This window comes from Streptomyces sp. NPDC127098, assembly GCF_042722465.1.
Classification (GTDB): domain Bacteria; phylum Actinomycetota; class Actinomycetes; order Streptomycetales; family Streptomycetaceae; genus Streptomyces; species Streptomyces millisiae.
Window position 1 is genome coordinate 1 of the sequence record NZ_JBHXFJ010000001.1, and the last position, 55,849, is coordinate 55,849.

49 protein-coding genes and 4 pseudogenes (1 of these 53 cut by a window edge) are annotated in these 55,849 nt (G+C 71.7%); 32 read left to right on the forward strand and 21 right to left on the reverse strand.

Annotated features, from left to right (window positions below; all coding sequences use genetic code 11):
• Positions 1 to 16: 16 nt before the first annotated feature.
• The 3 genes from ACFWI8_RS00005 to ACFWI8_RS00015 form a co-directional block, all read right to left on the reverse strand.
• A complete protein-coding gene (locus tag ACFWI8_RS00005; protein ID WP_387083778.1) occupies positions 17 to 2,569 on the reverse strand; it encodes an alpha-L-arabinofuranosidase C-terminal domain-containing protein in 2,553 nt (850 codons plus the stop codon).
• 24 nt (positions 2,570 to 2,593) lie between these two features.
• Positions 2,594 to 3,745 carry an aldose epimerase family protein gene (locus ACFWI8_RS00010; RefSeq protein WP_387083780.1) on the reverse strand — a complete coding sequence of 384 codons (1,152 nt, stop codon included), beginning with the start codon at positions 3,743 to 3,745 and terminating at the stop codon, positions 2,594 to 2,596.
• 261 nt (positions 3,746 to 4,006) lie between these two features.
• Positions 4,007 to 5,050 (reverse strand): LacI family DNA-binding transcriptional regulator, encoded by a 1,044-nt coding sequence (locus ACFWI8_RS00015; protein WP_387083782.1) that lies wholly within the window; start codon positions 5,048 to 5,050, stop codon positions 4,007 to 4,009.
• A 106-nt stretch (positions 5,051 to 5,156) separates the two neighbouring features.
• On the opposite strand from ACFWI8_RS00015, the gene ACFWI8_RS00020 reads away from it, so the two are divergent.
• Genes ACFWI8_RS00020 through ACFWI8_RS00030 form a run of 3 tightly spaced genes read left to right on the forward strand, consistent with a single transcriptional unit; the run spans position 5,157 to position 8,312 of the window.
• Positions 5,157 to 6,431, forward strand: coding sequence for an ABC transporter substrate-binding protein (locus ACFWI8_RS00020; RefSeq protein WP_387083784.1), 1,275 nt, complete (start codon positions 5,157 to 5,159; stop codon positions 6,429 to 6,431).
• Positions 6,432 to 6,459: 28 nt separating this feature from the next.
• Entirely contained in the window at positions 6,460 to 7,434 is a 975-nt protein-coding gene (locus tag ACFWI8_RS00025) for a carbohydrate ABC transporter permease (RefSeq protein ID WP_387083786.1), read from the forward strand.
• Complete coding sequence (locus ACFWI8_RS00030) at positions 7,431 to 8,312, forward strand: carbohydrate ABC transporter permease (protein WP_387083788.1); 882 nt, start codon at positions 7,431 to 7,433, stop codon at positions 8,310 to 8,312. The genes ACFWI8_RS00025 and ACFWI8_RS00030 overlap by 4 nt, the downstream gene beginning before the upstream one ends.
• Here the strand turns inward: ACFWI8_RS00030 and ACFWI8_RS00035 are convergent.
• Complete coding sequence (locus tag ACFWI8_RS00035) at positions 8,302 to 9,264, reverse strand: GlxA family transcriptional regulator (RefSeq protein ID WP_387083790.1); 963 nt, start codon at positions 9,262 to 9,264, stop codon at positions 8,302 to 8,304. The two genes, ACFWI8_RS00030 and ACFWI8_RS00035, sit on opposite strands and share 11 nt — an antisense overlap.
• A 143-nt stretch (positions 9,265 to 9,407) precedes the next feature.
• Here ACFWI8_RS00035 and ACFWI8_RS00040 point away from each other — a divergent pair, with 143 nt between their 5' ends.
• The 3 genes from ACFWI8_RS00040 (at position 9,408) to ACFWI8_RS00050 (ending at position 11,232) form a co-directional block, all read left to right on the forward strand.
• On the forward strand, positions 9,408 to 9,830 hold the full coding sequence (locus tag ACFWI8_RS00040) for a DUF6010 family protein (protein WP_387083792.1): 423 nt from the start codon (positions 9,408 to 9,410) through the stop codon (positions 9,828 to 9,830).
• 196 nt (positions 9,831 to 10,026) lie between these two features.
• Complete coding sequence (locus tag ACFWI8_RS00045; protein ID WP_387083794.1) at positions 10,027 to 10,404, forward strand: DUF2255 family protein; 378 nt, start codon at positions 10,027 to 10,029, stop codon at positions 10,402 to 10,404.
• A 135-nt stretch (positions 10,405 to 10,539) separates the two neighbouring features.
• The gene (locus tag ACFWI8_RS00050; protein ID WP_387083796.1) at positions 10,540 to 11,232 is read left to right on the forward strand and encodes a TVP38/TMEM64 family protein; all 693 of its coding nucleotides are present in this window, start codon (positions 10,540 to 10,542) and stop codon (positions 11,230 to 11,232) included.
• 185 nt (positions 11,233 to 11,417) lie between these two features.
• On the opposite strand, the gene ACFWI8_RS00055 is transcribed toward ACFWI8_RS00050, so the two are convergent.
• A complete protein-coding gene (locus ACFWI8_RS00055) occupies positions 11,418 to 11,918 on the reverse strand; it encodes a transposase (protein WP_387083798.1) in 501 nt (166 codons plus the stop codon).
• 102 nt (positions 11,919 to 12,020) lie between these two features.
• A complete protein-coding gene (locus tag ACFWI8_RS00060) occupies positions 12,021 to 12,677 on the reverse strand; it encodes a MarR family winged helix-turn-helix transcriptional regulator (RefSeq protein ID WP_387083800.1) in 657 nt (218 codons plus the stop codon).
• 203 nt (positions 12,678 to 12,880) lie between these two features.
• Here ACFWI8_RS00060 and ACFWI8_RS00065 point away from each other — a divergent pair, with 203 nt between their 5' ends.
• From ACFWI8_RS00065 to ACFWI8_RS00105, 9 genes and pseudogenes are all read left to right on the forward strand, one after another.
• A complete protein-coding gene (locus tag ACFWI8_RS00065; RefSeq protein ID WP_387083802.1) occupies positions 12,881 to 13,852 on the forward strand; it encodes an aldo/keto reductase in 972 nt (323 codons plus the stop codon).
• A 42-nt stretch (positions 13,853 to 13,894) separates the two neighbouring features.
• A complete protein-coding gene (locus tag ACFWI8_RS00070) occupies positions 13,895 to 15,073 on the forward strand; it encodes a Gfo/Idh/MocA family protein (RefSeq protein WP_387083804.1) in 1,179 nt (392 codons plus the stop codon).
• A 311-nt stretch (positions 15,074 to 15,384) separates the two neighbouring features.
• Positions 15,385 to 16,500 carry an NAD(P)-dependent alcohol dehydrogenase gene (locus ACFWI8_RS00075; protein ID WP_387083806.1) on the forward strand — a complete coding sequence of 372 codons (1,116 nt, stop codon included), beginning with the start codon at positions 15,385 to 15,387 and terminating at the stop codon, positions 16,498 to 16,500.
• A gap of 46 nt (positions 16,501 to 16,546) precedes the next feature.
• On the forward strand, positions 16,547 to 17,629 hold the full coding sequence (locus ACFWI8_RS00080; protein ID WP_387083808.1) for an MBL fold metallo-hydrolase: 1,083 nt from the start codon (positions 16,547 to 16,549) through the stop codon (positions 17,627 to 17,629).
• A 52-nt stretch (positions 17,630 to 17,681) separates the two neighbouring features.
• On the forward strand, positions 17,682 to 18,587 hold the full coding sequence (locus ACFWI8_RS00085; RefSeq protein ID WP_387083810.1) for an NADP-dependent oxidoreductase: 906 nt from the start codon (positions 17,682 to 17,684) through the stop codon (positions 18,585 to 18,587).
• A 51-nt stretch (positions 18,588 to 18,638) separates the two neighbouring features.
• Positions 18,639 to 19,361, forward strand: coding sequence for an alpha/beta fold hydrolase (locus ACFWI8_RS00090; protein WP_387083812.1), 723 nt, complete (start codon positions 18,639 to 18,641; stop codon positions 19,359 to 19,361).
• A gap of 170 nt (positions 19,362 to 19,531) precedes the next feature.
• Positions 19,532 to 20,674, forward strand: coding sequence for a Gfo/Idh/MocA family protein (locus tag ACFWI8_RS00095; protein WP_387083814.1), 1,143 nt, complete (start codon positions 19,532 to 19,534; stop codon positions 20,672 to 20,674).
• A gap of 508 nt (positions 20,675 to 21,182) precedes the next feature.
• A pseudogene (locus ACFWI8_RS00100) lies at positions 21,183 to 22,126 on the forward strand (ISL3 family transposase); the annotation flags it as partial.
• 57 nt (positions 22,127 to 22,183) lie between these two features.
• Positions 22,184 to 22,900 (forward strand): annotated as a pseudogene (locus ACFWI8_RS00105) (TIGR03619 family F420-dependent LLM class oxidoreductase); the annotation flags it as partial.
• A 41-nt stretch (positions 22,901 to 22,941) separates the two neighbouring features.
• On the opposite strand, the gene ACFWI8_RS00110 reads toward ACFWI8_RS00105, so the two are convergent.
• The 5 genes from ACFWI8_RS00110 to ACFWI8_RS00130 all read right to left on the reverse strand — a co-directional run bounded on the left by ACFWI8_RS00110 (position 22,942) and on the right by ACFWI8_RS00130 (position 31,068).
• Positions 22,942 to 23,532, reverse strand: a complete 591-nt coding sequence (locus ACFWI8_RS00110; protein WP_387083816.1) for an antibiotic biosynthesis monooxygenase — start codon at positions 23,530 to 23,532, stop codon at positions 22,942 to 22,944.
• A 27-nt stretch (positions 23,533 to 23,559) separates the two neighbouring features.
• Complete coding sequence (locus ACFWI8_RS00115) at positions 23,560 to 24,999, reverse strand: aldehyde dehydrogenase family protein (protein WP_387083818.1); 1,440 nt, start codon at positions 24,997 to 24,999, stop codon at positions 23,560 to 23,562.
• A gap of 158 nt (positions 25,000 to 25,157) precedes the next feature.
• The gene (locus tag ACFWI8_RS00120; RefSeq protein ID WP_387083820.1) at positions 25,158 to 27,929 is read right to left on the reverse strand and encodes an AAA family ATPase; all 2,772 of its coding nucleotides are present in this window, start codon (positions 27,927 to 27,929) and stop codon (positions 25,158 to 25,160) included.
• On the reverse strand, positions 27,929 to 28,831 hold the full coding sequence (locus ACFWI8_RS00125) for an LLM class flavin-dependent oxidoreductase (protein WP_030742563.1): 903 nt from the start codon (positions 28,829 to 28,831) through the stop codon (positions 27,929 to 27,931). The genes ACFWI8_RS00120 and ACFWI8_RS00125 overlap by 1 nt, the downstream gene beginning before the upstream one ends.
• Positions 28,828 to 31,068 carry an LLM class flavin-dependent oxidoreductase gene (locus ACFWI8_RS00130; RefSeq protein ID WP_387083823.1) on the reverse strand — a complete coding sequence of 747 codons (2,241 nt, stop codon included), beginning with the start codon at positions 31,066 to 31,068 and terminating at the stop codon, positions 28,828 to 28,830. Before ACFWI8_RS00130 ends, ACFWI8_RS00125 begins: the two co-directional genes overlap by 4 nt.
• A 278-nt stretch (positions 31,069 to 31,346) precedes the next feature.
• Between ACFWI8_RS00130 and ACFWI8_RS00135 the strand changes: the two genes are divergently transcribed.
• Positions 31,347 to 31,580, forward strand: coding sequence for a winged helix-turn-helix transcriptional regulator (locus tag ACFWI8_RS00135; RefSeq protein WP_387084287.1), 234 nt, complete (start codon positions 31,347 to 31,349; stop codon positions 31,578 to 31,580).
• Positions 31,581 to 31,853: 273 nt separating this feature from the next.
• Here ACFWI8_RS00135 and ACFWI8_RS00140 read toward each other — a convergent pair.
• Positions 31,854 to 32,426, reverse strand: a pseudogene (locus ACFWI8_RS00140) (zinc-binding alcohol dehydrogenase family protein); the annotation flags it as partial.
• Between the two features lie 207 nt (positions 32,427 to 32,633).
• On the opposite strand from ACFWI8_RS00140, the pseudogene ACFWI8_RS00145 reads away from it, so the two are divergent.
• The 3 genes and pseudogenes from ACFWI8_RS00145 to ACFWI8_RS00155 all read left to right on the forward strand — a co-directional run.
• Positions 32,634 to 33,136, forward strand: a pseudogene (locus tag ACFWI8_RS00145) (IS5 family transposase); the annotation flags it as partial.
• A gap of 241 nt (positions 33,137 to 33,377) precedes the next feature.
• Positions 33,378 to 34,271: a hypothetical protein gene (locus ACFWI8_RS00150; protein WP_387083825.1), complete on the forward strand. Its 894-nt coding sequence runs from the start codon at positions 33,378 to 33,380 to the stop codon at positions 34,269 to 34,271.
• Between the two features lie 112 nt (positions 34,272 to 34,383).
• Positions 34,384 to 36,183, forward strand: coding sequence for an ABC transporter ATP-binding protein (locus ACFWI8_RS00155; RefSeq protein ID WP_387083827.1), 1,800 nt, complete (start codon positions 34,384 to 34,386; stop codon positions 36,181 to 36,183).
• 140 nt (positions 36,184 to 36,323) lie between these two features.
• Here the strand turns inward: ACFWI8_RS00155 and ACFWI8_RS00160 are convergent, their stop codons facing one another.
• On the reverse strand, positions 36,324 to 36,941 hold the full coding sequence (locus ACFWI8_RS00160; protein ID WP_387083829.1) for an HAD family hydrolase: 618 nt from the start codon (positions 36,939 to 36,941) through the stop codon (positions 36,324 to 36,326).
• 148 nt (positions 36,942 to 37,089) lie between these two features.
• Between ACFWI8_RS00160 and ACFWI8_RS00165 the strand changes: the two genes are divergently transcribed.
• From ACFWI8_RS00165 to ACFWI8_RS00190, 6 genes are all read left to right on the forward strand, one after another.
• Positions 37,090 to 37,668, forward strand: a complete 579-nt coding sequence (locus ACFWI8_RS00165) for an HAD family hydrolase (protein WP_387083831.1) — start codon at positions 37,090 to 37,092, stop codon at positions 37,666 to 37,668.
• A gap of 378 nt (positions 37,669 to 38,046) precedes the next feature.
• Positions 38,047 to 38,505: a hypothetical protein gene (locus tag ACFWI8_RS00170; RefSeq protein WP_387083833.1), complete on the forward strand. Its 459-nt coding sequence runs from the start codon at positions 38,047 to 38,049 to the stop codon at positions 38,503 to 38,505.
• Between the two features lie 153 nt (positions 38,506 to 38,658).
• Entirely contained in the window at positions 38,659 to 39,309 is a 651-nt protein-coding gene (locus ACFWI8_RS00175) for an HAD family hydrolase (protein ID WP_387083835.1), read from the forward strand.
• An 84-nt stretch (positions 39,310 to 39,393) separates the two neighbouring features.
• Positions 39,394 to 40,575, forward strand: coding sequence for a helix-turn-helix domain-containing protein (locus ACFWI8_RS00180; RefSeq protein ID WP_387083837.1), 1,182 nt, complete (start codon positions 39,394 to 39,396; stop codon positions 40,573 to 40,575).
• 102 nt (positions 40,576 to 40,677) lie between these two features.
• Positions 40,678 to 41,091: a hypothetical protein gene (locus ACFWI8_RS00185; RefSeq protein ID WP_387083839.1), complete on the forward strand. Its 414-nt coding sequence runs from the start codon at positions 40,678 to 40,680 to the stop codon at positions 41,089 to 41,091.
• A complete protein-coding gene (locus ACFWI8_RS00190) occupies positions 41,084 to 41,281 on the forward strand; it encodes a hypothetical protein (RefSeq protein ID WP_387083841.1) in 198 nt (65 codons plus the stop codon). The genes ACFWI8_RS00185 and ACFWI8_RS00190 overlap by 8 nt, the downstream gene beginning before the upstream one ends.
• A gap of 10 nt (positions 41,282 to 41,291) precedes the next feature.
• Here ACFWI8_RS00190 and ACFWI8_RS00195 read toward each other — a convergent pair whose 3' ends face one another.
• The 5 genes from ACFWI8_RS00195 to ACFWI8_RS00215 form a co-directional block, all read right to left on the reverse strand.
• Positions 41,292 to 42,230, reverse strand: coding sequence for a sigma-70 family RNA polymerase sigma factor (locus tag ACFWI8_RS00195; RefSeq protein ID WP_387083843.1), 939 nt, complete (start codon positions 42,228 to 42,230; stop codon positions 41,292 to 41,294).
• A 10-nt stretch (positions 42,231 to 42,240) separates the two neighbouring features.
• Positions 42,241 to 43,431 carry an NAD(P)/FAD-dependent oxidoreductase gene (locus tag ACFWI8_RS00200; protein ID WP_387083845.1) on the reverse strand — a complete coding sequence of 397 codons (1,191 nt, stop codon included), beginning with the start codon at positions 43,429 to 43,431 and terminating at the stop codon, positions 42,241 to 42,243.
• A gap of 213 nt (positions 43,432 to 43,644) precedes the next feature.
• Positions 43,645 to 44,391 carry an SAM-dependent methyltransferase gene (locus ACFWI8_RS00205; protein ID WP_387083847.1) on the reverse strand — a complete coding sequence of 249 codons (747 nt, stop codon included), beginning with the start codon at positions 44,389 to 44,391 and terminating at the stop codon, positions 43,645 to 43,647.
• 256 nt (positions 44,392 to 44,647) lie between these two features.
• Positions 44,648 to 44,932, reverse strand: coding sequence for a hypothetical protein (locus tag ACFWI8_RS00210; protein WP_387083849.1), 285 nt, complete (start codon positions 44,930 to 44,932; stop codon positions 44,648 to 44,650).
• 188 nt (positions 44,933 to 45,120) lie between these two features.
• On the reverse strand, positions 45,121 to 46,152 hold the full coding sequence (locus ACFWI8_RS00215) for an LLM class flavin-dependent oxidoreductase (protein WP_387083851.1): 1,032 nt from the start codon (positions 46,150 to 46,152) through the stop codon (positions 45,121 to 45,123).
• A gap of 202 nt (positions 46,153 to 46,354) precedes the next feature.
• Here ACFWI8_RS00215 and ACFWI8_RS00220 point away from each other — a divergent pair, with 202 nt between their 5' ends.
• Both ACFWI8_RS00220 and ACFWI8_RS00225 read left to right on the forward strand, forming a co-directional pair.
• On the forward strand, positions 46,355 to 47,455 hold the full coding sequence (locus ACFWI8_RS00220; RefSeq protein ID WP_387083853.1) for a substrate-binding domain-containing protein: 1,101 nt from the start codon (positions 46,355 to 46,357) through the stop codon (positions 47,453 to 47,455).
• A 91-nt stretch (positions 47,456 to 47,546) separates the two neighbouring features.
• Positions 47,547 to 48,554 carry a hydroxyacid dehydrogenase gene (locus tag ACFWI8_RS00225; protein ID WP_387083855.1) on the forward strand — a complete coding sequence of 336 codons (1,008 nt, stop codon included), beginning with the start codon at positions 47,547 to 47,549 and terminating at the stop codon, positions 48,552 to 48,554.
• A gap of 17 nt (positions 48,555 to 48,571) precedes the next feature.
• Here ACFWI8_RS00225 and ACFWI8_RS00230 read toward each other — a convergent pair whose 3' ends face one another.
• On the reverse strand, positions 48,572 to 49,471 hold the full coding sequence (locus tag ACFWI8_RS00230; protein WP_387083857.1) for a helix-turn-helix transcriptional regulator: 900 nt from the start codon (positions 49,469 to 49,471) through the stop codon (positions 48,572 to 48,574).
• 193 nt (positions 49,472 to 49,664) lie between these two features.
• Here ACFWI8_RS00230 and ACFWI8_RS00235 point away from each other — a divergent pair, with 193 nt between their 5' ends.
• Positions 49,665 to 50,585: a DUF5829 family protein gene (locus ACFWI8_RS00235; RefSeq protein ID WP_387084289.1), complete on the forward strand. Its 921-nt coding sequence runs from the start codon at positions 49,665 to 49,667 to the stop codon at positions 50,583 to 50,585.
• Between the two features lie 45 nt (positions 50,586 to 50,630).
• Here the strand turns inward: ACFWI8_RS00235 and ACFWI8_RS00240 are convergent, their stop codons facing one another.
• Entirely contained in the window at positions 50,631 to 51,638 is a 1,008-nt protein-coding gene (locus ACFWI8_RS00240) for a DUF6745 domain-containing protein (RefSeq protein ID WP_387083858.1), read from the reverse strand.
• A 28-nt stretch (positions 51,639 to 51,666) separates the two neighbouring features.
• Positions 51,667 to 51,993: a hypothetical protein gene (locus ACFWI8_RS00245; protein WP_387083860.1), complete on the reverse strand. Its 327-nt coding sequence runs from the start codon at positions 51,991 to 51,993 to the stop codon at positions 51,667 to 51,669.
• 151 nt (positions 51,994 to 52,144) lie between these two features.
• On the opposite strand from ACFWI8_RS00245, the gene ACFWI8_RS00250 reads away from it, so the two are divergent.
• The 4 genes in view from ACFWI8_RS00250 to ACFWI8_RS00265 are tightly spaced (at most 40 nt apart) and all read left to right on the forward strand, a layout consistent with a single transcriptional unit that may run on beyond the window.
• On the forward strand, positions 52,145 to 53,113 hold the full coding sequence (locus ACFWI8_RS00250) for an STM4015 family protein (protein WP_387083862.1): 969 nt from the start codon (positions 52,145 to 52,147) through the stop codon (positions 53,111 to 53,113).
• Positions 53,094 to 54,230: an STM4014 family protein gene (locus tag ACFWI8_RS00255; RefSeq protein ID WP_387083863.1), complete on the forward strand. Its 1,137-nt coding sequence runs from the start codon at positions 53,094 to 53,096 to the stop codon at positions 54,228 to 54,230. Before ACFWI8_RS00250 ends, ACFWI8_RS00255 begins: the two co-directional genes overlap by 20 nt.
• Positions 54,231 to 54,270: 40 nt before the next feature.
• A complete protein-coding gene (locus ACFWI8_RS00260; protein WP_387084291.1) occupies positions 54,271 to 55,077 on the forward strand; it encodes an STM4013/SEN3800 family hydrolase in 807 nt (268 codons plus the stop codon).
• On the forward strand, positions 55,074 to 55,849 hold the 5' portion of the coding sequence (locus ACFWI8_RS00265) for an STM4012 family radical SAM protein (RefSeq protein ID WP_387083865.1). Its footprint extends 565 nt past the window's final position; 776 of the gene's 1,341 nt are visible here — the first part of the coding sequence; it begins with the start codon at positions 55,074 to 55,076; its stop codon lies off the right edge, out of view. Before ACFWI8_RS00260 ends, ACFWI8_RS00265 begins: the two co-directional genes overlap by 4 nt.

Sequence of the window (55,849 nt, forward strand, 5' to 3'; positions counted from 1 at the left end):
GCGTGCCGACCCGCGGTCAGCGGGTCGGCACGCGCAGGAAGGTGACGGAGTGCGGCGGGAAGGTGTAGGTGAACCGGTTGTCGACGCCGCGGAAGGTGGACTCCCGGGGCGCGATGGGGCGTTCGTTCTCGCCGTTGACCGCCTCCGGGTCGCCGGTGAGCGTGGTGACGTGGGCGGTGCGGCCGACGTTGGCGCGGCGGCCGAGGTCGATGGCGGTGACGGCCTCCTCGGCCTGGGCGTTGACGACCTTGATGATCAGCTCGCCGGTCTCGGCGTCGCGGGTGACGACCTGGCGGAAGGGTTCGGGGGTCGGCTCGGTGAAGCTGCCCCACTCCTCGCCGTCCAGGAAGAGGGTGACCTCGCGGCCCCGCACCTGGACGCGGATGTGGTAGGCGCGGCCGGTCTCGATGGTGGTGCCGTCGGAGACGAGCTCCGACTTGGCGCCGCCGACGGCCTGTTCGACGGCGGAGCGGGTGTTGCCCCAGCCGCCGAGGTTCCACCAGTAGTAGTCGCCCGTGCCCTGGACGCCGAAGCCGATCAGGAAGCCCTCGCTGCCCGAGCGCTTGGTCGCGGTCACCTCCAGGTCGTAGTTCACCCAGTCCCGGTCGCCGGCGACCAGCATGTTGTCGGTCGAGGTGGTGTCGGCCTGGACGAGGGCGCCGTCCGTCAGTGACCAGGTCCCGGCGCCGGTGCTCGGCGACCACTGGTCGAGGCCGCCGGAGAAGTCGTCGGTCAGCAGCGTCTCGCCGTCCGCCGAGGTGACGGTGACGTCGTCGTAGGCGGCGCTGGTGGCCCAGGTGGCCAGGCCGACGGCGCCGTCGACGTCGCCGCCGAGGCCGGGGGTCGTGGTGGCGCGGCTCGGCACCACCCGGTCGCCGGTGTTGGTCGCGAAGAGCCGCTGCACCTCGTAGCTCGCGGAGCCCCAACTGGCGTCGTTGTCGAACCAGATGAGGTCGGGGCGCCACTGGGTGCCCTGGGTGTGGGCGAGCAGCGGGGCGTAGGAGGCGAGGCGGACGACGTCGGCGTTGCGCTCGAGTCCGGTCATGTAGGCGGCCTCGGCCAGGGCGTTGGCGAAGCGGTTGTCGCGGGAGGCGTACTCGCCGAGGAAGACGTCGGGTCCCGCGCGGTCGTAGGAGTCGTAGCGCTCGTTGTTGCTGAGGAACCAGTTGGGCGCCATGTAGTAGTGCTCGTCGACCATCGCGACGTCGGCCTCGCGGTTGAGGTCCCAGAGCCGGTCGAAGGTGGTGCCGCCGGCGGACGGGCCCGAGTTGCCGATCACGGTGATCTCGGGGTACTCGGCCTCGATGGCGGCGCGGAAGGCGAGGAAGTTCTCGAAGTACTCCTCGGGCAGGTTCTCCTCGTTGCCGACCGCGAGGTGGGTGAGGCCGAACGGTTCGGGGTGGCCCATCTCGGCGCGGACCGAGCCCCACGGGGAGTCGGCCGGGCCGTTGGCGAACTCGACGAGGTCCAGGGTGTCCTGGATGTGCCGGGCCAGCAGCTCCGGGTCGTCGGTGGCGCGGTTCTCGCCGCAGCCGGTGACCAGGGCGGGCACGACGGGCAGCGGCATGGCGCCGACGTCTTCCGCGAACTGGAAGTACTCGAAGTAGCCGAGGCCGTAACTCTGGTTGTAGCCCCAGAAGTTGTGGTTGACGGCGCGCTCCTCGACCGGGCCGACGGTCTCCTTCCACTGGTAGGAGCGTTCGCGCGGCCAGTCCGGCGCCTCGTACGCCTCGTGGCTGCCGGTGTTGACCAGGCAGCCGCCGGGGAAGCGCAGGAAGCCGGGTTCCAGGGCGGCGATCCGCTCGGCGAGGTCGCGGCGCAGGCCGTTCTCCCGGTCGCGGAAGGTGTCCTGGGGGAAGAGGGAGACCATGTCGAGGCGCACGGTGCCGCCGCCGGCGGCCGTCACGGTCAGCCCGCCGTCGGGGGCGGACGCGGTGGCGGTGAGGGTGCCGGTGTACTGCGTCCAGGTGTCGCCCCGGACGGCGTGGGTGAGTTCGGCGGCGAGCGGGGTGCCGGCCGCGGTGTCGAGGGTGACGGTGAGCTCGGTGCCCTGGGGCTGGTCGGTGCGGGCCCAGACCGAGAAGTCGTAGGAGTCGCCCTCGGTGATCTCCATGCCGGTGAAGAAGCCGGCGTTGCGGACGCCGTATCCCGCGCCGGGCTCGGTGCCGCCCGCGAGGTCGAGCCTGAGGTACTGGCGGTTGGTCTCGTTGAGGCGGGCCGCGTCGTCGACGACGGTGGCGCTGCCGGTGGCGTCGCCGCGGGCGACCTCGGACCAGGCGGTCAGCGGGGTGTAGGAGGCGTGGTCCCGGGGGCCGAACTCGAAGGAGCGGTTGCGGACCAGTTCGGCGTAGAGGCCGCCGTCGGCGGCGAAGTTGATGTCCTCCAGGAAGACGCCGTACATGGTGTCGGAGATCTCGGGGCCGGCGCGTCGGGGGTCGACCGTGATCGTGTAGTCGGGGGCCGGGGCGGCCGAGGCCCCGGCGCCCGCGCCGGGTAACGCCCCGGCCGCCAGGGTCGCCGCGGCGGCCAGGACCAGGGCCGTGGCCGGGAGCGGGCGTGGTCCGCGCATCGTCTGGTCTCCTCCTCGGCGGGCTCAGCGGGTGGTGAAGGCGTGCACGGTGGTGGAGCGGTACGTCTGCCCCGGGCGCAGCACGGTGCTGGGGAAGTGCGGCTGGTTCGGGGAGTCGGGGTAGTGCTGGGTCTCCAGGCAGAGGCCGTCGCTCTGCCGGTAGGCGTTGCCGGTGGTGCCGACGAGCGCGCCGTCGAGGAAGTTGCCGCTGTAGAACTGGACGCCGGGTTCGGTCGTGGCCAGGGTCAGGGTGCGGCCCGAGGCGGGGTGGTGGAGGGTGGCGGCGTGGCCGGGGCGCCTGGTGACGCCCTTGTCGAGCACGAGGTTGTGGTCGAAGCCCTTGCCGTGGCCGAGTTGGGGGTGGCCGCGGCGGATGTCCTGGCCGACGGGCTTGCCGCGCCGGAAGTCGAAGGGGGTGCCGGAGACGGGCGCGAGTTCGCCGGTGGGGATGAGGGTCGCGTCGACGGGGGTGTAGCGGGCGGCGGCGATCTCCAGGCGGTGGTCGAGGATGCTGCCGGTGCCCTCGCCGGCGAGGTTGAAGTAGGTGTGGTTGGTGAGGTTGACGACGGTGGGGGCGTCGGTGGTGGCGGCGTAGTCGATGCGGAAGTCGCCGTCGTCGGTGAGGGTGTAGGTGACGGTGACGTCGAGGGTGCCCGGGTAGCCCATCTCGCCGTCGGGGCTGACGCGGTGCAGGCTGAGGGCGGCGGGCCCGGCGGGGGTGATCTCCCAGACCCGCTTGTCGAAGCCGGCGTCCCCGCCGTGCAGGCTGTTGGGCCCGTCGTTGAGCGGGAGTTGGTGGGTGGTGCCGTCGAGGGTGAAGCGGCCGCCTGCGATGCGGTTGCCGTAGCGGCCGATCAGCGCGCCGAAGTAGGTGGTGGCGGTGAGGTAGGGCTCCAGGGTGGCGAAGCCGAGCGAGACGTTGGCGGTCCTGCCGTGCCGGTCGGGGGTCTCCAGACGCTGGACGATGCCGCCGTAGCTGAGCACGGCGAGGCGGGTGCCGCCGCGGGCGAGGGTCCAGCGGTCGACGCGGGTGCCGTCGGGCAGGTGGCCGAACGTTTCGCGCCGCGGCTGGGCGTCGCCGCGGCCTTCGGCGGCGGCCGGGGTGAGGAGGCCGGTGGTGGCGGCGAGGCCGGCGACGGCGGCGGAGGCGAGCACGGTTCGTCTGTCGGGGGTCATGGGCGAGCGGCTCCTTGACTGGGCGAGACGGTCATCCGATATCTCGAACATGGTTCGGAATTCGGGCCAGAACCTAGAGACGCCCTGACTGTTCGTCAAGCGATCCGGCGCCCCGACTGCGGCTCCGATCGATTCGGAACTTTTTGTCGAAAGCATTGACGCCCCTCGGGCCGTCTCCTACCTTCGGCGCACTGACCGGACACCGTCTGGCAGGCCGAACGGACGGGGTGGAGGGGGCGAACGATGCGGCTCGGGAATGGCCTAGAGCCCAGGGGGCGCGGTGCTGCCCCGCAGGACCAGCTCGGTGGCCAGCTCGACCCTGGTCTGCGCCGGCTCCCGGCCCGCGGCCAGGTCGAGCACCATGGTCGCGGCGGTGGCCGCCATGGTGGCCAGCGGCTGCCGCACCGTGGTGAGCGGCGGGTTGGCCCACTGGCTCGGGTAGAGATCGTCGAAGCCGACCACGCTGAGGTCCTCCGGCACCCGGAGCCCGGCCTCGGCCGCCGCCCGGTAGAGGCCGAGCGCCTGCCCGTCGTTGCCGGCGAAGACGGCGGTCGGCGGCTCGGGCAGCCGCAGCAGCTCACGCCCGTGACGCAGCCCGGCTTCGTGCCTGAAGTCGCCGATCCTGACCAGCTCGGGGTCGACCGGCACGCCCGCCATGTCCATCGCCGCGCGGAAGCCGTCGAGCCGGGCTCGGCCGCACAGCACGTCCTCGGGCCCGGTGATGACGGCCACCCGCCGGTGGCCGAGGTCGAGCAGGTGGCGGGTGGCCGTCAGGCCGCCGCTCCAGTTGCCCGCGCCGACCGAGGGCCAGGAGTGGTCGGGCTCCCCCGTCGGGTCGAGCAGGACGAACGGGATGCCGCGCACCCGCAGTTGGTCGACCTGGGCGCCGGTGGCGCCGGAGAACACCGCGATCACCCCGGTCGGGCGGCGCACCAGGACCTCGTCCACCCACTCGCGCCCCGCCGCCGGCCGCCCGCGCAGCTCGGAGACGACCACGGCCAGGCCGTGCTCGGCCGCCACCCGCCGCACGCCCTGGAAGATCTCGATCGCGTAGCCGCCCTCCACCGCGTGGAAGAGCAGGTCGATCAGCGGCGCCGGGCTCGCGGACTTCTTCTGCCGCCGGTAGCCGTGCTCCTGGATGACGCTCTCGATCCGCGAGCGGGTCCGCGGGGCCACGTCCGACCGCCCGTTGACCACCTTGGAGACCGTCGCCACCGAGACGCCGACGCGCTTGGCGATCTGCGCGATGGTCAGCGGCTGGCTCGCCGCGCTGTCGACGGGCGTGCTCCTGGCGGTCGAGCTCATGACGGCAAGTCTAACGGCACCGCCTTCGAACATTTCGAGGGTGGGACCGAACGCAGCGGACCCGGCGGCCCGCGCCCGGCCGCCCCCTCACGAAGGAACGAGAGCATTGCCCAGAAGCTCTGACGCCAGGCGCCTGGCGCTCGCGCTGGTCCTCGGCCTGCTGGTCACGGTCGGCTGTTCCAACCGCTCGGATCCCGGCAGCGGAGACGGCAGTTCCATCGAGTTCTGGTCGTTCTCCGGGATCAACCAGGCGGCCGCGGTCGCCGAGTACGAGCGGGCGCACCCGGAGATCGACGTGCGGCTCACCGAGGTGGGCAGCTCCGTGGAGACGGCGCAGGCACTCGTCACCGCGCTGTCCGCCGGCAAGGTCCCGGACCTGGTGCTGATCCAGGGCGACGACCTGCCGCGGTTCGTGGAGGAGCCGGACAACTTCCACGACCTGCGCGACTTCGGCGCCGACCGGATCAGGGGCGACTACCTGGACTGGGTGATCACCCAGTCGACCGCCGCCGACGGGAGCGTGGTCGGGGTGCCGACGGACGTCGGGGGCCTGGCCGTCGCCTACCGGACCGACCTCTTCGCCGCCGCAGGACTGCCCACCGACCGCGAGGAGGTCGGGGCGCTGTGGCCGACCTGGGAGGACTTCATCGATGTCGGGCGCCGCTACACGGCGGCCACCGGCGCGGCGTTCGTCGACAACGCCGCCACCAGCGTCTTCTACCAGGCCGTCAACCAGGGTTCGGTGAAGTACTACGACGAGGCGGGCGAGCCGGTTTACCGGGAGAGCGCGCCGGTGCGCGAGGCGTTCGACCTGGCCCTGGAGGCCGTCGAGGCCGGCATCACGGCGGGCCAGAGCTCGTTCTCCGAGGGCTGGGGCGCCGGGATGCAGCACGGCGACTACGCCGCGCTCGCCGCGCCCTCCTGGATGCTCAACTCGATCCGCACCAACGCGCCGGACACCGCCGGCGCCTGGGACCTGGCCACCATCCCCGGCGGCGCCGGCAACTGGGGCGGCAGCTACCTGGCGATCCCGGCGAACGCCGAGAACCCCGAGGCCGCCTGGGAGTACATCCGGGAGACCCAGTCGCCGGCCGGCCAGCTCGACCACTTCACCGACTCGGGAGCGCTGCCCACCACGCCCTCGGTCTACGGCGACGAGCGCCTGGCGTCGTACACCGACCCGTTCTTCTCCGACGCCCCGGTCGGCCGCGTCTACACCGACTCGCTGCTCGGGCTGCGGCCGTTCCCCATCGGCCGGGACAGCTCCACCATCGGCCAGGAGTTCCTGAACGCCATCACCGACGTCGAGCAGGGCGGCGGCGATCCGGAACGGGCCTGGGACCGGGCGCTGGAGAACATCCGGATCGCCATCGGGCGCTGAAGGACCACCTTTCAGGAAGCGAAGAGCCGTGACCACACTCCTCAGCCCGACGCCCGCCCCGCTCCCCTCCCCGGACCCGGCGCCCGCCGCCAAGGCGCCGACCAGGGTCCGTCAGGGGATCGGCGAGCGGATCGCCCCCTACGCCTACATCGCCCCGTTCTTCGTGATCTTCGCGGTGTTTGGCCTCTTCCCGCTGCTGTTCACCTTCTACGTGGCGCTGTTCGACTGGAACCCGATCGGCGACCAGGTCTTCATCGGGACCGACAACTTCAGCCGTCTCCTCGACGACCCGCGCTTCTGGAACGCCGCGCGCAACACGCTCAGCATCTGGCTGCTGTCCACCGTGCCGCAGCTGGTGCTGGCGCTCGTACTCGCGCACCTGTTGCACCACGCCAGGCTCCGCTGGGCGGTCTTCTTCCGCATGACGATGCTGGTGCCGTACATCACCTCGGTCGCCGCCACCACCATCGTCTTCGCCCAGATGTTCGACCGCGACTACGGGCTGCTGAACTGGCTGCTCGGCCTCGTCGGCCTCGGCCCGGTCGACTTCGTCCAGTCCGGCTGGGGCAGCCACCTGATGATCGCCGCCATGGTCACCTGGCGCTGGTTCGGCTACACCACCCTGCTCTACCTCGCCTCGCTCCAGGCGATACCCCGCGAGACCTACGAGGCGGCGGCCGTCGACGGCGCCGGCGGCTGGCAGCGGTTCCGGCACGTCACCGTGCCCTCGCTGCGCCCGATCATCGTCTTCACCGTCGTCACCTCGACCATCGGCGGCCTGCAGATCTTCACCGAGCCGCTGCTGGTCTCCCGCTCCGCGCCGCTGACCTGCGGACCGACCCGCGAGTGCCAGACGCTCACCCTCTTCCTCTACGAACAGGGCTTCGGCATGTTCCAGTTCGGCTACGCGGCCGCGATCGGCGTGGCCCTGTTCGTGATGGTCGTCGGCATCGCCCTCGTCAACTACCTCCTCACCACCCGCGTCCGCCCGGAGAAGCGATGACCACGCCACGCCACACCCCGCCGCCCCCTCCCCCGCCCACCGGCCGCCGGCGCCGCCCCGTCGACCGGGTCCGCTGGTGGACCTACGCGCTGCTCACGCTGGCCGCCGTCGTCTGCCTCTTCCCGCTGTACTGGATGTTCGTGGTCGCCACCACCGACTCGGCCACCGCCACCCGGATGCCGCCCGAGGTCGTGCCCGGGGACAACTTCCTCCACCTCGCCGAACTCGTCCTCACCACCGTGCCGTTCCTGAAGTCGGTCGCCAACAGCGTGATCGTGGCCGGCACCATCGGCGTCGGGCACGCCGTGCTGTGCGCCCTGGCCGGCTTCGCCTTCGCCAAACTGGCGTTCCGCGGCCGCGACGTGCTGTTCCTGGTCGTGGTGCTCACCATGACCGTGCCGACACAGCTCGCGATCATCCCGCAGTACCTGATCATCTCCGAGCTCGGCTGGGTGGACACCCTCCAGGCCCTCATCGTGCCGGGACTCGCCAGCGCCTTCGGCATCTTCTGGATGCGCCAGCACCTGGCCACCACCCTCAGCGACGAGCTGATGCAGGCGGCCAGGATCGACGGCGCGAACAGCTGGCAGATCTTCTGGCGGATCGCCTTCCCCATCGTCCGCCCCGCCGCCTTCGTGCTCGGGCTCTTCGGCTACGTCACCGCCTGGAACGACTTCCTGTGGCCCTTCGTCGTCCTCAAGTCCCCCGACACCTACACGGTGCAGATCGCCATCAAGGCCCTGCAGAACAACTTCAGCATCGACCTGGGCCTGGCCATGTCGGGCTCGTTCCTCGCCACCCTGCCGCTGATCGTGCTGTTCGTCCTCGTCGGCCGGCGCATGGTCTCCGGGATCCTCGACGGCGCCTTCAAGGGCTGACCACGCCCGCCCGGCCGCCGAAGGCCCGACGGTAGGCGTGCGGGCTGACGCCCGTGGTGCGCTTGAACCGGTCGCGGAAGGCGGTGGCCGAACCGAAGCCGACGCGCGCGCCGACGCGCTCCACGGAGTCCTCCGTGGTCTCCAGCAGGTGCTGGGCGCGGCGGACCCGGGCGTGGTGCAGCCAGCGCAGCGGCGTGCTGCCGGTCTGTTCGCGGAACCGGCGGATCAGGGTGCGCGTCGACACGCCGGCGTGGGCGGCGATGTCGTCCAGCGTGAGCTGCCTGGCCAGGTTCTCCCGCAGCCACTCGAGCAGCGGCTCCAGCGCCGAGCCGGCCGGCGCCGGGGCGTGGTCGTGCGCGATGAACTGCGCCTGCCCGCCCTCGCGTTCCAACGGCATCACGGAGAGCCGCGCGGCCTCGGCGGCCACCGCGGAGCCGTGGTCGCGGCGGATCAGGTGCAGGCACAGGTCGAGCCCTGCCGCGGCCCCCGCCGAGGTCAGGATCCGCCCGTTGTCGGTGTAGAGCACGTTCGGGTCGACCTCGACCTCGGGGAAGGCGGCGGCCAACGACTCGGCGGCGAGCCAGTGGGTGGTCGCCCGCAACCCGTCCAGCAGCCCGCTCGCCGCCAGCGGGAACGTGCCGGTGCAGATCGAGGCGACGCGGGTGCCGGCGGTCGCGGCCTCCCGCAGCGCGGCACGGACGGCCGGGGTCAGCGCCTCGGTGGGCCGCGCGGTGCCGGGCACGATGATCGTGTCCGCCTCCCCCAGCCGGTCGAGACCCCAGGGCGCCCGCAACGTGAAGGCGCCCGCGTCCACCTCCGGCGTCTCGGCGCACACCCGGACCCGGTAGCCGGGGCCACCGTCGGGCAACCTGGTGCGGGTGAAGACCTCGATCGGGGTGGCGAGGTCGAACGGAATGACCTGGTCGAGGGCGAGGACGGCGACCGTGTGCACGCCCCCGAACGTACCGCCAGCCCCGACGCGGCCCGCTGGCGGTATCCCGTTGGAACCGGTCGGGAACGCCACTGGGACGGGCGCACCCCGCTGACTAGCGTCGACGGGGCGCGACCCCGCGCCAGCAAGGAAGAAGACCCCGCATGCAGTTCGTTACGACCGTCCTGGCGCCCGTGGCCATCGGACTCGTCTACGTGACGCTGATGTCCCTCGTCCCCGACCGACACCGGCTGCGCCTCAACGCGGTCATGGTCGCCGGCGCGGGCGCCGCCTACCTCAGCGGCGGCGGCCTCGGCGGCTGGGAGTTCCTCTTCACCGTGGTGGCCACCTACGTCGCCTACCGCGGCCTCGACTCCTGGACCTTCGTCGGCACCGCCTGGCTGCTGCACACCGCCTGGGACATCGTGCACCACGTCAAGGGCAACCCGATCGTCCCCCTCGCCCACGACTCGTCGCTCGGCTGCGCGATCTGCGACCCGGTCATCGCCCTGTGGTGCCTCGCCGGCGGCCCCTCGCCGCGCACCATGCTCCGCCGCCGGGAACGGCACGTGCCCGCCGAGGCCTGACGGCCGCCGCGCCCCGGCCGCCCTCGGGTGGTCGGGGCGCGTGGGGCGGGTGATACTGCCGAGTGTGGCGCGCGGCCCCGGCCCCGAAGGAGACGAGCCGACGCGGGACGCCTGCCGGCGGCTCCGTCGCGCACCACGTCGCCGCCCGAGATGGCGCGCGGTCACCGGGCCCGACCGCCCCGAAGGAGACGAGCCGATGCCGACCTGGACCGACGACGAACTCAGCCGCATCGAACACGCCGACGAACTCCACATCGCCCCGCTGCGCGGCGACGGCACCCCGCGCCCCGCCATCCCGATCTGGGTGGTCAGGGACGGCGACAACCTCTACGTCCGCTCCTACCGGGGGCCACAGGGCGCCTGGTTCCGCACGGTGCAGGGCAGCCACGAGGGCCACATCAGCGCCGGCGGCGTCGACCGTGACGTCACCCTCGTCGACGAGTCCGATCCGGCGCTCAACGAGCGGATCGACGCCGCCTACCGCGCCAAGTACCGCCGCTACAGCGCCGCCTACGTCGACCCCATGGTCTCGGCCCCGGCCCGCGACAGCACCCTCAGGCTGGTCCCACGGTAGGCGCGCTCGTCGCGCCGCGCCGGCGGGAACCGCCGACTCACCGGCCTACGCCGCCCTCACGGTCGGCCGCATCCGCGCGGGACGTGTTTGACTTGGGCACCGGCCGGGTCCCACCTCCCGCGCCGCCGCGACCCCATGCCTGAGACGATCCCCTCCCCCGCCGCCCTCCCCTCCCGCGTCCTGTTCTCGCCCTGGGGACGCGTCGCGCTGCTCGTCCTGCTGGTGGCCGGCGCCGGCGGCGTCGTGCTGGCCATCGGCCGGGACCGGCTGCTCGACGGGGCCGACGGTTGGTGGGCGGGCCCCCTCTTCGCCGCCGGCTACGCGCTCGGCACCCTGGCCCTGGTGCCCAAGCCGGCGCTCAGCGCGGCCGCCGGCGCGCTCTTCGGCGTGCCCTACGGGCTGACGGTCGCCGCCGTCGGCACCACGCTCGGGGCGCTGCTCGGCTTCGCCGCCGGCCGGCTGCTCGGCCGGGACGCGGCCCGCTCGCTGCTCGACCGGTCGGCGGCGCTGAGCCGGCTCGAGGAGCGGCTGTCGGACCGGGCCTTCCGGGGCGTGCTGGTGCTGCGGCTGCTGCCGGTCGTGCCGTTCGCCGCGGTCAACCTGGGCGCGGCGATCTGCCGGATGCGGTGGTCGCCGTTCGCCGCGGCCACCCTGCTGGGCACCGTGCCGGGCAACGCGGTGGCCGTGCTGGCCGGCGCCTCGGCCGGAGACCCGTCCTCCCCGGCCGCGCTCTGGCTGCCGGCGGCGGCCGTGCTGGCCCTGCTGGCCGCCACCGCCCTCGCCCGCCGGGCACGAACCCGCCTCCCAGCGAGGGATTCGACACACTGAAGGCGCTGTTGGCGTCCCATCGCCGCGCGGCCGTCCACAGCCGCGACCGCTCCGAGTGTGTCGCTCTCCGCGCCCACCTGGTCTCCCCCAGGTACTGGCTGAAGGCGTTCTCCGGCACCCTCCTCACCGCTGCGAAGCGACCATATGGAAGGTCTGCGAGGACTTCGGCGCCCAGGGCGGCTGCTTCAGCCGTGCCCGACGTCGTTGGTGCAGGCGTCGGCGCTCGTCCCGGCGGGCGGCTTCGGCCGCATCGCCAGGTTCTGCGGCACCTTGATCCTTTTGCGCCTTGCCGGGGCCCCCCTTTCCTCCGTCAGTGCTTTCTCCAGCTCTGCCAGCGTCTTGGCGTCCACCCTCATGCCGGCCGCGTCGTGATGCGCTCTCGCTGTGGTGGAGTCGACGCCAACCAGGGAAAGGTCCACCTGGTCCCGCCGTGCGGCCTCAGCGATCACCGCCTCCATCAGGGCCTGGAAGACGCCCGCGTCGCGCCACTGGCGGAACCGGTCGTGGACCGTGGACCAGTTCCCGAACTCCTCCTGGACCTCCCGCCACTGGGCCCCGGAGCGAAACCTCCGGATCACGCCCTCGAAGTGATCCCGCAGCCGGTGCGGATACGGGCCGTAGGCGCCTATCGGGAGCAGCGGCGCCACCAACGCCCATTCGTCATCGCTCAGTTCACGCCTCGCCACACGAGTGTTCTACCAACCGGATGATCACGAGCCCCACAGGCCATAGAACGCCGAGGACCGCGCCGCGGACGTGCTGGCGGACCGCGTGGCGCTGCTCCTCCATCAGTCCGCGGTACGCCTCGGTCCGCTGCGGATCGTCGGTGCTTCTGGCGGAGGGGAAGCCGCAGAGCCCGTGTCGGGTTGCTCGCGCTTGATGGCCGCGTCCACCGCGGCACCGATGCGGCGCAGTGCCGCCAGCTCTTCGGGCCCGAGATCATCGATCAGGTACTCGCGGACTGCGGCGACGTGCCCCGGCGCCGCTGCCACGACCACCTCGTAACCGGCCTCGGTCAGCGTCGCAACGGTGCGCCTTCCGGAACCAGGGATCCGGTTCCGTGCGAGCAGTTCGCGCTTCTCAAGCCGACCGACGACATGGGACAGCCTCGACAGTGATGCCGCCGTTCGCGCGGCCAGGGCGCTCATCTGCATGGTGCGAGCCGGCTGCTCGGACAGGACCGAGAGCACCATGTACTCGAAGAAGGTCAGCTGAGCCTCGCGCTGCATTCGCGCATCCAGCGCAGCCGGCAGGCTGATCATGATCGCGGAGTTGGCCAGCCACGCCGCCAGCTCGTCGGCGTTCAGCCATCGCGTCTCAGCAACCGGACCAGTGGACTTCCTCAAGCCGGAGCCTTCTTCGGTAAGCGCCGGCGCCTCGGATGTCGACCCGTTCCGTGGACGCCGGCGGCGCCGGCCGTTCGTGTCATCTGCCGTGCTCGCCATGAGGACATCCTAGACACACTTATTGACGCGTCAAGTTCGAAGGAGTAGAACTTGACGCGTCAAGTTCCCTTCGCTGCCGACCGAGCGCGCAACCGACAGCGGCGCCATGTGCCATCGACGCCGCTACGCACCCTTCTGCGGCGCTGAGGCCTGCCCATCACGGAAACGCAGGGCCGGCGGGCAGATTCAGGAAAGGACAACAGATGCAGTCCACGTCTCTCGGCAGGCTCGATGTCTCGCGCATCGGCCTGGGTGTCATGGGGATGTCGGCGTACTACACCGGCGCCGGTCGGGACGAAGCCGAGTCGATCCGCACCATTCATCGCGCCGTCGACCTCGGTGTCACCCATCTGGACACCGCCGAGGTGTACGGGCCCTACGTCAACGAGGAACTGGTGGGCCGCGCGATCAAGGGCCGCCGGGACGAAGTTGTTCTCGCCACCAAGTTCGGCCTCGTCTCCCACACCGGTCGGCCGGGCCCGGACAGCACCCCCGCCAGCATTCACACGGCTGTCGACGGCTCACTGCGACGGCTCGGAACCGACCACATCGACCTCTACTACCAGCACCGGGTCGACCCCGGCACTCCCATCGAGGAGACGGTGGGGGCGCTGAGCGAGCTGGTGGACGCGGGCAAGATCCTCCACATCGGACTGTCGGAGGCGGCAGCGGCGACCATCCGCCGGGCCCATGCGGTCCATCCGGTGGCCGCTGTCCAGAGCGAGTACTCGCTGTGGACACGGGACCCGGAGGCCGAGGTGCTGCCCACGCTGCGTGAGCTCGGCATCGGACTGGTTCCGTACTCACCGCTGGGACACGGCTTTCTCGCCGGTGGCATCCGCACCCTGGACGGCCTGGACGCCGCCGACTGGCGTCGTTCCAATCCCCGGTTCACCGGCGACAACCTCACCCGCAACCTGCGCATCGTCGACCAGGTACGCGAGGTCGCCGACGAGGCCGGGGCCACCCCCGCGCAGGTCGCTCTGGCCTGGCTGCTCGCACAGGGGGACGGCATCGCGCCCATTCCGGGGACGAAACGTATCGACCGCCTCAAGGAGAACAGCGCCGCCGACGGCATCCGACTCACCCCCGGCCAGATCACCCGCCTGAACAACCTGACACCGGCATCCGGCGAACGCCATGCCGAGCCCGACATGGCCGCCATCGACCAGTGAGAGAAGCGCGAATTCACCGATTCGCCCCAGGGCATCCGCCGAGTGAGCACTTCGAGCGCAGACATCAAGCAGCGAACCGGGCGAATCAAACCACATCTTGCTGCAGCGAAAGAAATGGAACACCACATCATGTCAGGCAATCTCATTCGTGTCGGCATCATCGGCGCGGACACAAAAGCGAGCTGGGCGGGGGCATCGCACATACCCGCGCTGGCGGCACAGCCCGACTTCCATCTGGCCGGTGTGGCGACGCGGCACGAGGAGAGCGCGCGCGGCGCTGCCGCGTCGTTCGGCGCCGAGCGTTGGTTCGCGGACCCCTACGCGCTCATCGGTGACCCTTCGATCGACCTCGTCACCGTCGCGGTGAAGGTCCCGGCTCACCGCGAGCTCGTCCTGGCGGCCCTCGCGGCGAACAAGGCCGTGTATGCGGAGTCGCCGCTGGGCGCGACCGTTGCGCAGACGGAAGAGATGGCTGACGCGGCCGGCTCACTGCACACCGCGATCGGCCTGCAGGGCCGGCTCAACCCCTCGGTACGCCGCGCGGCGGAGATCATCGCTCAGGGCCGGCTCGGGCGGCTGCTCTCGGCGCGAGTCGCCGCGACGACCTTCGGCAACGGCCCGGAGTCGGTGAGCGCGTACGAGTACTTCGACAAGGCAGCAGCCGGAGCCGGCTTCCTCCCCATCGCCGCGGGCCACGTCCTGGACGTCATCGAAGCCGTTCTCGGCGCCATCACCGAAATCGACGCCCGCACCGAACTCCTCTGGCCACAGGTGAAGTTGGTGGACACCGGCGCGATATCCGTCCGGGAGGTCCCGGACCACCTCGACGCCATCGCCAAGACCTCCTCGGGGGCGCCGGTCGGGGTGCAGATCCTGGCGGGCGTGCCCGCCCCCGACGCCCACTTCAGCCTGGAAGTACGCGGATCGGAGGGCTGGCTGAAGCTGACCGGCGACCACCCCGCAGGCGTTCAGGTCGGCGACCTCACCCTCTCCTCGAGCGTCGACTTCACCGCGCCCGACAGTCCCGTCGCCACCGGCACGGGACCCACCGCCGCCGACATCTGGACGGGCGCTTCCATCAACGTCGGCGAGGTCTACGCCAGCCTGGCCCGCGACATCACGAACGGCACCCACCACACCCCGGGATTCCAGCACGCCGCCCACAACAGCCGACTCATCGCCCGAGTCGAACAAGCCGCCCGGACCGGCGTCCGGCACTGACGCCACCACACCCCGCGGCACCCCGCACCACTGCCGGAGAAGCACGGACAGCCGACGGAGGAGACGCCCCACCCCATCAGGCCCTGGTGTCCGCGATCAAGGTCGCGGACACCAGTAGCCCGATCGCTCCAGCCTTCGAGGGTCCGGGCCCGTGACGGATACGGCGACCGATCCGCGAGTACGGGCAGCCGACATAGGTTCGGACCCGCTGAAGAAATCCTGAGGCCCACAACCCCGATCAGGGAGTCGTTGATGATTTCAGCCCCTTGCCACCATGGCGCTCGCGGCGCTTCGCGGCAGGCTCACGGCGTATGACCACCTCCGCGCGCGCCGCCGTCCTCGAAGCACAGGACGGGCCCTTCGAATTTCGCGACATCGAGATCGAGGACCCGCGGCCCGACGAGGTACTCGTTCGCATGGTCGCGACCGGAATATGCGCGACCGACGCTCACGTGCGGGCGCAGCGAATGGCGACGCCGCTGCCGGTGGTGCTGGGGCACGAGGGAGGAGGAATCGTCGAACGCGTGGGGGCCGCTGTCACCACCGTCGAGCCCGGTGACCGCGTCGTCCTGTCCTACCACTCGTGCGGCCACTGCAAGCCGTGCATGTCCTCGCACGCGGCCTACTGTGACAACGTCTGGGCGGCCAACTTCGCAGGTGCCCGCCTGGACGGCTCGAACGGTCTCCACGTCGCCCACGGTGCTGAGCCGCACGGTCACTTCTTCGGCCAGTCCTCGTTCGCCACCCACGCCCTGACGCACCAACGGAACACGATCAAGGTCCCCCGCGATCTGCCCCTCGACGTCATGGCTCCGCTGGGGTGCGGGCTGCAGACGGGCGCGGGGGCCGTACTCAAGGCCCTCGCCGTGCCGGCGGGAGGGTCCTTCGCGGTCTTCGGCGTGGGAGCGGTGGGCCTGGCGGCGGTCATGGCGGCACATGTCGCGGGTGCCACCACCATCGTCGCCGTCGACGTCGACGCCGGCCGCCTCGAGTTGGCCCGCGATCTCGGAGCGACGCACCTCGTCGACCCCGGCCGGGTCGAGGATCTGACCGGCGCGCTCCGGACCGTCGACGAACGCGGTCTGGAGTACGTCCTCGACACGAGCGGCCGCGCGGAGAACCTCGACGCCGGGGTCGGCGCCCTGGCACCGATGGGCCGATTCGGCTTCGTGGCGTTCCACGAAGGAGCGGGCGCCGTGCTCGACGCCGGCCGGCTCACGCTCGGCCAGTCGCTTCAGGGGATCATCCAGGGCGACGCCGTCTCGTCGCTCCTGATCAACGACCTTGCCCAGCTCTATCGAGCGGGCCGGTTCCCCATCGACCGACTGCTGTCCTTCTACGACTTCGCCGATATCAACACCGCGTTCGAGGATGCGGGCTCGGGCCGCGTCACCAAGGCGGTCCTTCGATTCACGTCACCGGGATAGACCACCCGTTCGACAGATTCTCAAGAACACAGAGAGGCTCCCGTCGATGTGCCAGAGCAGTCAGATACCCATCAGCGTCGAAGAAACCCCGAGCTTCTACGGGATCGACCACTATGGATTCCCCCGCGCAGGGGCGGACGACCCGTTGGACCCCGAGGGCTATTACCCCCCGTATTTCCAGAGCGAGCACTTCCAGAAGTACGGCTACCACGTGGAAGAACTGCGCGGCGGCTTCTACTGGGTCACCAGTGCCGGCTACGACGCCGCATTCGTGGTGACCGAGGAGGGCGTGGTCGCGATCGACGCACCCCCGACGCTGGGCGAGAACATGCTGGCGGCGATCGAGGACGTCACCGACCGACCGGTGACCCACGTCATCTACAGCCACTGGCACGCCGATCACATCGGCGCGGCCTCCGTGTTCGGTCCCGACGTCGAGATCGTCGCTCACCGCATCACCAAGGAACTCCTGGAGCGCTTCCCCGACCCGAAGCGTCCCCTGCCGACGAGGACGTTCGACGACGAACTCGTCCTCGAGGTGGGCGGCGTGAGCCTGCAGCTCTCCTACAGAGGAGAGAACCACTGTCCCGGCAACATCTTCATCTACGCACCGCGGCAGAAGGTGCTCACCGCCGTGGACATCGTCAGTCCGGGAAGCGTCACGTTCATGCACTGCGACGCCTCGCAGAACATCTCCGGCTGGTACGAGGCTCAGTCTCAGATCCTCGAATACGGCTTCGACTACTTCGTCGGCGGGCACCACATGCATTACGGCACCTACGAGCAGGTGAAGCTGTGCGTGGAGTACTTCGCCGACGTGCTCGAGGGGGCGACTGCGGCGGTCGAGCGGTTCAGCCGCTCGGATGCGCTCGCCGACATCGTGACCGGCACCGGCTGGGACAGGATCTTCGTCGGCACCGAGAACTGGATCAGCTCCATGGCGAACTACACCACCCGCCACGTCCTGGAGAAGGAAACGAGCGACGGCCGGCTCTGGTGGGAACGGCTGGCAGGAGCCACCACCCAGACCAAGTACCACGCGTACACCGTGCTGGAATCGATCCGCCTCGAACGGCCACGACCCGACTACCGCCTGCGGGGCGAGAATCCTCCGGTCTTCCTGACCTGACACCGTTCTGAACGGTGCGAGCAAATGCCCCTTGTATACGAGAAGGATCATCATGAAAGCCGCCGTCATCACCTCGTTCGGCGGACCCTCCGTGTTGCGGGTTGCGGAGGCTCCGCGACCGGTGCCGGGTCCGGGTCAGGTACTGGTGCGGGTTCACGCCGCCGGGGTGAACCCGGCGGAGATCCTGGCACGCGCCGGAGCGTTCCGCCTGCGTGCTCCCGCCATCATCGGATTCGAGTTCGCCGGCGTCGTCGAGGCGGTCGGCCCGGGCGTCGACGAGGGCGTGGTCGGCGACCGCGTCGCCGGGTGGCCGGACTCCGCCACCCAGGGCTCCTACGCCGAGTACACGGTCAGCAGCAATTTCGCGACGATCCCCGACGGCGTTTCCTTCGAGGAGGCCGCGGCTACTGTCATCGGCGCCGACAACGCGGCGAGGGCTCTCGGGCTTCTGAACATTCGCCCGGGTGAAACGCTCGTGGTCACCGGCGCGAGCGGTGCTCTGGGCGGCGCCGCCGTGCAGTTCGCGCGACAGCGAGGTGTGACGGTGATCGGCGTCGCCGGGACTGCCAACGCCGACTTCGTCAGGAGTCTCGGAGCGACCCCTGTCGCCCACGGCCCGGGCCTGGTCGATCGCATCCGTGCCGCCGCTCCGGGCGGGGTCGACGCCGCGCTCGACACCGCCGGCAAGGGGCTCCTTCCCGCCCTCGTCGATCTTCTCGGCGGCCCCGACCGGATCGTGACGCTCGCCGACCGCGATGCCGCACAACACGGCGTCGCGTTCAGCCCCGGGGGCAGCGGGAACCGCGACCGCGGCCCTGTCCAGGAAGCCCTGAATCTGATCGCCGCCGGCGCATGGACGGCACGCATCGGCCGGAGCTTCCCACTCGACGAGGCCGCGGACGCTCATCGCCTCGTCGCCACGGGCCACACCCACGGCAAAGTCATCCTCCTTCCCTGACTCGGCCGACCGGCCATTCAACCACGACAACAATCAATGGGAGAATCCAAAATGCCTGCAGTCCTCGTCCATGGTGTACCTGATACCCACCGGCTTTGGGACACCGTCCGTTCCTATCTTCAACGCGAAGATATTGTGACGATCGACCTCCCCGGGTTTGGCGTACCCCTGCCAGCGGGATTCACGTCGACGAAAGAAGAGTATCTCGATTGGCTTGTTAAGAAGATCGAAGAAATCGGCGAACCCGTCGACCTGGTCGGTCATGATTGGGGGTCTCTGCTCACGGGCCGTCTCGCGTCTATCCGACCAGATCTGGTGCGGACATGGACAGGCATCAGCGGACCAATCGATCCGGAGTATCCGTGGCACCATCTTGCCAAGATCTGGCAAACGCCAGGCGAGGGCGAGCAATGGATGGCGGACCTCGACCTCGAGGCGTTCGCGGCAAGCCTCAACGAGGCGCAGATGCCGCGCGACGCGGCAAACGAATCGGTCCGGCATCTCGATGCCACTATGAGAGCAAGCATTCTCGCCCTTTACCGTTCAGCGATCGAGGTCGGGGCGGAGTGGAAGCCAGGTTTGAGCAACGTGACCGCACCAGCGCTGGTGATCTGGGGCCTGGACGATCCGTTTCTTCCTCACCGCTTCGCCGACGAGCTCGGTAATGCCACACGCGCACGTGCCGTCTTCAAGCTGCGCAGCTCGCACTGGCCGATGATAGAGCGTCCGGCCGATGTCGCGCGCGAACTCGAGGCCCACTGGGCTCACGTGTAAAACCTGCGCTTGGGTCACTCGGGCTCAAACCCCGCGCGGCCGCTACGCGAACGGCAATAATTGCTCGCTCGCCATGGTGAGCCCGAGTGCCCACGCATTTGTCCGGAAACGAATCATCGTGACGCAGCCCGGAGAGCGTTGCCGGGGCTGCACACGGCAGGAGCATCCTGATGACGAATTCAGCAAATACCCGGATCGGCGTCGGCCTTATCGGGGCTAGTGCCGATCGGGGTTGGGGCGGAATTGCTCACGTCCCGGCGCTGCAGGCGCTCGACGCGTTCCAGATCCGCGCCGTCAGTACGACTCGTATGGAGAGCGCGAACGCGACCGCTCGTCGGCTGGGCGCCGATCTCGCCTTCGACACACATGAGGCTCTGGTCGTGCGACCGGAGGTCGACCTGGTGGTGGTTGCGGTCAAGGTGCCGGAGCACAAGCAGATTGTTTCCGACGCGCTGGCCGCGGGCAAGATGGTTTATTGCGAATGGCCGCTCGCAAGAAACCTATCGGAGGCCGAAGCGCTGGAGGGGTTTGCCCGCGAGCGGCGGCTGCGGACGGTTGTCGGGTTGCAGGGCGGCCTGCACCCGCCGATCCTCTTCCTTCGCGACCTCATCGCGCAAGGCGTGATTGGCAAGCCGCTCAGCACGAGCATCCGAGCGCATTTGGCCGACGACATGTGGGTCGGCCGATATGACCCGCCAGTCGAGTACATGGCTCACGCAAAGCATGGCGCCACGCTTCTGAGCATCATGCTCGGCCACGGGCTCGAACCGCTTGCGCGCGTGCTCGGCACGTTCGAGAGTCTGTCCGCCGTCGTCGCCAACCAGCGCGGTGACGGCGTCCGCCTCTCCGATGGCGCGTCGCTGCCGAAGGACGCGCCGGATGAGATCGTCGTCGCCGGCGTCCTCGAAGGCGGGATCGTCACTTCGCTGCACTACAGTGCCGGGCAGTCTGCCGGCTCGGCGATGGTATGGGAGATCCAGGGCACCGAGGGCAGTGTGCGTGTGGAGTCGGCGTCGGGCTACATCCATTTCACCGATTTCACCATCACGCTGCGCCGCGGCAGCGAGCCTGTCCAAGTGCTACAGGTCCCCCCCGCTTATGCGGCTCCTGACCTGCAACTCGACGCACCCGCAGCGGGGGTCGCCCGCCTCTACACCCAGTTCGCCGCCGACCTCCGCGACGGAACCGCCGATGCGCCGGATTTCGCGGTCGCACTCGATCGCCACCGGGTACTCGATGCGATCACACGGGCCGCTGAAACAGGTCATCGGCAGCATCTGTCCCGCCCCGACCGAATGAACTCCAATGATTGAACCCGGGAGAGGCACCGCCGCAGGACCTGAGGAGATGGCGATCCGCGAGCTAACCCTGACTTGATCACACAGAGCTGACTCGCACCGTGTCGAAGAACTCTGCCGACCAGCGGGACCTCGCCCTCCATCCCTCTTCTTCAATGCGGCGCCGACCGCGTCGCTCGCCCACCGCTTCCCCCGCGCCGTGCAGCGCTCATCCGCATCGCCGAATCGTGCCCATGTGTGCCCCACGACGCGGGCTGCTCAGGTGGCATTCGACACCAGCTGGCCGCGAAGGCACAGCTGGCCCTCATAGCGGCAATGCGGCTCTTCGCAGATGAGGGTGTGGTCACGGGGCGCCCGATCGGCGCCGGGTAGAGGTCGAGGCCCTCCAAGATGGAAGTTCTCACACTGCCCATCGCCGGAAGACCTCGACGTTGCCCCACCTTACGTTCAGCGCGCCCGATTTGACCATGTTCTGCGATCTCGATGACCTCGGCCTGGTCGTCGTCGGACAGCACCGCAGCCCGTGGTCGATCACCTCACGGTCTCGCGCGCCGCGGCGGGTCTCGGCGTCGGCTGGCACACGGCGAACACCGCGATCCTCACCGAGGGCAAGCGGCTCCTGATTGACGACCCGGCCCGGTTCGACGGGGTCCGGGTGATGGGTGTCGACGAGCACGTCTGGTGTCCCACAAGGTTCGGGGACAAGTACGTCACCGTGATCATCGACCTCACTCCGATCCGCGACACAACGGGCCCGTCGCGCCTGTTGGACATGGTCGAGGGGCGCTCCAAGAGCGTGTTCAGGACCTGGCTTGCCGCCCGTCCCCAGCACTGGCGGGACGGGGTCGAGGTCGTCGCGCTGGACGGGTTCACCGGGTTCAAGACCGCCGCCACCGAAGAACTGCCGAAGGCAACGGCAGTGATGGATCCGTTCCACGTCGTCCGTCTCGCCGACGACGCCCTCGACGTCTGCCGACATCGCGTCCAGACAGACATCTTCGGCCGCCGGGGCCGCAAGGACGACCCGCCCTACAAGGCGCGCCGCACCTCCACACTGGCGCGGGACTGCTCACAGACCGCCAGCACGCGCGTCCCGAGGCGCTGTTCGCCATCTCCGAGCACGTCGAGGTCGAGGCGACCTGGGGCATCTACCGGCGCATGATCGCCGCTTGCCGCGAGCCCTACCGCTCCCTGGGGAAGAAGGCCATGCAAGCGGTGATCGACGCCCTCGCCAGCGGCGTCCCGGCCGCGCTCGTCGAGTTGCGCAAGCTCGGCCGCACTCTGAAGCAACGCGCCGCGGACGTCCTCGCGTTCTTCGACCTGCCCGGCACGTCCAACGGCCCGACCGAGGCGATCAACGGCCGCCTCGAACACCTCCGCGGCACCGCCCTCGGCTTCCGGAACCTGACTCACTACATCACCCGGTCGCTCCTCGAAGCCGGCGGATTCAGACCGCGACTACACCCTGATCGCGAAGAGCCCTACATGGACACGGACACGATTCCGTGGCAACTGCGCACCATGCTCGACCCGTTCCTGGCGCTGAGCGTTGCCGCGAGCGTCACCGAACGGGTGCCGCTGGGCACATCCACCCTCGTCGCACCCTGGTACTCCCCCTTGCTGCTCGCCCGGTCGCTGACCGGTGTCGACGTGGTGAGCGGGGGACGTCTCATCACCGGCCTCGGAACCGGCTGGTCGCCCGAGGAGTACCAGGGAGTGGGCGTTCCCTGGCAGGAGCGGGGCGCGCGGCTGGACGAGTGTCTGGACGTGCTGGAAGCCGTGTGGACCACCGAGCCCGTCGCGCGACACGAGGGCAGGCACTACACCTTCCCTGCCGCCCACATCGGGCCCAAGCCGCTCCAGCGCCCCCGGCCCCCGATCTACCTGTCCGGCTTCGCCCCGGCCTCCCGACGCCGGGCGGCCCGCCGCGCGGACGGCGTACTTCCCGTCGCGGTGCCCGTCCGGGGTTCCGCATTCGACCCCGCCGCCGTGATCAACCAGCCGCTGCGGGAAGTCCGCCGCCTCGCCGAGGCCGAGGGCCGCGACCCGGCCGGCATCGACGCCATCCTGAGGATCAACCCCACCACCGAGTCGACCGTGCCGGAGATCGCGTACATCATCCTCCGTACGGGAGACGAGACGGACGTCGACCACGTCGTCGTCGACTTCGTCCACCTGGCCGACCAAGGCGTGGACCAGGCCCTGGAACTGCTGCGTCAGACGATGGAACTGTCCCGCTGAAAGCCGAGCCGCAAGACGGCGCGGTCCGCCCCGGGGCCGCGTCATCGCGTCGGTCCCTCGCGCGCGGTTGAGGTGGCGGCATAGAGCCAACGGCGAAGGACGAGGGTCACAGCCGGCATCATCAGATACGTCATCAACGTACTGAACAGCAGCGCGAGCATCAGCACCCGCGCCACAAGCGGCCAAGCACGGAGCGCCGGCCCCAGAAGACCGTTGCCGATCAGAGAGATCGGGAGTACGGCCGCGAAGGCCGCGAGCGCCATCTTCCACCGAGGCGGCGCCGTCGTGGGCGTGTCGTGCGCAGTGGTGAACAGGGTCTCCATTCCGGAGAGTTCACGACGCGCCACCTCGCTCTGATGATGGCCCTCGCAGTGGTCGAACAGTGCGGCCCGCTCAGGTGACGTCGTCCAGTGTCGCGCGGACTCCTGGTCGCGGAACCGGTGGATCAGAACCCACGGCCCGGCGGCCGTGGCAGGCTGGAACAACCCGTCCCCCAGGTGTCCGGGAAACGCTGAGGCGGTGTCGGTCACCCGCCCGAACCACTCCCGGAAGTCCTGCTCGTAGCCGGGTTCCACAGCGCGCGCGGTCAGCAGGGTGACGTCGGCCGGGCCGACGTCGTCCGTCTCGGTCATCGATTCTCATTCCGCCGTCGAGAGCTGTCAGAGCTGCGGTGCCACATGCACGAGGTGCTTGGTCTCCTGGAATTCCTCGATCCCGCGGATGCCGTTCAGACGTCCCACTCCCGACTGCTTGAAGCCGCCCTCCTCGAACTGGTCGTGGACCATGGCCCAGGTGTTGGTCCAGACGGTCCCGGCCCGCAGTTCGCGGCCGACGCGCAGGGGGCGGTCGACATCACGGGTCCAGACGCTCGCGGCCAGGCCGAACTCGGTGGCGTTGGCACGCGCCACGGCGTCGGCCTCGGAGTCGAACACCTCGAAGGTGGCGACCGGCCCGAACACTTCGCGCTGCACGATCGGCGAGGACACGTCGGCGACCTCGATCAGGGACGGGCCGAGGAGCGCCCGATCCCGCTTGCCCCGCACGAGGACGGTGGCGTAGTCGGCCGCGGCGGCCACGGTCTGTTCGACCCGTTGGGCGTTTCCTTCGTCGATCATGGCGCCCATCTCGCTGGCGGGGTCGTCGCCGGGCCCGACCCGGACCGTTTCGAGGGCGGCGACGAGCCGCCGCCGGAGTTCGTCGGCCACGCTGCGCTGGACCAGTATCCGGCTGCCCGTCATGCAGAACTGGCCCGCGAACATGGTGACGGCCTTGGTGAGCACGGGCACGACGGCGTCCAGGTCGGCGTCGTCGAAGACGAGCATCGGCGTCTTCCCGCCCAGCTCCATGGACAGCGTTTTCAGCGTCGGGGCGGCCTGTTCCATGATCACGCGGCCGACCGCGGTGGAGCCGGTGTAGCTGATCACGTCGACGTCCGGGGAGGAGACCAGCTCCGGAGCCCCGGTATTGCCGCTCTCGGTGAAGACGTTGAACACGCCCGGGTCCAGGCTCGGCGTGTCGGCGACGATCTCGCTCAGCACTCCGTTGACGAGGCCGGTCTGCGCCGGCATCTTCATGACCACGGTGCAGCCGGCGGCCAGGGCGGGTGCGAAGGATCGCGCCGAGAGGATGACCGGTGAGTTCCACGGCACGATCACCGCGGCGACGCCCGCGGCTTCGCGCAGGGTCATCGAGTACATGCCGGGCCGCACTTCCCCGGCCCTGCCGTGGTCGGTGAGGGTAAGCGCCGCGTGGTAGCGGAGTTTGGGGATGGTGCCTTCGACTTCGAGGGCCGCCTCGGCGAGTACTTTCCCGTTCTCCCGCGCCAGGAGGGTGATCAGTTCGTCCTTGCGCTGCTCGAGCCGGTCGGCCAGTTCGTGCAGCGCTGCCGCACGCCGGTGGCGGTCGCGGGACCAGGCGGTGGAGTCGAAGGCCCTTCGGGCCGCGGCCACGGCAGACTTCGCCTCCCGCACACCGCCGTCGGCGAAGGTGCCGAGCAGGCCGTTGGTCGCGGGGCTGCGTGACTCGCCGCGGGAGCCGGAGTCCTGCCACTGCCCGTCGATGTAGTGGCGCGCGTGGGGCAGGGTTTCGGATGTGGGCATGAGGTGACCTCTCGTCATGCGTCGAACGGCGTTTCGCCACGGGTCCGCGGGACAACGTCAGCGACGCTACAAATCAGGGCCGGTGGGCGAATCGGGCGGGCAATCCGTCGTTTCCGCCGGAGGCGTCGTGCGCCCGCTCCGCCGCGGCCTCCCTGCGCTCACGGCGGCTCGGAACCGGCGTGGAGGTGGCTCAGCTCGGTTCGGGTGTTGATGCCGAGCTTGGCGAACACGTTCCCGAGGTGGTGGCCCACGGTGCGGTGGCTGATCCGCAGCTGTACGCCGATCTCGCGATTCGTCAGCTGTTCGGCGGCCAGTTGGGCGACTCGCTGTTCCTGGGCGGTGAGCCGGTTCATCGCCCTGGTGTCTGAGCCCCCGCGGCGTCCCGGCGCTCCGGTGAGGTCCTGCTCGCGCTGCGCTCGTTGGCGCAGCGGCTCGGCACCGAGCCGGTCGAACGCCTCCAAGGCGGCGCCGATCCGGACGCGCGCATCGGTCCGCCGGCGGCCCCGTCGCAACCACTCGCCGTAGGACAACTGAGCGCGCGCGTAGAGCAGCGGGTGGGATCGGGCACCCGACACGTCGAGTGCGGCCCGGAAGGCACCCTCGGCCCGGGCGCCGCCGAGGAGCCCGCGCGTGACATGCGCGGCACAGCGGGCCCACGGCGCTCCCGTGCGCCGCGCCCAGGCTTCGAGCACCCGTACCCGTTCGTCCGCGAGGTCGCTTCTGCCGACGCGCACTGCCGCCTCGGCCGTGTCGAGAGCAGCCAGGAGCGCGAAGGTCGGGTGCTCCGCGCCATGGCCCGGCTCGGTCAGGCGCACCAGGATGTCCAGTGCTTCCTCGGGACGCTCGCGAAACAGTGAGGCGATGCCGCGGTTCCAGTACGCGGCGGCGCTCAGCGCGCGGACGCCCTGCGGGAGTGACGTCTCCAGAGTCCTGGCGGTGGCCTCCGCGACCGCGCGTTCGTCACCACGCGCCGCGGCGAGCCAGCCCAGGCTGGTCAGGCAGTGGGAGGCGATGTGGTCGGCACCCAGGTCCTGGGCCAGCCGCAGTCCCTCCGCGGCCGAGGACTCCGATTGCGGCCAGCGGCCGGCAGCGTTGTCGAGCATCGCGGTCTGGGCCAGGGCGGCGGCGAGCCGAGCGCGCTGGCTGCGCCGCCGCAGATGCGGTAACCGGCGGCGCAACGCATCCGCCATGGGCTTGTCGATCCCCCAGGCCAGGGCGAGGGGTGTCGGCGGCAGCAACGGCAGGATGGTCGTACGGGCCCGCGCGGCGGCATCACCGAGGTCGGGGGGTTCCGCCGGCGCCGCGTCGGCAGACACGTCGTCGCTCCACCAGGCAAGCGTGCCGGGTGATCCGGTCCGGCCCTCGACGTCGTCTTCGAGTAGCAGTTCCAGCGCTCTGTCCCGCAGATCGCCGCGTCCGACGGACCAGGCGGCGCGCATGGCCAGCGTGCCCAGTTCCAGCGCCGTTCCCGGTTCCGGGACGCGCTTCATGTCGGTGATCAGGAAGTGGTGCGCCATCTCGGGCATGCCCCGGGCGAACTCCATGATCCCTCGCAGACCCCGGCTCCGCCGGGCGACGTGAGCACCGGGGGCCAGCCGTTCCGCGTCATCGAGCAGGCGCTCCGCCGTGGCTGCCCACCCGGCGTCCCAGGCGGCCCTGGCCGCCTCGGCAAGGCGTTGTGAGGCGTCGATCGGTGCGGCCGACAGTTCGGCGGCCCGCCACCACGCCCGTGCCGCCGTGTTCGTGGCCCCGCGGAGCCGGGAGCGGGCGGCGGTCCGTTCGAGGAGCTGCGCGACGTCCTCATCGCGTCCGTGGGCCAGGGCGGCGAGATGCCATGCGCGCTCCTCCGCCTCGTCCGGCATCGTGGCGGCCAGGGCGCGGTGAGCCCGGCGCCTCGTCGCGGCACCGCAGCCCTCGTAGACGGCTCTGCTCACGACGGGGTGCCGGAAACCGACGCGGTTGCCCGCCACGTGGAGCAGGCCCGCGTTGGTCACTTCTTCCCAGACGGCGTCACCGGCACCCGAGGCACGGCCGGCCCGCTGCACCGTGAGCCGGTCGCCGTGCTCCTCGGCCGCCGCGAGCACGGTCAGCAACTGCGCCGGAGGGCTCAGGGCCTCGATCCCGGCACGGAAAGCCCGCTGCAGGCGCGGCCCGACGGGCGGTCGTCCTCGCTTCCGGCGATGCTCGGCGTCGTCGAGGTCGCCCCCGAGCGTGGCCAGTTCGTGCAGCGCCAAGGGGTTGCCCCCGGCCTCCTGGACCATGTTCCGCGTCGTCGCCTTGTCGGTGAGCGGCGCCACGGCCGCCACAAGCTGCCGCGCGCTCTCGTCGCTCAGGGCGTCGACCCGCACGTCGGCCACGCCTTCCCAGGGCCGGGAGGCCGGATCGCTGTGATCGGCGAGCACGACGACCACGGGATGCGCTCCTACGCGTCGAGCGACGAACCCCAGGCACAGCGCGGTGGCCTCGTCGAGCCACTGCCCGTCGTCCACCACGACGAGCACGGGCTGCCGCTCGGCGAGTCCGCAGAGCAGTGACAGTACGGCCGCCCCGACCACCAGGCGGTCCGTCGGCTCACCGCTCAGCCCGAGCGCGGTACGCACAGCGGCGGCCTGGGCCGTCGCCAGCAGCTCGACACGATCGGCCAGCGGTCGCAGCAGCCCGTGCAGCCCCGCGAAAGCCAGGTCCGACTCGGGCCGGGTGGCCGAGTGGCTCAGCCGGACGAAGTCCGCGGCCTGGCCGTGCACGTGGTGAAGCAGAGCTGACTTGCCGATACCCGGCTCGCCCCACACCACGAGCGCGCCACCGCTCCCGCCGCGGGCCTGCGTAAGCAGCCCGTCGAGAACCGCGGTCTCCTCGCGGCGTCCGAACAGCTCCGTCGGCGCTGCCGCTGTCGCAGCTCCGTCACCGGGCCCGCCACGCGCCCACCGCATCACGTCACGCGTTCGGACTGGACGAGTTCGCGGGCGCGCGGCGCGACCTCGTGACCGAAGAGGTTCAGGTCGGCAGGCTCGTCCGAGGCGAGGATGAAGCCGGATACGCCGTACTGCAGGGCGAGGTCGGCGATCTGTTCGGCCCAGTCGCCGGGAGTCCCCTGCAACAGGCCGCCGCCGGCGCCGGACGTGAATCGGCCGCTCAGGTTGAGCAGGCGGCTGACCGCCGCGGGCTCCCGGCCGGCGGCGGATGCGGCCTCGTCGATCTGCTCGTTCATCGCGCGCAGCGATGCCGGGCCCTCGGGCAGGAAACCCAGGGAGGGCAGCCAACCGTCGGCGATCTTGCCCGTCAGCCGGAGCATGCGCGGCTTGTAGGCACCGATGCGGATCGGGATGCGATGGGCGGGTGCCGGGCCGCGCTTGGCGCCGTTCACGGTGTAGAACTCCCCGGTGACACGGAGGGGACCGGTCTCGTCGGTGGCCCACAGCCCCCGGATCACGTCCACGGCCTCCTCCACCGCCCGCACGGCCTGGGCCGGTTCGAGCCGGCGGCCTCCCATCGCGACGATGCCGTCCCAGAACGCGCCCGCGCCGATGCCCAGTTCGACTCGCCCGCCGGTCAGCCGGTCCAGGCTCGCGGCGGCGCGGGCCAGCACGGCCGGGGGCCGCAGCGGAAGGCTCAGCACGTTGCCGCTGATCCGGATCCGTTCGGTGCGTGCGGCGACGTACGACATCAGGGTCCAGGTGTCCTGGAACGCCGACTGGTAGGGGTGGTCCTGGAAGCTGACCAGGTCGAGGCCGGCCCTCTCGGAGGTCTGGGCCAGCTCGACCGGCGCCTGAGGCGGGCGGGCGGTGGGGGTGATGAAGCTGCCGAACCACAGTTCGTGGCCGTAGTCGCTCATGGGGTGCCTCCTCTGGGGTGGTTCGCGGCGGGCGTGAGGGCGAAGTTGTCGCCGAACACGCCCTCGGGGTCGTAGACGCTCTTCAGCTCACGCAGACGCGAGAGGGTCCGTGGGGGCCAGGCCGCGGCGAGCCGCTCGGGCCGGAGGCTGGACTCGAAGCTGATGTAGAGACCGTCGAGGAAGGGGCTCAGCCGGGCCCAGGCCCGGTCGACCACCTCGTCGGAACCGCCCATCACCACGAGCGAGAAGTTCGCGTCGCGGTGGGCGTAGGCCGTGGCGTCCGAGGGAACATCGGCGACGGCTCCGCCGACCGAGCGGAGCTGGAACCAGCCGATCGCACCGCTGCGGATCACACGAGCCGCCGCCGCGGCGAACTGCGGGGTCACGTGCCGGAGCAGACCGCTGCGTGAGACCGGTTCACCGTGGGAGACCGGTGGGTCATCGCTCGCGTTGTCCATCACGGCCGCGTAGGACGTGATGACGATGTCCTGGGCGTACATCGCGGAGATCGCGGCCAGTGGCTCCAACCGGGCGCGCACGGTCTCCGGGTCCGAGGAGTCGACCATGGTGCGGCTCACCGCGAGCGCCGGTCGTCCGCCGCGCGGGGGCGGCACGATGACGAAGCTGGTGAGGTCCCGCGGTGAGTCCTCGACCGCCCGGCCCCACTCGACGAGGTAGCGCTCGAGGTCGCTCCCGTCCTGGGTGAGCCGGGCGAAGGCGACCGCGCCCACGTCGTCGGCCTCGAACTCGAAGGCAGTGACGATCCCGAAGTTCGCGCCCGCCCCTCGCACGGCCCAGAAGAGATCGGGGTTCTCCGAATCGTCGGCCCGCACGACGGAGCCGTCCGCGAGCACCATCTCCACGGCCCGCAGGCGGTCGATGGTCAGACCGTGCCCGCGCGCGAGGTACCCGATGCCCCCCGCCGTGGCGAGGCCGCCCACCCCGACGCCCCCGTAGTCGCCCGAACTCAACGCCCAGCCGTAGGGCTCCAGTGCGGCCGCCACCTCGGCCCAGCGCGCACCCGGGCCGACGCGCACCCGGCGTGTCTTTCTGTCGAGCACCTCGATCGCATTCATCAGTGACACGTCGATGACGATCCCGCCGTCATTGGTGGAGCGGCCGGAGACCCCGTGTCCGGCGCTTCGCCGAGACAGGGCCACGCCGGGATGCCGGCGGGCGAACGCGAGCGCCCGGGTCACCTGCTCGTTCGTCGCCGCCCGCAGAATGATGCCGGGCGCACCGCCGCGCAGGTATCCGGACCGCAGCCGGGCGTAGGCCGGATCACCGGGCTCGACGACCTCGGCCATCTCCGGCGGAGCGCCCTCGTAGTCGATCCCCGGTCGGCGCCTCGCGCGCACCGCGGACCGCCGGACCCGCGCGCCCGACCATCCGCGCGGAAGCACCGCGTCCACGGCCGCCCGCAGGGCCGGGGCGACCTCGCTCGCGAAGCCTGCCGCGACGTCTCGCTCCACGGTGTCCAGCACGATGGTGCCCACCCCGTGCTCGACAACGAGTGGCAGCAGGTCGTTCACCCAGTCCGCGGCGGTCCCGGTGAACCTGCCTGTCCGCTCGCCGAAGCCACCGCGGATCGTGACCCGTCTGCGGATCTCGCGGGGATCACGGCCGGCCCCTCGCGCCGCCTCGTCGACTGCGCGGTTGCCCTGCGTCAACGTGACGGCGTCGCACCCCGTCGACCACTCGTCAGCCCGCAGCCCGACCAGCCGGAGCAGGTCTTGGCCCTGGCCGTCCACGGAGATCGGCACGTCGTGCGCGGGCGCGGCCTTCTCAGCTCCCGCGAAACGGTAGAAGCGGCCGGTGAACCGGCCGAGGCCACGGTCGAGGACATTCCAGAGCTCGCGAACGACGGCGATCGCTTCACCCAGTGCCGCGACCGAATCGGCTGTCCCGGACGCGGCGGCTGACGGGCCCGCTCGGAAAGACAGTTCGACCCTGCCTTCGGTGAGCCGATCCAGGCTTGCCACGGCTCGCGCGAGCATCGCCGGATGGAGGGTGGCGGGGCGTGCCTCCAGCACCAGTCCGAGAGAGACCGTCGCCCCGGCGATCCAGGACACCACAGTCGACGGTTCGAGATCGTCGCCGTCGGTTCCGGCCGGGACGACCAGCAAGTCCAGTCCCCACTGCTCGGCCAGGCCCGCCACCGAGACCAACCGGCCGGCCCCGCAGTCGGCGTCAGAGGGCAGGTGCAGCCCGAACCTCAGCGCGTGCCCGTAGTTCACAGCGCGTGGTGACAGGCCGAGTGTGCGTTCATGGACCAAGGCTGCACGGCGATGATCACAGGCAACAAACGGGACATGACCAGGTCATCAAAAGTGACACGCTCCAGTATCATGACCGTATGACCGGCCCTCGACAGCCCGATGATTCCTCCGCCACCGCGGGCCAGAGCCGCCCGGAAGCGGGCTACGAACACATCGACGACGACGTGTGCCGCAGTTTTCAACGCTCGGTCGAGATCGTGGGCAAGAAGTGGAGCGCCGCGGTGCTCCTGGCGGCGATGCGGGGCGCGCGCCGATTCGTCGACTACCGAGCGCGGATCCCTGGAATCTCGAACCACCTTCTGTCTCAGCGTCTGCGTGAGCTCGAGGGTCACCGACTCATTGAGCGGCTCGTGGTACCGACGACGCCGGTCCAGATCACGTACCGGCCCACCGAACAAGGCGCCAGCCTGATGCGTGTCCTGCATCCGCTGATCGAATGGAGCGCCAAGAACGAGGACTTGGACACCTGACGAGCTGGTCGCATGCCGCCCACGCACCCGATCCGTTGCGGACTGGGACCGGGCCTCGCGCAGGGGGTAGCTGTCCGCGATCACGATGCGCAGGCGGCCTGCTGTCGCGGCTTCCGTGAGCTGCAGGCGGGCGGCTTGGCGGATCTCGGTGCCGGGATCCGCGCCCGGCGCACCACCCAGGAGCTTGATTCCCGCGCGAGCCCCGCGCTCGTGGCCCGCGATGGTGGCGATACGCAAGCGGTCCGGCACGAGCTCCACGGAGACGTCCACCGCCTCCTCTGTGCCCACGAGATCGGCGGCCGCGTGCACACCCTCCGGCGCCACCGCGCGCACCCTGCCCGCCAGCCCCGGCCCGTAGACGACCGGGTTCGCTCCCAGCTCTCGCAGGAGGTCCTGCTTGGCCCGGCTCGCCGTGGCCACGACCGTCGCGCCGCGTGCCACCGCGAGCTGCACGGCCACGAGACCGACGCCTCCCGCGGCACCGTGGATCAGCACCGTCTCGCCCTTGCCCAAGCCGATCGCCTCAAGCGTGTGTACGGCGGTGACCCCGGCGGCCAGCAGCCCGCCGGCCTGCTCCCAGGACAGGGCGACGGGCTTCGGCACCACGGACGGGGCCGGCACCACGATGTCGGCGGCGTAGGCACCCGGCGCGGAGTAGGTGATCACTTCGTCACCCACCGCGATCGGACCCGCGAGGCCGATCGCGTCGGCACCGACCGCTGTCACCACGCCCGCCGCCTCGACACCGAGCCGCACCGCTGTACGACTTGTAGTCGAAGGGATTGACGCCGGCCGCGCGGACCGTGATCCGTACCTGATTCGGCTTCGGCTCCGGGACGGCGACATCGATCACCGACAGGACCTCAGGGCCGCCATATGTGCCTGCCACTACTGCACTTGTTTCGCTCATACGGGAGAACAGCAGTTGCGCGAGGTGCCCCCATTCCTTCGGTACAACGGGACCGATCACCCGTGTCAGGCACCATGCCGGAAGGCTGTTGTAAGGACGTGCACGCCCTGACCCGCACCGGCGGGAGCCACCCTTCCGTGGCCAGGGAGCCCGCCCTGGGCCGCTCACGCGGCGGGCTGACCAGCAAGGTCCACGTGGCAGCCGACCGCCGCTGCCGCCCACTGGCCTTCATCCTCACCCCGGGGCAGGGCGCCGACAGTCCCCAGTTCGTCCCGGTCCTGGCCAAGGTCCGGGTCCGCGGCCGGGCCGGCCGCCCCCGCACCCGCCCGACGCGGTGGCTGGCGACAAGGCATACTCCTCCCGCGCCAACCGCGCCCACCTGCGCGAACGCGGCATCAAGGCCGTCATCCCGGAGAAGAAGGACCAGGCGGCCAACCGGAAGAAGAGGGGACGGCGCGGCGGACGGCCGGTCACCCACGATGCGGACCTGTACAAGGACCGCAACACCGTCGAACGCCTGATCAACAAGCTCAAAGCGCGGCGCGGGATCGCCGCCCGGTACGACAAGACGCCGGACAGCTACCTCGCCGCCCTCCACCTCCGCGGCACCGTCATCTGGCTTCACAGCCTCCAACCGACACCTTGATCGCGACTCCCCACAGGCCCTAGTCCTGCGTAACGGCGTGCGGGCACATGCGCGTTCGCAGCGGCTGCGTGAGACGTTGAGGGAGGCGGCAAACGTCCCGTCTCACACATCCGGGGCCGGCGAGGATGTCGTGGAGCGGATGCGGGCGGCGCAGGCGCTGCGCGAGGAGGAGCCGACGACCCGGCTGACCGGGCCGTGGGTCCGTTGAGGGGAGGCGCATGTGAGGGGAACAGGTGATGAGATGTCCCAGCGGGATGTCGACCAGGTACGGGCGCTGCTCGCGGCGGCGGATCCGGCCGATGAGGTAAGCGGTGTGCCTGGCGATCTGTCCCGGGTGGTGCCGGAAGAGGCGACGGAGGCCGTCGGGCGCCGCCCTGGTGGGGCATCCTGGCGGCGCGCCGGCAGGCGCCGGGCGGCGGTGGCCGGGGGGCTGCTGCTGGCAGCGGCGGTGGCGGGCGCGGTGCTTGTCGCGCTGCCCGGCGAGGGCACGGGGCCCGGGGTGGCGGTCCTGGACGGCGCGGGGGCAAGTGAGCGGCTGCCGTCGTGGTCGGCGACAGACTGGGTGAGCTATGCCGACCACGTCGTGGTGGGGGCTCTGTCAAGTGAGCGGGAGATCGCCGCGTCAGAGGAGGAACTGGCCGCCGGTGAGGGATACATCGGCCGGTCGGGCACGCTCGATATCCGGGACGTGTTGTGGAGCAGAACCGGAGCGCAACCGGCTCCAGCCAGCGGTCTCTCGCTGTCGCTGGTCGGCTGGACCTTCGGCGGGGACGACCGGCAGCGCATGGCCATGGCCGGCGTGCCGCGGATCGAGACCGGGCACACCTACATCCTCACTCTGGCCTACGCCAGTGAGGGCTGGGAGCTGCTGGGATCCGGGGCGATCCTGCCGTACGACGAGGGAGTGATCGGCAACGGTGAATCGGCGGGCACGGTGCGCAACGCCGACGAAGCGCAGGCGGAACTCGCTGAGGCGGAGTGGGACCTTGCCACTGAGCACAGCGTGGAGTTCCAGGTCACCGGCCACGATGGGGGCACGCTGGTGGGATTGCTGGCCTCCGCCGAACCCGACCCGGCGGCGGCCAGGTTCGGCGACCTGCCGGCCGACCAGCGGTGGGAGCGAGCCAACGGGTGAGAGACCAGGGCGTCGCCCACGGTCCCGCCCCGGGTGACCGCACCTCGCCCCGAACCCGCTCGCCCGGAACCGGCTTGCCGTCGAGGGCGCGAAGGGGATTGACTTGCCCCCCATGGAGAAAGCGCTTTCCCCCTCCTCTCCCCGTCCCTCACGGGCCACCGCCCTCGACCACCGCTACCAGGGCGAACACCCGATCCGCACCCTGGCCTACCTGCTGCGCCCCGACCGACCGCGGCTCCTCGCCGCCGTCGCCGTGTTCGCCGTCCGGCACAGCCCGCTGTGGCTGCTGCCGCTGATCACCGCCAACATCATCGACGTCGTCGTCGAGCACCGGCCGATCGCCGAACTCTGGTACAACGCCGCCGTCCTGGGGTTCATGTTCGCCGTCAACTTCCCCTCCGCCGTGCTCTACTCGCGCCTGATGAGCACCACCATCCGCCGCCTGAGCACCACCCTGCGCTCCGCGCTCTGCCGCCGGATGCAGGAGCTGTCCATCGGCTACCACGCCCGGGTCAGCTCGGGCGTGCTGCACGCCAAGGTGGTGCGCGATGTCGACTCCATCGAGGAGAGCCTGAAGCAGACCGCGGAGGTCGGCCTCGGCGCGATCACCACGATGCTCGGCGGGCTGATCGTCATCGGCATCCGCGCCCCCGCCTTCCTGCCGGTCTTCCTCGTGGTCGTGCCGGCCGCGGCCGTCCTCATCCGGGTGCTGCGCGGCCGGCTGCGCAGCCGCAACGAGACCTTCCGCAAGGAGATCGAGCTCCTCTCCTCCCGGGTGACCGAGATGACCAGCCTCATCCACATCACCCGCGCGCACGGCCTGGAGAACGCGGCGCTCGGCCGCGTCGACGGCGTCCTCGACCGGGTGCGCACCGCCGGCTTCCGGCTCGACCTGCTGAACGGCCGGGTGTCGTCGCTCGCCTGGAACGTGCTGAACGCGCTCGGCGTCTGCTGCCTGATCGGCGCGGCGCTGGTCGCCTACTACGGCTGGCTCCCGGTCACCGCGGGCGACGTCGTCATGCTGAGCACCTTCTTCACCACCATGACCGCGGCCACCACCGCGCTGATGGGGCTGGCCCCGACCATGACCAGGGGCCTGGAGTCGGTGCGCTCCATCGGCGAGGTGCTGCAGGCGCCCGACCTGGAGAGCAACGACGGCAAGCGGGAGGTCGCGGCCGTCACCGGGTCCTTCGAGTTCCGCCGGGTGGACTTCACCTACGAGGGCTCCGACGAGCCGTCCGTCACCGACCTCGACCTGACGGTGCGCCCCGGCGAGACCATCGCCCTGGTCGGCCCGTCGGGCGCCGGCAAGTCCACGGTGCTCAACCTGCTGATCGGCTTCATCAGGCCCACCGGCGGCAGCATCCTGCTGGACGGCGTCGACACCGCCGACCTCGATCTGCGCAGCTACCGGCGGTTCCTCTCCGTGGTGCCGCAGGAGTCCATGCTGTTCGCCGGCACGATCCGGGAGAACGTCGCCTACGGTCTCGCCGACGAGGTCGACGAGGAGACCCTGCGGTCCGCCCTGGAGGCCGCCAACGCCTGGGAGTTCGTCTCCCGCATGCCGGACGGCGTGGACACCGTGGCCGGGCAGCACGGCGCCAGGCTCTCCGGCGGCCAGCGCCAACGGCTCGCCATCGCCCGGGCGTTGATCCGCGACCCCCGGGTCCTCGTCCTCGACGAGGCGACCTCGGCGCTGGACGGACGCTCCGAGGCCCTGGTCCAGGAGGCGCTCGGCCGCCTGATGCGCGGCCGCACCGTCTTCGTCGTCGCGCACCGCCTGTCCACCATCCGCGACGCGGACCGGATCGTGGTGATGGAGGGCGGCCGCGTCCGCGAGATCGGCACCCACGACGAACTCCTCGCGCTCGACGGCCTCTACCGCCAGCTCCAACCGGGCCGGGCGGCCTGACCGGCGACCGGCCGGGTTCGTTGCCGTTGCCGTGCGGTGGGGCGCGGTGGGGCGCCCCACCGTGCCCCTTCGCACGCCGGGTACGGCGCGCGGGCACGCGCAAGCGGTTCGGGCGGCGATTGTGCGCGGGCCACGCCAAGTCACCGGAAAGGACCCGGCCCGAGGTATTCGATGAAGCCGGCGGCATCGCGGAACCAGTGCGTCTGGAAGCCGAGTGCCCGAGCCGCCTCGACGTTGGTCCGCGTGTCGTCGACGAAGAGGCACCGCTCCGGGTGCACGCCGGCCGCCTGGCTCGCGCGGAGGAAAGCCTCGGATTCCGGCTTCGCGCACCCGAGGTCGCAGGACACCAGCAGCTCGGTGAACAGCTTGAGCTCCGGCTGCGTCGCTCGCACCACCTGCCAGTAGTCGTGGTCGATGTTGGACAGCAGCACCAGGCGATGGTTCTCGGACAGTACTTTGACCAGGTCGGCCATGCCGGGCATCGGCCAGGAGTAGGGCTCGAGCCAGGCGGCTTCGAACTGCGGGTAGGTCAGCGTGAGTCCGTGGGCGTCGACGAGTCGGCGGTGCACTCGCCGCAGGGTCACCGCGCCGGTGATGATCTCGTGGCGGGCCATGAGTCCGTCGAGGTGCCGAAGGGCGTCGGCGGGATCGGCGCAGTGCCTGGCGAGTCGCGCAGGCACGATGTCATTGTCGAAGGCGATGATCACGCCGAAGAGGTCGAAGATGACGGCCTCGATGGGCGGCTCGGTTCGCTTCATGGACGTCTTCCCGTCATTGAAGGATGGGCGCAGGCAGCGTCGAGGTCGCACACCGCGGGTGGGAAAGTCGACGTGCACCTGGTCCCGGGACGGGTCCCTCTCAGCCAGGAGATGGGATCTGGAGAGCCGCGCGGCACAATGGGGAGACATGATGTCCTTCGACGCGGTGCTCTGCGACCTCGACGGCGTGCTCCGCCAATTCGACCATGGTGCGCAGGCCGAGATCGAGGCCCGCTACGGGCTCCCCCTGATGCGCACCGCATTCGACCCCGCTCTCCTCGGGCCGGCCACTCTCGGGCTTGTCACCGAGCGGGAGTGGGTCGACTCCATCGCTGTCGCCCTCGGCGGCGACGAGCGGGCCAGGCAGGCGGTTGCCGAGTTCGTGGCGGTGCCCTTCTCGGTGGATGAGGAGGTCCGGGCGTTGCTGACGAAGGCGCGGGAGCGAGTTCCGTTGGTGCTGGTGACCAACGCCACCGACTCCTTGGACGAGCACCTCGAGCGGATCGGGCTGACCCACTTCGCCGACGCCGTGGTCAGCAGCGCGCGAGTCGGCGTCGCGAAGCCTGATCGGCGCATCTACGAGATCGCCGCACAACTCGCCGGCGTCGCGCCCGAGCGCTGCCTGTTCGTCGACGACAGGCTGGAGAACGTCGAAGGAGCCAGAGCGCTTGGCATGACCGGCGTCCATTACCGCTCGGTGGCCGATCTCACCGCGGCGATGGCATGAGTGCGCGCCCGATCCTCCTTGGGCCCAGGTGACGGAACGATCAGTCCTGGGGTCCATGCGTCGATGTTCACTGGCCGACGGTCCAGAAGAAGTTGATCAGCGTGACCGCCGCTTCGCACAGGATCGCGGCACCGCACGGTCTTGCCACGGGACGCACTGTTGGGGTCGATATCGATCACGGCTTGGTCCTCCTGCCGGCGGGCGGACGTGGCTCGTCCGACGGACAGGTGCACCGACCGAGCCTGTCCGCGACCGCGGACGGCGACCCCACCGGGACGGGGCGATACGCCGGATGTCGGAAATGGCCGCGACGTACAATCGCGGTGAGGGCGAAGCGCCAGGCCGAGATTCCGGCACCGGTGTGAGGGAGGGGTCGGGATGTTCGGTTCGAAGAAGAAGCTCAACGATCTGAAGCTCAACGATCTGATGGCGCAGCTCAGGCCCGACCTGAGTCGGGAATCGCTCGGCGTCGGGCCCGACTTCCCGGGCGTCGCCCCGAACCCGCTCCTGAGCAGTGACGCACGGAAGCGCAATGCGGAACTGCGTACGGGGGCGCTTGCCCTCGGCGTTCTCGTCAACTGGCGGGAGGTCAGCAGCGGCGGCAGTCCACGCGTGATCCTGATGTTGGACGTGGAGACCGCCGGCGGCATCTCGTTCCGCGGTATCGCGGACGAAGACCTCACGATCACCGAGCTCACCCGACTCGCCCCAGGACAGACGTTGCCCGTGCGCTACCGGCCGGCCGTCATGGACCACTACGTCGCCCTTGCCCGGGACGCGGACCCCGCCCACGTGCAGCGGCTCTCTGACGAGATCGCCAGCCGCAAGCGGAGCTGACCCGAAGCCGTTGGCCGGATCCGTCAGGACCTGCCGGCCGGGCAGTGCGTCGCGTTGCCGACTCGTGAGCAGTGCGGCGCCGAACAGCGTCGCGTCCGCCCGGTCGATCGTCCCCCATCGGGCAGCCACTCGCCGCGACCATAGGGTGTCCGCGTGATCAGATCCGTTGCGCTGGACGTCGGCGAGACCCTCACATGTGACGACCGTTACTGGGCGTCGTGGGCCGACTGGTTGGACGTGCCCCGACACACCCTGTCGGCGTTGGTCGGGGTGGTCGTCGCGCAGGGCCGAGACAACGCCGACGCGATCCGCATGCTGCGGCCCGGCATCGACGTGGCGGCCGAGTACCGGGCGCGCGAGGTGGCCGGACGCGGCGAGGCGCTGGACGAGGACGACCTGTACGGCGATGTGCGGCCCGCGTTGTCGGCGCTGCGCGACCTCGGGGTGCGGGTCGTGGTGGCCGGCAACCAGACGTCCCGGGCCGGGGAGTTGCTTCGGGCGCTCGACCTGCCGACGGACGCGGTGGCGGTCTCCGGTGACTGGGGCGTGGCCAAGCCGAGTCGGGAGTTCTTCGCGCGGGTCGTCGACCTGGCCGAGGCCCGGCCGGACGAAATCCTGTACGTGGGGGACCATCCGGCCAACGACGTCTTCCCTGCGGCCGACTTCGGGCTGCGGACCGCGCACCTGCGGCGGGGCCCGTGGGGACATCTGTGGGCGGACGACCCGGCCGTGCGCGCGGCGGCGGACTGGACCGTGGCCGGCCTCACCGAGTTGGTCGACGAGGTGGAGCGGGCAAACGCGTGAACGGGCCGCGATGTCGTTCACTGTTCCCAGGGAAACAGGCGAGGGTACCGTTCTTGTGTCGAGTCAGAACGGAGTCGTTTGCCCATGTCTGCCTTCATCGGCGACAGGCTGCGTGACACGCGCAAGCGCCGCGGCCTTTCCCAGCGCGACCTCGCCAAGCGGTCCGGTGTCTCCTACTCCCTGGTTCGGAAACTCGAACAGGGGGACCGGCAGTCCACCACGATGGAGACCGTGCGGAAGCTCGCTGACGCGCTGAACGTTCCGACCAGCAGCCTGGTGACCGCGACCTCCGAGACTGGCGCCGACGCCGCGACCGTCGACCGATGGGCCGCTGTTCGGCAAGCGCTCGCCGGAACCTACCCGGGCGGCGACGCCGCCGAAGAGCCGACCGTGGCTGGTGTCATGGCGTCCCTGGACTCGGCCATGCCGCTGTTCTCCAGCGACAGCTTCGCCCAACTCGGCGCCTTGCTGCCCGCGCTCATCCGGGATGCCGACATCCTGGCTGGCCTGGACGAACGCGGCCGACAGGTCCAGGCACGCCTACTGCAACTCACCGGCTGGCTCATGGTTCAGACCCGCCAGTTCGACATCGCCGACGACGTACTCGCCCGTGCACTGGCCACCGCCGGCGACCGCCTGGAGGCGGCAGCCGTGGTCAACTCCCAGTGTTGGCTGCTCCTGCGACGGGGCCAGCTGGCCGAGTCGCGCCAACTCGCCACTCGGTGGGCGGACGACATCGAGCCACGCCGGCCGTCTCGCGCGACTCTTGATGAACTGTCCGCGTGGGGGTCGATGCTGCTGCGAGTTTCGGGGGCCGCGGTGCGTGACAACCGCAAGGAGGAAGCCAAGGACGCACTCAGGTGGGCAGCGGCCGCGGCAGTAGGGATGGGCCGCGAGCACCAGCCGCAGGCCGACATCATGCGAACGTTCGGCCCGGTGACGGTAGCACTGAAGCGTGCCGAGAACGCCATGGTGATCGACAAGCCCGATCACGTGCTGCGTCTGGCCGGTCAGGTCCCGAAGGGGGGCCTGCGGCCCACCAGCAACAACCGGAACCGGCATCTGCTCGATGTCGCTGACGCGCACGCCAGGATGCGGCAGTACTCCGAAGCGGTTGAGAAGTTGCAACAGATCATGGACAAGTCACCGCAGTGGCTGCCGAATCAGCGGTACGCGCAGGACATCATGGGGCGGGTGATCGCCCGGCGCCGGACCCTGACGCCCGAGATGCGGCAGTTGGCCGACGCCATAAGAGTGCCGATGTGATGGTGTGGCAGTTCGCAGTCGGGCCGCCACAAACGACCATTGATGGGTAACAAGTCAACTCCATAGCGTTATCTGGCACAGTCTCTCCCTCAGGAGCCGGCCATGACGACGCCCTCACCTCTGCCCGCCTGGATCCCACGCGCCCGCTACGGCGTCCGAACCGTGCCGGTCGGCCGTTGGTTCGATGTCGTCGAGGTGCCGGGCCTGGCCTCGGCTCGCGTGTTGGGGCGGCTCCACTGGCGCACAGGGCCCGTGGTCGAGATGCAGCAGCGCGGTGTCGTCAGCTGGTTCGTCGTGCCGGGGGCGGCGGCCGGTTGGGAGACACTGCCCGGCGTGCGTGTCCTCGGTCATGGTTACTACGTGGAGGTCCCGCCGGCCGGGTGGTGTGCCTCGCCGAGGGAGGGTGGGCCGCCGGTCCGCTGGGTGGTGCCGCCGCGTGGTCGGTGCCTCACCGACTCCGACGCGCTGCGCGAGGCGCTCGCGGCGACGGTCCGGGCGGGGGCACGGCGTGGCTGATCACCTTTCCGGCGTCGAGCCGGAGCGGATCGTCGTCGTGACGGGACTGGAGGGGCCGCTGAACGCGTCCGAGCCGGTCACCTGCTCGTACTGCCGCCGGCGGGTCGTGGCGGACGACGACCACGCCGTCGACTGCTGCTGGCGTCCGGGAAGGCGGCCGCCCGAGGACCGCGCCGTGGGGCCCGGGTGAGGGGCGCCGGTCACCACGCGGTGATGACCGGTGCGTCGGGTTCTTGCCGCCGCCAGGTCTCGTTGAGGCGCGCGAGCCGGTCCTTGGCGGCGATGCCGTACAGGGACGCGACCTTGCCGTCGCCGACCTCGAACACCACGGCGCCCGCGACCCGGCCGTCGACGACGGCGAGGACGGCCGGGGCGCCGTTGACCGGCGCGATGTGCATCGCGACGGAACCACCGGCCAGCCGTCGCTTCGCCTGCGTGGGCTTGAAGCCGGCCCGCACGTAGGCGGCGACGCGCTCGCGCGTCGTGTGCCGCAGCAGCCGCCTGGACAGTCCGGCGCCGTCCGAGACGGCGGTCACGTCGGCGGTGAGCATCGCCACCAGCCGTTCGGTGCGTCCCGACGTGGCCGCGGCGAGGAACTCCTCGACGATCCGGCGCGCGGACGCGGGGTCCACCTCGTCGCCGCCGCGGCGCTCGGCGGCGACCCGGCGGCGAGCCCGGTGGACGTGCTGCTGGCTCGCGGACTCGGTGATGTCGAGGATGCCGGCGATCTCGGCGTGGGGGTACGAGAAGGCCTCGCGCAGGACGTAGACGGCCCGTTCGACCGGCGAGAGGCGCTCCATGAGGGTCAGCACGGCGAGGGACACCGACTCGCGCTGCTCGTAGGTGTCGGCGGGGCCGAGCATCGGGTCGCCGTCGAGGAGCGGCTCGGGCAGCCAGTCCCCGACGGCGCGCTCGTGGCGCGCCTGGGCCGAGCGGAGCCGGTCGAGGCAGAGACGGGTGACGACCTTGGTCAGCCATGCCTCCGGCACCTCGACCCGTTCCCGGTCCGCGGCCTGCCAGCGCAGGAACGCGTCCTGCACGGCATCCTCGGCGTCGGCGGCCGAGCCGAGCAGGCGGTACGCGAGCGAGGCCAGCCGACCCCGGCTGGCCTCGAAGCGATCGACGGCCGCGCTGTCCATGCCCAGGAGCCTATGCCGCGGCCCGCACGCCGCCCCGGTCAGGCGCGGTGCCCAGGCGACGCCTGCGCTTCGGCATGCCGAAGGTCGGGTGGGCGATGCCCCACCCGGCGCTCCTGAGCACGCCCGACTTGAGCCGCGCGGCGGTCCTGCCGCCCAGGTACCAGGACTTCGACCGGGTGTCGCCGTCCACCATCTGGAAGATCGCGTCCCGCCGCCCGAGGCTGATGTGGTTGCCGTGGTACCTCAGTCCGGTGGTCGGGATGTCGCCGCCCGTCAGGCGCGCGATGATCGCGGCGGTCGCCCGCATGTTGGTGAGTCCGGCCGAGGCGCAGGACATCGGCAGCGGCCGGCCGTCCTCGCCGATCGCGTAGGCGGAGTCACCGGCGGCGTAGACGTCCGGGTGCGAGACCGAGCGCATGGTGCGGTCGACGACGATCTGGCCGGTCTCGGCGACCTCCAGGCCGCTGGCGGCCGCGATGGGGTGCACCGCGAACCCGGCCGACCACACGGTCACATCGGCCGGGAGGGACGTGCCGTCGGCGACGATCGCCCGTGTCGGCTCGACGGCTTCGACGCCGCCGTGCTCGTGGACGGTGACGCCGAGCCGGTCGAAGGCCCGGCGCAGATGACGGCGGGCCCTCGGGGAGAGCCAGGCGCCCAGCTCGCCGCGGGCGGCGAGCGCGACCGAGAGGTCGGGCCGGGACTCGGCGAGTTCGGTGGCGGTCTCGATGCCGGTCAGCCCCTCCCCGACGACCAGCACGGTGCCGCCCTCGCCCAGGCCGGCCAGGCGCTCGCGCAGGCGCAGCGCCGAGGACAGGCCGGTCACGTCGTAGGTGTGCTCGGCGACGCCGGGGACGCCCTGGTGGGCCACGGAGCTGCCGAGGGCGTAGAGCAGGGTGTCGTACCCGAGTTCGTCGTCGCCGTCCTCGCCGGTCACGGCGACCGTGCGGCGCTCGGGGTCGAGGCAGGTGACACGTGCCAGGCGCAGCCGCACCCCGGTGCCCGCGAACACGTCGGCGAGCCTGCGGGACGCGAGCTCCTGGCCGGCCGCGAGCTGGTGGAGCCGCATCCGCTCGACGAAGTCGGGCACGGCGTTGACGACGGTGATCTCGGTGTCGGCGCGGGAGAGCCGGCGGGCCAGGTTCCCGGCGGCGAAGGCCCCGGCGTATCCAGCGCCGAGTACGACGATGCGGTGCTTCACGGCGTTGCTCCTGTCTCGTTCGCGGGCCCCTTGAACGAGACGGCGCCCCGATTGCTGACAGGATCCGGATGTGACGCGGGTCACCTGACGGAGAGAACGCGGTTGGGCGGGAGATCGGTGGTCCGCCTCCCGGGTGGTCCGCCGCTCCGGCGGCCTCCGCTCGCTGACGTCGCGCGTGCCGCGTGACGTCAGCGAGCGCCGTGACGGGGTCGGTCAGCGGGCCATCAGGGCGAAGACGCCCCAGCCGAGGTGGTCGCGCTCGTAGCGGACGTAGCGTGCCGGGGCGGTGGAGAGCTCGTCCCGCAGTTCGGCGGCCAGTTCGTCGTCCGGGTTCTCGTCGAGCCAGCGGCGGATGTTGAGCCACTGGGCCGCCCGGTAGCGGTCCCAGCCGTCCTGGTTGGCGAGCACCATCTCGACGACGTCGTAGCCGAGTTCGCCGAACCGCTCGACAAGAGCCGGCAGCGGCAGGAAGTCGGACGCGTCGTTGGCGTAGCACGCCTCGACGGTCTCCTGGTCCGGTGGCAGCAGGCGCCAGTAGGGCTCGCCGACCAGCAGCAGGCCGCCGGGGCGCAGGCTGCGCCGCAGGAGCTCGACGGTGCCGGTGAGGCCGCCGCCGATCCAGGTGGCGCCGACGCAGGCGGCGACGTCGACCGGCTCGGCCGCGACGTGGCCCGCCGCGTCGCCGTGGACGAAGTCGACGCGGTCGGCGACCCCGAGCTCGGTCGCCCGAGCCCTGGCCCGGGCGGTGAACTCGGTGCTGATGTCGACCCCGGTGCCGGTGATGCCGTGGTCGCGGGCCCAGGTGCACAGCAGTTCGCCGGAGCCGCTGGCGAGGTCGAGCAGGCGCGCTCCCGGCGGCAGGCGCAACGCCCGCCCGAGGGTGGCCAGTTGGTCGTCGGTGATCGCGTTGTGGATGCGGTGGCTACTCTCGCGGATGGTGAAGACGCGTGGCAGATCCACGGGTTGGTGTCCCTACGTTCGGTGCGGTGTCTGAGGTCGTGGCGGTGGCGTGGGCGAGCCGACCTCGGTCGGTCGCCGTCGTCTGCACAGTCATCAGTCGCACCTCGCTCGGACGTGTGGTCCCGGACGCGGGGGACGTTAGGCCGCCGGGCGCCCGCCCGTCCAGCGGTTTTCGCGCGGAGCGGCCCGAGGAGCGGCCGCTCGCGCTGGCGGGCGAGGTGCCGCGCCGACCGGGCGTGGTCGGCGCGGCACGGTCTCAGCGGCGGCGTGGCCGGGGGCGCCGAACCGCTCGGTCGTAGCGGGCGGCGGCGGGAAGGCGGACGTGCCGGTGGTGTGGCAGGCCGCCACGGCGGCCCCGTCGCCTCGCGCGCCAGTAGGGCTCGCCGGCCAGCGGCAGGCCGCCGGGGCGCGGGCGGGCCCAGGGGCTCGGCGGCTCGCCCTGGCCCCTGGCGAGGTCGGGCAGGCGCAGCGCCCGCCCGAGGGGGGCGAGTCGGTCGCGGTGGCTAGTTTCGCGGATGGTGAGGTGACGTGGCAGATCCACGGTTCGGTGTCCCTACGTTCGACGCGGTCGTTGAGGTCGTGGCGGTGGCGTGGGCGGGCCGTCGGCCGGCCGCCGTCGCTCGAACGCTCATCGGTCGCACTCCGCTCGGACGTGTGGTCTGGGACGCGGGGGGACGTTAGGCCGCCGGGCGCGGGCCCGTCCAGCGGTTTTCCCGGACCGGGGACGGGTCAGGACGGGTCCGGGTGCCAGCCGAGCAGGGGGCCGAGGTGGGTGGCGATGTCGGTGAGGATCTGGACGTAGTCCTCGGGCGCGAAGCTGAAGGGGAGCGCGAAGGCGACCTCGTCGACCTCGCGGAACGCGGCGTGCGCGTGGAGCCGTTCGGCGATGTCGGCCGAGGTGCCGACGAGGTCGGGTGCGAACAGCAGGCGGGCGGGGCCCTGCGGCTCGGCCGTCCTGGGCAGCCTGGCGGCGGCGTACGCCTCGTACTTCGCGCGCTGTGCCCGGGTGGCCGAGTCGGTGGGGACGACGACCAGGCCGTGCGAGACACGGGCGCGGTCGCCGTCGGGGTGGTGGGCGCGGAAGGCCCTGATGTGGGAGAGCTGGATCTCGGCGAAGTCCGCCGGGGCATCGGGGTCCTCGGCCTTGACCACGCTGCTGGTCAGCAGGTTCATGCGGTGCTCGCCGGCCCAGCGGGCCGAGCGCAGGCTGCCGGCGCCGTACCACATGCGGTCGGCGAGCCCGGGGGCGTGCGGCTGGACGCGGTCGGAGAACGCCTCGAACCCCTCGGTGCCGCTGAAGCCGGTCGCGGGCTCGCCGCGCACGAACGACAGCAGCCGGCGGACGCGCTCGTGGCTGAAGTCCTCGGCGTCACCGGTGTCCGGGTAGAGCGCCGCCCTGACCTCCTCGTACCGCATCGGCGGGCCGACGCTGACGCCCGGGTTGAGGCGGCCGCCGGAGAGGATGTCGACGGTCGCCAGGTCCTCGGCGAGCCGCAGCGGGTTCTCCCAGCCGAGCGGGGTGACGGCGGTGCCGAGGTGGATGCGCCGGGTCCGCTGGGAGGCGGCGGCGAGCACGGCGACCGGTGAGGAGATGCCGTACTGGAGGTGGCGGTGCCTGACCCAGGCGCTGTCGAAGCCGAGCCGCTCGCCGAGCTCGATGAGGCTGAGCGTCGCCTCGTGGCCGGCGCGTGGCGCGGCCTCGTCGAACAGGCCGATGGTGAGGAAGCCCAGCCTGCGCAGCGGCCTCGGGGTGGTTGGCACGACGGCACCTCCCTCGTCGCGGGCGGTCCCCGCTCCTGACTGGCGATTCTCGCAGGAACCCGGGGCGCACGGGATGAGCCGGCCGGCCGAGTGAGACCGATCAGGGGCGCTCACCATCGACCATCATGCTGCACCGTGGCTCGTGGGGGCGGGGCACTAGGATGTGCCGGGGTCGCCGACGGGGAGGAACACGGGGAGAGAGATGGCCGAGTTGCTGGTCGCGCAGCGGCACGAACTGCTGCTACGGGAGTTGGAGGCCGCCGGCGGTCTCAAGGTCTCCGAGCTCGTGACGCGGCTCGGCGTCTCCGGCGCCACCATCCGACGCGACCTGGCCGACCTGGAGGCCGAGGGCCGGGTGACCAGGGTGCGCGGCGGCGCCATGCTGGCGATGCCGACGCCGGCCGCCGACGTCCCCGCGGCGCCCGCGCCGGTGCCCGCCGCGCCGACCAGGGCGCTCGGGCTGCTCGTCCCCTCCGCCACCTACTACTACCCGCGGGTGGTCGCGGGCGTCCGGGCGGCGGCCGCCGAGCGCGGGGCGCGGATCATCATCGGCCTCACGGACTACGCGCGGCCCGACGACCTGACGCAGATCGAGGAGCTGCGCGCGGCCGGCGCCGCCGGGCTGCTGGTGACCTCGGCCGGCGGGCCGCTCGTCCCCGAGTCGACGCTGGAGCGGCTCCGGGAGTGCGGGCTGCCCTTCGTGCTGCTGGAGCGGCAGCCGCAGGACCGGTACGGGCCCTACGAGTTCGTCGCCTCGGACCACCGGCAGGGCGCGGTCGCCGCGGTGCGGCACCTGGCGGAGCTCGGCCACGAGCGGGTGGCCCTGTTCACCAACGGCAGCCCCACCGCGGCCCAGATCCGCCAGGGGTACGCGGCGGCGGTCGAGCTGCTGGGGCTCGACCCGGCGGCCCCGGTGCAGGACAGCGGCCAGCCGTCGCCCGGCGCCGCGGAGGCCGCCGAGCGCCACGACCGGATCGTCGAGGCGTGCCTGGCCGGCGGGGTGCGGGCGGCGCTCGTGCACTCCGACCACGACGCGATCGAGCTGATGCGGCGGCTGCGCGGCCGGGGGCTGCGCACGCCGGACGACCTGGCGCTGATCGCGTACGACGACGAGATCGCCGCGCTGGCCGACGTGCCGCTGACGGCGGTGGCCCCGGCCAAGCACGAGCTCGGGGAGCTGGCGGCGCGGCTGCTGCTCGACCGGCTCGACGCGGAGGAGCCGCCGGCGGTCCGTCAGATGACGCTGCAGCCCCGGTTGATCGTCCGGTCGTCCTGCGGGGCCGTGCCCACGCCCGAGCCCTGAGCGTTCACTGCGCATCCTGAGCAGTTGTTGCCAATCATGAGCACTCTGGCGCAGACTGGTGATCGTCTGCCCCTATGAGGTGTTTCCCAGGATGCCCCAGCGCCCCTCCGCCCTGTTCGCCCTCAACGACCGCAACCTCCCGCTGCTGTTCCCGCCCGCCACGCTGGCGCGGCTGACGGAGCTCGTCGACATCGATCCCGCCCTCACCGTCACGGACTTCGGCGACCCGGCCCTCGGCGAACGGCTGGCCGGGACCGAGTTCCTGATCACCGGCTGGGGCTGCCCGATCGTCACCCCGACCGTGCTCGACGGACTCCCCCGGCTGCGCGGGGTCCTGCACACGGCCGGCACCGTGAAGGCGCTGCTGGATCCCGAGGTGTGGCGACGCGGCGTCGCCGTGTCGACCGCCGCCGCGGCCAACGCCCTGCCGGTCGCCGAGTACACGCTGGGCGTGATCCTGCTGCTCGGCAAGGACGTCCTGGGCCTGCACGACGAGTACCGCGCCGCCCGCGCCTTCCCACCGGGCCTCACCCACCGGGACGTCGGGAACGTGGGGCGCCGCGTCGGGATCATCGGCGCCTCCAGGATCGGCCGGCGGGTGATCGAACTGCTGCGCCCCTTCGACTTCGAGGTGCTGCTCCACGACCCCTATGTGACCGCGGCCGAGGCCCGGGCGCTCGGGGTGCGGGCCGTCGACCTCGACGTGCTGCTCGCGAGCAGCACGATCGTGTCGGTGCACGCGCCGGCCACCCCGGAGACCCGGCACCTGCTCGACGCCGCCCGGCTGGCGCTGCTGCCGGACGGCGCGGCGCTGGTGAACACCGCGCGCGGCAGCCTGGTGGACACCGAGGCGCTGACGAAGGAACTGGTCACGGGGCGGATCAGGGCGGTGCTCGACGTCACGGAGCCGGAGCCGCTGCCCGCCGAGTCGCCGCTGTTCCGGCTGCCCAACGTCCTGCTCACCCCGCACGTCGCCGGCTCGCTCGGCAACGAGCTGTCGCGGCTGGGCCGCACCGCCGTGGACGAGCTGGAGCGGCTGCTGGCCGGGCGACCGCTGGCATACGGCGTCCAGCTGGCCGAGCTCGCGCGCACCGCCTAGGGTCGGCCGCCGCCCCGTCAGCCGCGCCGCTCGGCCCGGGGCTCGGCGGCCGGGCGGGACGCGGTCAGGTCGAGCAGCAGCATCGCGTCGTGGTCGGGCGTCGCGGGCTCGGCCAGGTACACGTTGAGCCGCTGGCCCGGGGTGCCCTCCAGGTCCATGCCCTGGTAGCCGAGCGTGAGCGTGCCGACCACGGGGTGGTGGAAGGTCTTCCGCGTGTGGGCGCGGCCCCGGACGTCGTACCGCTCCCACAGACGCGCGAACTCCTCGCTCTTCAACAGGAGTTCGCCGACGAGCTGGGTCAGGTCCGGGGCGTCGGGGTCGGTGCCGGCCAGCGCGCGCAGTCGGGCGACGCAGCCGCGGACCTGGTCGTCCCAGTCGTCGAAGATCTCGCGCCCGGTGGGGTGGAGGAAGAGGTAGCGGGCGATGTTCCGCTGCTTGGCCGGCCAGTCGTCGATGCCGGCGAACAGCGCGAGCCCTCCGGGGTTGGCGGCGAGCAGGTCGAGGCTGCGGCTGGCCACGTACGCGGGGTTCGGACGCAGCGTCTCCAACAGCAGCTTCAGATGCGGGCGCACCGTGCGGCCGGGCGGGGCCGGAGGCTCGGGGGCGTACCTGGCGGCCTGGGCGGCCAGCGTGCGCAGGTGTGCGTGCTCGTCCTCGTCGAGGAGCAGGGCGCGGGCGAGCGCGTCGACGACGCTGGGGCTTGGCCGGGTCTCCCTGCCCCGCTCCAGGCGGACGTAGTAGTCGATGCTGATCCCGGCCAGCGTGGCCAGCTCCTCGCGGCGCAGCCCGGGCGTGCGACGCAGCCCCGGGCCGAGGGTCAGCCCGGCCTCCCCCGGGGTGAGCTGGGTGCGACGGGCGCGCAGGAAACGCCCGAGCTCGGTGCCGCTCCCGCCGCTCTGCTGCTGATCAGGTGCCATGCGTCCAGGGTGCTGGGTCGCCGACCTGGAAGGAAGCCGGGTGGGTGGCCGTGTCGCACCCCCTCAGCGCCCCTCGCTCCCCCGCGGACGTACGCCGGACGGGCCCGGGCCGGCACGGGATTTCCTGGGCGAACTTTTGCAAACGCGATCTTCACCGGGTGATCAACACGGCCCTAGGATCGCGCGCATGTTGATGAGCCGTACGTTACGAGCCGCCCTCGGCCTCGCCGTGACCGCCACCGTCGTCCTCACCGGGACGGCGGGTGCCGCGGAGAGCCGGTCGTCCTCCGCCGACGAGCAACTGCTGTTCTACAACCACGCCTACGCGGTGGTCGACCGGGAGACCGCCGACGCCATCGAGGACTCGGAGTACCTGCGGGAGTTCGCCAACTTCGAGGTCCGCACCACCACCGGCGGCGACTTCAGCTGGACGGGCCGCTACCTGATGGGCCACGAGACGTACCTGGAGTTCTTCGGCGAGGGCGATCTGCCGGGGCAGGACGCCGAGTTCGGCTCCTCGGGGCTCGGGATCTCGCCCGAGGACGCCGGCGACCTGGACATCGTCGCGCGGAACCTGGTGGACCAGGGCATCGAGCCCGCCGAGGGCCTCCAGACCCGCGACTTCGGCGACGGCGTGCGGGTGCCGTGGTTCGAGTACCTGCGGGCCACCGGCGAACAGTACGAGGCCTTCGACCCCTGGGCGATGGAGTACCGCGGCGAGTACTTCGCCGACCCGCGCTCCAACACGGGTCCCGAGAGCCACCCGGGCGACGTGAGCCGGGAGCGCTACCTGTCCGACGACTACCAGAACCACCTGATGCGCGACGTCACCGCCATCCACCTGGGGGTTCCGGAGCGCGACCTCGCCACCACCGTCCCGCTGCTCGAGGCCGGCGGGTACGACGTCCGGACCACCGACAGCGGCGTCGTGGTGGACGACGGCACCACCACGATCCGGCTGGACGCCGTGCCGCGCGCAGAGGCGGGCCTGCGCAGCATCCAGATGAGGCTCAACGGGCCGGTGCTCGACCAGCACGTGGAGCAGATCGGCCGGTCGACGCTGTACGTAGGCCCGCGCGACCGCGCCGTGTGGACCTTCGAAGCGCCCGAGTGACCGGACCCCGGCCGGGGGCGGTGCCGCTCCCGGCCGGGCCACCGCTCACGTCTGCCGCAGCGGCGCGTACCCCTCGGCGCCCAGGCCGAACGTCCAGGCCACGCCCTCGCGGGCGGTCCTCGTGCGGGGCGGTACCCGCAGCCAGTAGGTGCGGCTCGTGCCGTCGGGCTCCGGGGTGGAGTTGACGACCTCCACCATCGCCACGTCCTCGTCCCCGCTGAGGGCGATGCGCCAGAGCACCCCCGTCTCGTCACGGTGCACCGGCTTCGCGCCGGACTCCGAGAGGTAGCGGTCGTAGCCGTAGTGCTCCAGCATCACCCGCCGCAGCTCCGCGTTCTCCTCGTCGCGGATCCTGGCCGGCGTCAACGAGCCGAGCTGGTCGAGGAACTCGCCGGGGACGGGCAGCCCGCGCCAGGCGTGCAGCGCGAACCCGTCCGCGTAGGCGAGCGCGGGACCTTCGCCCCGGTCGAGGCGGCCGGCCTCGTCGCGGTGCAGCTCGGTCGGCCGCTCGCTGATCACCGCGAGCTCCGCGTAGGGCCACCACCAGCCGGCGGTGCGGGCCACCTGGGCCAGGCCGGCCACCTCGGAGTCCTCGCCGGTGTCGAAGGCGCTGAGCCAGGCCGCCTCGTGCTGGCCGAGGACCGCGTCGAGCAGCAGCACCCTGATCCGGGGCTCGTCCGCCGGGCCCGTGGCCAGCGCCTCGACGATCCCGGCCCGGATCCGGTCGACGAGTGGGGCGGTGGTCTCCCACAGGTCGGCGCCCGTCGCCCGCCAGTGCTCGCTCCAGCCGGTCGGCCCGAGACGGGTGCGCAGCCGCTCCCGCGCGGCGGCGATGGGCCGGTCGCGGACCGCGGTCCGCACGCTCGGCCCGGTGGGCCGCGTCTCCGCGGCGAGCAGCCGCGCCGCCTCCAGCGGCGAGCGGGCCCACCGGATCCGCTCGGGCTCCCTCAGGCCCGCCCGCCGGTAGGCGAGGCGGACCCCCGCCTCGGCCGCGCTCCGCTCGCCAGCCCCGGTGGCCGCCGCCACCGACCGCCAGGTCGTCCGCTGTGTCATTCCGATCCTCCTCGCTTCCGGTCCGGTCTCAGTCGGCGACGACACGCACCGAACCCGGCACGTACTCGCGCTGCCTGACGACCCGGTACCAGCCCTTGGGCAGGGGGATCGCCGCGTGCTCCTCGTGGACCACCCGGGCGCCGTCCGGCACGTGCAGCAGCATCGGCCCGAACGCGCCGCCCTCCCTGACCAGCCGCCCCGGGCCCACCACCGCGTGCGCGTGCCCGGTGACCTCGCCCAGCGCGAGGACGAGCCGGCCCCGCCCGTCGCGCGGCTCCGACGCGGCGTCACGCGCCTCCCCGGGGACCGCGTCCTCGGCCAACGGCACGATCAGGACGTCTCCTTGCCGGTACATGGGTCTCCCTCCCGTCGGGCGCCCGGTGGCGCCACGACTCCGGACTGTAGGAGGGGGCACTGACAACTCGCCCCGCGTGACCGCGTTGTCGGTGGTGCTTGGTAGAACTCCCGTGACCGTCCGGTGAAACGACGAGAAGGAGCGGGCGCGCATGACCATCGGGAACCATCTGCCGGACTTCCACGGCCTGCCCGTCTTCGACTTTCCCGACTCCGTGAAGGGCGAGGGGGACGCCACCGGGCTGCCGGCCCCCGAGTCGGTGGCCTGGCGGGTCGCGGTCGAGGCCTACGAGAGCCAGGAGGAGTGGGAGGACGCCTTCGCCCGGTTCCTCGCCGCCGTCGACACCACGAGGGTGCGCGCGCTGGTGGTGGGCGCCTGGAGCGACGTGTACGACACGGGCCCCGAGGCGGTGATCGAGGCGATCGTGGCGGCGCGGGACCGACTGCCCGCGCTGCGCGGGTTGTTCCTCGCGGACATCACCTTCGAGGAGTCGGAGATCTCCTGGATCACCCAGGGCACGGTGACCCCGCTGCTCGACGCCTTCCCTGAGCTGGAGGAGTTCGCGGTGCGCGGCGGCAACCAGCTGGAGTTCCCGGCGACCCGCCACGAGCGGCTGCGCCGGCTGACGATCGAGACCGGCGGGATGCCGGTCGGGGTGGTGCGCGGCGTGGCGGCCAGCGACCTGCCGGCGCTGACCCACCTCGACCTGTGGCTCGGCACCTCCGACTACGGCGGCGACGCCGAGGTGGGCGACCTGGCGCCGATCCTGGCCGGCACCAGGCTGCCCGCGCTGACCCACCTGGCGCTGCGCAACAGCGAGATACAGGACGACATCTGCGCCGCGCTGGCCTCGGCCCCCGTGGTGGCCGGGCTCGAAGCCCTCGACGTGTCGATGGGGGTGCTCACCGACGACGGCGCGGCCGCACTGCTGACCGGCCAGCCGCTCACCCACCTCAGGACGCTCGACATGCACCACAACTACCTGAGCGAGGCGATGCGCACCCGGCTGCGTGAGTCCCTGGAGCCGGCCGGGGTGAGCCTGGACCTGAGCGACGACGGCGCGAGCTCCACGGACGACGGGAACGGCGACGTCTGGCGCTATGTCGCGGTGGGTGAGTAGCGCGGCGCCGCCGGCTGACCCGCGCCGGTGGGCGGTCGTCGGCAACGGGGAGAACCGGCGCGTCGGCCTGTTCACCGCCGCCGCCCGGGCCGCCGGCCTGCCGGCGCCGCGCGTCGTCGAGTGGCGTGACGTGCTGCGCGACGGCGGCCACGACTTCGCCGAAGACGAGGTCGTGCGGCTCGACTCGCCCGGCGAGAACGCCGAGGTCGACCGGCTGCTGCGCGACGTCGACGAGCCGACCCGGGTGGAGGGCTCCGCCACCTGGTACGCCCGGTTCCTCACCGCGGTCGGGTCGCTGCGCGGCGGGGTCCGGCTGGACGATCCGGCCGACCTGGCCGTGCTGTTCGACAAGCGGCGCTGTCACGCCCGGCTGGCGGCGGCCGGCGTGCCGGTGCCGCCCTCGCCCACCTCGGGCGGGGCGTGGCCGGTGCGCGGCTGGGACGACGTGCGGGCGGCGATGCGGGAGCACCGCATGCCGCGCGTCTTCGTCAAGCCCGCGCACGGCTCGTCCGGGTCCGGGATCCTGGCCGTCGAGGCCGGCGCCGGCCGGCTGCACGCCACCACGCCGGTCGAGGTGGCGCCCGGCGGCCGGCTCCACAACTCGCTGCGGGTGCGCCGTCTCACCGACGAGCGGACGGTCGCCGGCATCGTCGACGCGCTGGCGCCGGACGGGCTGCACGTCGAGCGGTGGCTGCCGAAGGCCGCGCTGGCCGGCAGGTCGGCCGACCTGCGGGTCCTGGTGGTGGCGGGCCGGGCCACCCACGCCGTGGTGCGCGTCAGCCGCTTCCCGCTGACCAACCTGCACCTCGGCGGCGCCAGGGGCGATCTGGCGGCGGCCATGGCAGCGGCCGGCGACCGGTGGGCCGAGGCGCTGGAGATCTGCGAGCGGGCCGCCGCGTGCTTCCCCGGCACGCTGTGCGTCGGCGTCGACCTGCTGCCGGCGATCGGCTGGCGCCGCTTCGCCGTCGGCGAGGTGAACGCGTTCGGCGACCTGCTGCCCGGGCTGCGGGGGCTGCCGGGCGGCGGGGCCGAGGAGCTGGACACGTACGCGGCGCAGCTCGCGGCCGTGCGCGGCGGCTGGCCGCCGCGACCGAGGAGGGACCGTGACCCACACTGACCCGGCTGACCCGAACGTGAACCTGGACATGAACCCGGACATGAACGAGGTGGTGGGTCGCGACGACGTGCTGCTGCTCACCCTCGACACCCTCCGCTACGACGTGGCCGTGGAGCTGGCCGCCACCGGGCGGCTGCCGAACCTGACCGCCAGGCTGCCCGGCGGCACCTGGGAGAAGCGGCACGCGCCCGGCAGCTTCACCTACGCCTCGCACCAGGCGATCTTCGCCGGCTTCCTGCCGACCCCCGCCGCGCCAGGCCGGCACCCGCGGCTCTTCGCCGCCCGGTTCGCCGGCAGCGAGACGACCGAGGAGCGCACCTTCGTCTTCGACGCGCCCGACCTGGTCTCGGCGCTGGCCGGGCGCGGCTACCACACGGCGTGCGTCGGCGGCGTCGGCTTCTTCAACAAGCGGGGGGCGCTGGGCGGCGTCCTGCCCGGGCTGTTCCACGAGAGCCACTGGGAGCCCGAGTTCTCCGTCGCCTCGCCGACCTCCTTCGAGGCCCAGGTGGCGCGCGTGGAACGGATCGTCTCCGCGCTGCCCGCCGACCGGCGGCTCTTCCTCTTCCTCAACGTCTCGGCGCTGCACCAGCCCAACTGGTTCCACCTGCCGGGCGCGACGCGGGAGGCCGGCGACAGCCTGGCCACGCACGCCGCCGCGCTGGAGTACGTCGACCGCCACATCCCGCGTCTCTTCGCCGCGATGAGCGCGCGGCGCCGCTGCTTCGCCATCGTCTGCTCCGACCACGGCACCGCCTACGGGGACGACGGGTACACCGGGCACCGCCTCGGCCACGAGGCCGTGTGGACCGTCCCCTACCGCCACTTCTTCCTGGAGCCGTCCGCATGACCACCGCCGTTCGCCCGCCCCGGCCCTACCAGCACTACGTCTACGCCTATCCGCACAAGACCGCCTACCGGCGGCTGCCGGACCGGCCGCTCCTCGCCGACCTGTGGGCCGGCGAGTCCCGGCGCGCCCTGTCGCTCTACGCGCACATCCCGTTCTGCGAGGTCCGCTGCGGCTTCTGCAACCTGTTCACCCGGGTCGGCGCGCCCGAGGGGCTCACCGGCCGCTATCTCGACGCGCTCGAACGGCAGGCGGTGGCGGTCCGTGCGGCGCTGGGCGACGCGGAGCCGGTGCGGTTCGCCAACGCCGCGTTCGGCGGCGGCACGCCGACCTTCCTGACGGCCGCCGAGCTGGCGCGGCTGTGCGACATCGCCGAGCTGCGGATGGGCGCCGACCTGCGGGCGATCCCGCTGTCGGTGGAGGCGTCCCCGGCCACGGCGACGGCCGACCGGCTCGCCGTCCTGGCCGAGCGGGGCGCGACCCGGCTGAGCCTGGGGGTGCAGAGCTTCGTCGAGGAGGAGGCGCGGGCGGCCGTGCGGCCGCAGCGCCGCGCCGACGTGGAGGCCGCGCTCGCCCGGATCAGGGAGGCCGGCATACCGGTGCTCAACATCGACCTGATCTACGGCATCGACGGGCAGACGGCGGCCAGTTGGCGGCACTCGCTGGACGCGGCGCTGGCCTGGCGCCCCGAGGAGCTCTACCTCTACCCGCTCTATGTGCGCCCGCTGACGGGCCTCGGCCGGCACGCCGACCCGGAGGCGGCCGACCGCGCCTG

What these genes read in the sequence shown, in the direction of transcription:
- ACFWI8_RS00005 (WP_387083778.1), bottom strand. Translation starts at nt 2,569, where the DNA reads ATGCGCGGACCACGCCCGCTCCCGGCCACGGCCCTGGTCCTGGCCGCC.
- ACFWI8_RS00010 (WP_387083780.1), bottom strand. Translation starts at nt 3,745, where the DNA reads ATGACCCCCGACAGACGAACCGTGCTCGCCTCCGCCGCCGTCGCCGGC.
- ACFWI8_RS00015 (WP_387083782.1), bottom strand. Translation starts at nt 5,050, where the DNA reads ATGAGCTCGACCGCCAGGAGCACGCCCGTCGACAGCGCGGCGAGCCAG.
- ACFWI8_RS00030 (WP_387083788.1), top strand. Translation starts at nt 7,431, where the DNA reads ATGACCACGCCACGCCACACCCCGCCGCCCCCTCCCCCGCCCACCGGC.
- ACFWI8_RS00040 (WP_387083792.1), top strand. Translation starts at nt 9,408, where the DNA reads ATGCAGTTCGTTACGACCGTCCTGGCGCCCGTGGCCATCGGACTCGTC.
- ACFWI8_RS00045 (WP_387083794.1), top strand. Translation starts at nt 10,027, where the DNA reads ATGCCGACCTGGACCGACGACGAACTCAGCCGCATCGAACACGCCGAC.
- ACFWI8_RS00050 (WP_387083796.1), top strand. Translation starts at nt 10,540, where the DNA reads ATGCCTGAGACGATCCCCTCCCCCGCCGCCCTCCCCTCCCGCGTCCTG.
- ACFWI8_RS00060 (WP_387083800.1), bottom strand. Translation starts at nt 12,677, where the DNA reads ATGGCGAGCACGGCAGATGACACGAACGGCCGGCGCCGCCGGCGTCCA.
- ACFWI8_RS00065 (WP_387083802.1), top strand. Translation starts at nt 12,881, where the DNA reads ATGCAGTCCACGTCTCTCGGCAGGCTCGATGTCTCGCGCATCGGCCTG.
- ACFWI8_RS00075 (WP_387083806.1), top strand. Translation starts at nt 15,385, where the DNA reads ATGACCACCTCCGCGCGCGCCGCCGTCCTCGAAGCACAGGACGGGCCC.
- ACFWI8_RS00080 (WP_387083808.1), top strand. Translation starts at nt 16,547, where the DNA reads ATGTGCCAGAGCAGTCAGATACCCATCAGCGTCGAAGAAACCCCGAGC.
- ACFWI8_RS00085 (WP_387083810.1), top strand. Translation starts at nt 17,682, where the DNA reads ATGAAAGCCGCCGTCATCACCTCGTTCGGCGGACCCTCCGTGTTGCGG.
- ACFWI8_RS00090 (WP_387083812.1), top strand. Translation starts at nt 18,639, where the DNA reads ATGCCTGCAGTCCTCGTCCATGGTGTACCTGATACCCACCGGCTTTGG.
- ACFWI8_RS00095 (WP_387083814.1), top strand. Translation starts at nt 19,532, where the DNA reads ATGACGAATTCAGCAAATACCCGGATCGGCGTCGGCCTTATCGGGGCT.
- ACFWI8_RS00110 (WP_387083816.1), bottom strand. Translation starts at nt 23,532, where the DNA reads ATGACCGAGACGGACGACGTCGGCCCGGCCGACGTCACCCTGCTGACC.
- ACFWI8_RS00115 (WP_387083818.1), bottom strand. Translation starts at nt 24,999, where the DNA reads ATGCCCACATCCGAAACCCTGCCCCACGCGCGCCACTACATCGACGGG.
- ACFWI8_RS00120 (WP_387083820.1), bottom strand. Translation starts at nt 27,929, where the DNA reads ATGCGGTGGGCGCGTGGCGGGCCCGGTGACGGAGCTGCGACAGCGGCA.
- ACFWI8_RS00125 (WP_030742563.1), bottom strand. Translation starts at nt 28,831, where the DNA reads ATGAGCGACTACGGCCACGAACTGTGGTTCGGCAGCTTCATCACCCCC.
- ACFWI8_RS00135 (WP_387084287.1), top strand. Translation starts at nt 31,347, where the DNA reads ATGCGGGGCGCGCGCCGATTCGTCGACTACCGAGCGCGGATCCCTGGA.
- ACFWI8_RS00150 (WP_387083825.1), top strand. Translation starts at nt 33,378, where the DNA reads ATGTCCCAGCGGGATGTCGACCAGGTACGGGCGCTGCTCGCGGCGGCG.
- ACFWI8_RS00155 (WP_387083827.1), top strand. Translation starts at nt 34,384, where the DNA reads ATGGAGAAAGCGCTTTCCCCCTCCTCTCCCCGTCCCTCACGGGCCACC.
- ACFWI8_RS00160 (WP_387083829.1), bottom strand. Translation starts at nt 36,941, where the DNA reads ATGAAGCGAACCGAGCCGCCCATCGAGGCCGTCATCTTCGACCTCTTC.
- ACFWI8_RS00165 (WP_387083831.1), top strand. Translation starts at nt 37,090, where the DNA reads ATGATGTCCTTCGACGCGGTGCTCTGCGACCTCGACGGCGTGCTCCGC.
- ACFWI8_RS00170 (WP_387083833.1), top strand. Translation starts at nt 38,047, where the DNA reads ATGTTCGGTTCGAAGAAGAAGCTCAACGATCTGAAGCTCAACGATCTG.
- ACFWI8_RS00180 (WP_387083837.1), top strand. Translation starts at nt 39,394, where the DNA reads ATGTCTGCCTTCATCGGCGACAGGCTGCGTGACACGCGCAAGCGCCGC.
- ACFWI8_RS00185 (WP_387083839.1), top strand. Translation starts at nt 40,678, where the DNA reads ATGACGACGCCCTCACCTCTGCCCGCCTGGATCCCACGCGCCCGCTAC.
- ACFWI8_RS00195 (WP_387083843.1), bottom strand. Translation starts at nt 42,230, where the DNA reads ATGGACAGCGCGGCCGTCGATCGCTTCGAGGCCAGCCGGGGTCGGCTG.
- ACFWI8_RS00220 (WP_387083853.1), top strand. Translation starts at nt 46,355, where the DNA reads ATGGCCGAGTTGCTGGTCGCGCAGCGGCACGAACTGCTGCTACGGGAG.
- ACFWI8_RS00225 (WP_387083855.1), top strand. Translation starts at nt 47,547, where the DNA reads ATGCCCCAGCGCCCCTCCGCCCTGTTCGCCCTCAACGACCGCAACCTC.
- ACFWI8_RS00230 (WP_387083857.1), bottom strand. Translation starts at nt 49,471, where the DNA reads ATGGCACCTGATCAGCAGCAGAGCGGCGGGAGCGGCACCGAGCTCGGG.
- ACFWI8_RS00235 (WP_387084289.1), top strand. Translation starts at nt 49,665, where the DNA reads ATGAGCCGTACGTTACGAGCCGCCCTCGGCCTCGCCGTGACCGCCACC.
- ACFWI8_RS00240 (WP_387083858.1), bottom strand. Translation starts at nt 51,638, where the DNA reads ATGACACAGCGGACGACCTGGCGGTCGGTGGCGGCGGCCACCGGGGCT.
- ACFWI8_RS00245 (WP_387083860.1), bottom strand. Translation starts at nt 51,993, where the DNA reads ATGTACCGGCAAGGAGACGTCCTGATCGTGCCGTTGGCCGAGGACGCG.
- ACFWI8_RS00250 (WP_387083862.1), top strand. Translation starts at nt 52,145, where the DNA reads ATGACCATCGGGAACCATCTGCCGGACTTCCACGGCCTGCCCGTCTTC.
- ACFWI8_RS00255 (WP_387083863.1), top strand. Translation starts at nt 53,094, where the DNA reads ATGTCGCGGTGGGTGAGTAGCGCGGCGCCGCCGGCTGACCCGCGCCGG.
- ACFWI8_RS00260 (WP_387084291.1), top strand. Translation starts at nt 54,271, where the DNA reads ATGAACGAGGTGGTGGGTCGCGACGACGTGCTGCTGCTCACCCTCGAC.